This window comes from Pyxidicoccus sp. M6 (assembly GCF_055568925.1).
Map to the genome: position 1 here is coordinate 12800853 of NZ_CM145714.1, position 56147 is coordinate 12856999.

The 56147-nt window shown below is 69.6% G+C and carries 50 protein-coding genes and 1 pseudogene (2 of these 51 cut by a window edge); 28 read left to right on the plus strand and 23 right to left on the minus strand.

Annotated elements, in window-relative coordinates; genetic code table 11:
* Positions 1–1097, plus strand: the 3' portion of a protein-coding gene (locus tag ACVTJA_RS50550; protein ID WP_465831862.1) for a nicotinate phosphoribosyltransferase. 244 nt of this gene lie to the left of the window's left edge; only the last 1097 of its 1341 coding nucleotides appear in the window; the start codon falls outside the window, past its left edge; the stop codon is at positions 1095–1097.
* Between the two features lie 20 nt (positions 1098–1117).
* Here ACVTJA_RS50550 and ACVTJA_RS50555 read toward each other — a convergent pair whose 3' ends face one another.
* From ACVTJA_RS50555 to ACVTJA_RS50565, 3 genes are all read right to left on the minus strand, one after another.
* The gene (locus ACVTJA_RS50555; protein WP_465831864.1) at positions 1118–2770 is read right to left on the minus strand and encodes an NHL repeat-containing protein; all 1653 of its coding nucleotides are present in this window, start codon (positions 2768–2770) and stop codon (positions 1118–1120) included.
* A 359-nt stretch (positions 2771–3129) separates the two neighbouring features.
* A complete protein-coding gene (locus tag ACVTJA_RS50560; RefSeq protein WP_465831866.1) occupies positions 3130–3765 on the minus strand; it encodes a hypothetical protein in 636 nt (211 codons plus the stop codon).
* 178 nt (positions 3766–3943) lie between these two features.
* Positions 3944–4837 carry an NmrA/HSCARG family protein gene (locus tag ACVTJA_RS50565; protein ID WP_465831868.1) on the minus strand — a complete coding sequence of 298 codons (894 nt, stop codon included), beginning with the start codon at positions 4835–4837 and terminating at the stop codon, positions 3944–3946.
* Positions 4838–4987: 150 nt separating this feature from the next.
* On the opposite strand from ACVTJA_RS50565, the gene ACVTJA_RS50570 reads away from it, so the two are divergent.
* The gene (locus tag ACVTJA_RS50570; RefSeq protein WP_465831869.1) at positions 4988–5566 is read left to right on the plus strand and encodes a TetR/AcrR family transcriptional regulator; all 579 of its coding nucleotides are present in this window, start codon (positions 4988–4990) and stop codon (positions 5564–5566) included.
* A 15-nt stretch (positions 5567–5581) separates the two neighbouring features.
* Here the strand turns inward: ACVTJA_RS50570 and ACVTJA_RS50575 are convergent, their stop codons facing one another.
* A complete protein-coding gene (locus ACVTJA_RS50575) occupies positions 5582–6043 on the minus strand; it encodes a DoxX family protein (protein WP_465831870.1) in 462 nt (153 codons plus the stop codon).
* A 120-nt stretch (positions 6044–6163) separates the two neighbouring features.
* Positions 6164–7066, minus strand: a complete 903-nt coding sequence (locus tag ACVTJA_RS50580) for a LysR family transcriptional regulator (RefSeq protein ID WP_465831872.1) — start codon at positions 7064–7066, stop codon at positions 6164–6166.
* Between the two features lie 614 nt (positions 7067–7680).
* On the opposite strand from ACVTJA_RS50580, the gene ACVTJA_RS50585 reads away from it, so the two are divergent.
* From ACVTJA_RS50585 to ACVTJA_RS50620, 8 genes are all read left to right on the plus strand, one after another.
* Entirely contained in the window at positions 7681–8787 is a 1107-nt protein-coding gene (locus ACVTJA_RS50585) for a Kelch repeat-containing protein (protein WP_465831874.1), read from the plus strand.
* A gap of 100 nt (positions 8788–8887) precedes the next feature.
* The gene (locus tag ACVTJA_RS50590) at positions 8888–10420 is read left to right on the plus strand and encodes an AAA family ATPase (RefSeq protein WP_465831876.1); all 1533 of its coding nucleotides are present in this window, start codon (positions 8888–8890) and stop codon (positions 10418–10420) included.
* Complete coding sequence (locus ACVTJA_RS50595; RefSeq protein WP_465831878.1) at positions 10417–11304, plus strand: hypothetical protein; 888 nt, start codon at positions 10417–10419, stop codon at positions 11302–11304. Before ACVTJA_RS50590 ends, ACVTJA_RS50595 begins: the two co-directional genes overlap by 4 nt.
* Positions 11301–13001: a hypothetical protein gene (locus ACVTJA_RS50600; protein ID WP_465831880.1), complete on the plus strand. Its 1701-nt coding sequence runs from the start codon at positions 11301–11303 to the stop codon at positions 12999–13001. The genes ACVTJA_RS50595 and ACVTJA_RS50600 overlap by 4 nt, the downstream gene beginning before the upstream one ends.
* Positions 12988–13620 carry a hypothetical protein gene (locus ACVTJA_RS50605; RefSeq protein WP_465831882.1) on the plus strand — a complete coding sequence of 211 codons (633 nt, stop codon included), beginning with the start codon at positions 12988–12990 and terminating at the stop codon, positions 13618–13620. The genes ACVTJA_RS50600 and ACVTJA_RS50605 overlap by 14 nt, the downstream gene beginning before the upstream one ends.
* 2 nt (positions 13621–13622) lie before the next feature.
* Positions 13623–14360 (plus strand): hypothetical protein, encoded by a 738-nt coding sequence (locus tag ACVTJA_RS50610; RefSeq protein WP_465831884.1) that lies wholly within the window; start codon positions 13623–13625, stop codon positions 14358–14360.
* An 8-nt stretch (positions 14361–14368) separates the two neighbouring features.
* A complete protein-coding gene (locus tag ACVTJA_RS50615) occupies positions 14369–15244 on the plus strand; it encodes a radical SAM protein (protein ID WP_465831886.1) in 876 nt (291 codons plus the stop codon).
* On the plus strand, positions 15244–16167 hold the full coding sequence (locus ACVTJA_RS50620) for a hypothetical protein (protein WP_465831888.1): 924 nt from the start codon (positions 15244–15246) through the stop codon (positions 16165–16167). The genes ACVTJA_RS50615 and ACVTJA_RS50620 overlap by 1 nt, the downstream gene beginning before the upstream one ends.
* A 6-nt stretch (positions 16168–16173) precedes the next feature.
* Here ACVTJA_RS50620 and ACVTJA_RS50625 read toward each other — a convergent pair whose 3' ends face one another.
* Positions 16174–16830: a class I SAM-dependent DNA methyltransferase gene (locus ACVTJA_RS50625; protein ID WP_465831889.1), complete on the minus strand. Its 657-nt coding sequence runs from the start codon at positions 16828–16830 to the stop codon at positions 16174–16176.
* Positions 16831–17130: 300 nt separating this feature from the next.
* Between ACVTJA_RS50625 and ACVTJA_RS50630 the strand changes: the two genes are divergently transcribed.
* The gene (locus ACVTJA_RS50630; protein ID WP_465831891.1) at positions 17131–18312 is read left to right on the plus strand and encodes a serine hydrolase domain-containing protein; all 1182 of its coding nucleotides are present in this window, start codon (positions 17131–17133) and stop codon (positions 18310–18312) included.
* 181 nt (positions 18313–18493) lie between these two features.
* On the opposite strand, the gene ACVTJA_RS50635 is transcribed toward ACVTJA_RS50630, so the two are convergent.
* Positions 18494–19504, minus strand: coding sequence for a zinc-dependent alcohol dehydrogenase family protein (locus ACVTJA_RS50635; protein ID WP_465831892.1), 1011 nt, complete (start codon positions 19502–19504; stop codon positions 18494–18496).
* Positions 19505–19579: 75 nt separating this feature from the next.
* Here ACVTJA_RS50635 and ACVTJA_RS50640 point away from each other — a divergent pair, with 75 nt between their 5' ends.
* On the plus strand, positions 19580–20458 hold the full coding sequence (locus ACVTJA_RS50640; protein WP_465831894.1) for a LysR family transcriptional regulator: 879 nt from the start codon (positions 19580–19582) through the stop codon (positions 20456–20458).
* Positions 20458–21027, plus strand: a complete 570-nt coding sequence (locus ACVTJA_RS50645; RefSeq protein ID WP_465831896.1) for an alpha-ketoglutarate-dependent dioxygenase AlkB family protein — start codon at positions 20458–20460, stop codon at positions 21025–21027. Before ACVTJA_RS50640 ends, ACVTJA_RS50645 begins: the two co-directional genes overlap by 1 nt.
* 15 nt (positions 21028–21042) lie before the next feature.
* Here the strand turns inward: ACVTJA_RS50645 and ACVTJA_RS50650 are convergent, their stop codons facing one another.
* Genes ACVTJA_RS50650 through ACVTJA_RS50665 form a run of 4 tightly spaced genes read right to left on the minus strand, consistent with a single transcriptional unit; the run spans position 21043 to position 24419 of the window.
* Positions 21043–21723, minus strand: a complete 681-nt coding sequence (locus ACVTJA_RS50650) for a trimeric intracellular cation channel family protein (RefSeq protein ID WP_465831898.1) — start codon at positions 21721–21723, stop codon at positions 21043–21045.
* 58 nt (positions 21724–21781) lie between these two features.
* Positions 21782–22483 carry a DUF899 domain-containing protein gene (locus tag ACVTJA_RS50655; RefSeq protein WP_465840718.1) on the minus strand — a complete coding sequence of 234 codons (702 nt, stop codon included), beginning with the start codon at positions 22481–22483 and terminating at the stop codon, positions 21782–21784.
* The gene (locus tag ACVTJA_RS50660) at positions 22483–23169 is read right to left on the minus strand and encodes a Vgb family protein (RefSeq protein ID WP_465831900.1); all 687 of its coding nucleotides are present in this window, start codon (positions 23167–23169) and stop codon (positions 22483–22485) included. Before ACVTJA_RS50660 ends, ACVTJA_RS50655 begins: the two co-directional genes overlap by 1 nt.
* A gap of 26 nt (positions 23170–23195) precedes the next feature.
* The gene (locus ACVTJA_RS50665; protein ID WP_465831901.1) at positions 23196–24419 is read right to left on the minus strand and encodes a helix-turn-helix domain-containing protein; all 1224 of its coding nucleotides are present in this window, start codon (positions 24417–24419) and stop codon (positions 23196–23198) included.
* Positions 24420–24500: 81 nt separating this feature from the next.
* Between ACVTJA_RS50665 and ACVTJA_RS50670 the strand changes: the two genes are divergently transcribed.
* The 4 genes and pseudogenes from ACVTJA_RS50670 (at position 24501) to ACVTJA_RS50685 (ending at position 27610) form a co-directional block, all read left to right on the plus strand.
* A complete protein-coding gene (locus tag ACVTJA_RS50670) occupies positions 24501–25028 on the plus strand; it encodes a hypothetical protein (protein ID WP_465831903.1) in 528 nt (175 codons plus the stop codon).
* Positions 25029–25087: 59 nt separating this feature from the next.
* The gene (locus ACVTJA_RS50675; protein WP_465831904.1) at positions 25088–26182 is read left to right on the plus strand and encodes a hypothetical protein; all 1095 of its coding nucleotides are present in this window, start codon (positions 25088–25090) and stop codon (positions 26180–26182) included.
* A 94-nt stretch (positions 26183–26276) separates the two neighbouring features.
* Positions 26277–26735, plus strand: coding sequence for a GyrI-like domain-containing protein (locus ACVTJA_RS50680; protein WP_465831906.1), 459 nt, complete (start codon positions 26277–26279; stop codon positions 26733–26735).
* A 114-nt stretch (positions 26736–26849) separates the two neighbouring features.
* Positions 26850–27610: pseudogene (locus ACVTJA_RS50685) on the plus strand (IS5 family transposase).
* A gap of 9 nt (positions 27611–27619) precedes the next feature.
* On the opposite strand, the gene ACVTJA_RS50690 reads toward ACVTJA_RS50685, so the two are convergent.
* Genes ACVTJA_RS50690 through ACVTJA_RS50705 form a run of 4 tightly spaced genes read right to left on the minus strand, consistent with a single transcriptional unit; the run spans position 27620 to position 33161 of the window.
* Positions 27620–28480 (minus strand): AraC family transcriptional regulator, encoded by an 861-nt coding sequence (locus ACVTJA_RS50690; protein WP_465831908.1) that lies wholly within the window; start codon positions 28478–28480, stop codon positions 27620–27622.
* 2 nt (positions 28481–28482) lie between these two features.
* A complete protein-coding gene (locus tag ACVTJA_RS50695) occupies positions 28483–29370 on the minus strand; it encodes a YIP1 family protein (RefSeq protein WP_465831909.1) in 888 nt (295 codons plus the stop codon).
* 45 nt (positions 29371–29415) lie between these two features.
* A complete protein-coding gene (locus tag ACVTJA_RS50700) occupies positions 29416–31665 on the minus strand; it encodes a serine hydrolase (protein ID WP_465831910.1) in 2250 nt (749 codons plus the stop codon).
* Complete coding sequence (locus ACVTJA_RS50705; protein ID WP_465831911.1) at positions 31662–33161, minus strand: GDSL-type esterase/lipase family protein; 1500 nt, start codon at positions 33159–33161, stop codon at positions 31662–31664. The genes ACVTJA_RS50700 and ACVTJA_RS50705 overlap by 4 nt, the downstream gene beginning before the upstream one ends.
* A 276-nt stretch (positions 33162–33437) precedes the next feature.
* On the opposite strand from ACVTJA_RS50705, the gene ACVTJA_RS50710 reads away from it, so the two are divergent.
* Positions 33438–33752 (plus strand): helix-turn-helix domain-containing protein, encoded by a 315-nt coding sequence (locus ACVTJA_RS50710; RefSeq protein ID WP_465831913.1) that lies wholly within the window; start codon positions 33438–33440, stop codon positions 33750–33752.
* 12 nt (positions 33753–33764) lie between these two features.
* On the opposite strand, the gene ACVTJA_RS50715 is transcribed toward ACVTJA_RS50710, so the two are convergent.
* Positions 33765–34856 carry a helix-turn-helix transcriptional regulator gene (locus ACVTJA_RS50715; protein ID WP_465831915.1) on the minus strand — a complete coding sequence of 364 codons (1092 nt, stop codon included), beginning with the start codon at positions 34854–34856 and terminating at the stop codon, positions 33765–33767.
* 199 nt (positions 34857–35055) lie between these two features.
* Here ACVTJA_RS50715 and ACVTJA_RS50720 point away from each other — a divergent pair, with 199 nt between their 5' ends.
* The gene (locus ACVTJA_RS50720; protein ID WP_465831916.1) at positions 35056–35484 is read left to right on the plus strand and encodes a ribosomal maturation YjgA family protein; all 429 of its coding nucleotides are present in this window, start codon (positions 35056–35058) and stop codon (positions 35482–35484) included.
* Here the strand turns inward: ACVTJA_RS50720 and ACVTJA_RS50725 are convergent.
* Positions 35468–35878 (minus strand): ATP-dependent helicase HrpB, encoded by a 411-nt coding sequence (locus tag ACVTJA_RS50725; RefSeq protein WP_465831918.1) that lies wholly within the window; start codon positions 35876–35878, stop codon positions 35468–35470. The genes ACVTJA_RS50720 and ACVTJA_RS50725 overlap by 17 nt on opposite strands.
* A gap of 73 nt (positions 35879–35951) precedes the next feature.
* Positions 35952–36548 (minus strand): hypothetical protein, encoded by a 597-nt coding sequence (locus ACVTJA_RS50730; protein ID WP_465831919.1) that lies wholly within the window; start codon positions 36546–36548, stop codon positions 35952–35954.
* Between the two features lie 150 nt (positions 36549–36698).
* On the opposite strand from ACVTJA_RS50730, the gene ACVTJA_RS50735 reads away from it, so the two are divergent.
* Positions 36699–39098, plus strand: coding sequence for a CapA family protein (locus ACVTJA_RS50735; protein ID WP_465831921.1), 2400 nt, complete (start codon positions 36699–36701; stop codon positions 39096–39098).
* A gap of 55 nt (positions 39099–39153) precedes the next feature.
* Positions 39154–39522 (plus strand): response regulator, encoded by a 369-nt coding sequence (locus tag ACVTJA_RS50740; protein WP_465831922.1) that lies wholly within the window; start codon positions 39154–39156, stop codon positions 39520–39522.
* Here ACVTJA_RS50740 and ACVTJA_RS50745 read toward each other — a convergent pair.
* Positions 39461–40435 (minus strand): LysR family transcriptional regulator, encoded by a 975-nt coding sequence (locus tag ACVTJA_RS50745; RefSeq protein ID WP_465831924.1) that lies wholly within the window; start codon positions 40433–40435, stop codon positions 39461–39463. The two genes, ACVTJA_RS50740 and ACVTJA_RS50745, sit on opposite strands and share 62 nt — an antisense overlap.
* A 67-nt stretch (positions 40436–40502) precedes the next feature.
* On the opposite strand from ACVTJA_RS50745, the gene ACVTJA_RS50750 reads away from it, so the two are divergent.
* The 4 genes from ACVTJA_RS50750 (at position 40503) to ACVTJA_RS50765 (ending at position 49161) form a co-directional block, all read left to right on the plus strand.
* Positions 40503–40955: an SgcJ/EcaC family oxidoreductase gene (locus tag ACVTJA_RS50750; protein ID WP_465831925.1), complete on the plus strand. Its 453-nt coding sequence runs from the start codon at positions 40503–40505 to the stop codon at positions 40953–40955.
* A gap of 148 nt (positions 40956–41103) precedes the next feature.
* Positions 41104–41481 (plus strand): hypothetical protein, encoded by a 378-nt coding sequence (locus tag ACVTJA_RS50755; RefSeq protein WP_465831927.1) that lies wholly within the window; start codon positions 41104–41106, stop codon positions 41479–41481.
* A gap of 335 nt (positions 41482–41816) precedes the next feature.
* Positions 41817–48131, plus strand: coding sequence for an RHS repeat-associated core domain-containing protein (locus ACVTJA_RS50760; RefSeq protein ID WP_465831928.1), 6315 nt, complete (start codon positions 41817–41819; stop codon positions 48129–48131).
* A 550-nt stretch (positions 48132–48681) separates the two neighbouring features.
* The gene (locus tag ACVTJA_RS50765; protein WP_465831930.1) at positions 48682–49161 is read left to right on the plus strand and encodes a hypothetical protein; all 480 of its coding nucleotides are present in this window, start codon (positions 48682–48684) and stop codon (positions 49159–49161) included.
* Positions 49162–49187: 26 nt separating this feature from the next.
* On the opposite strand, the gene ACVTJA_RS50770 is transcribed toward ACVTJA_RS50765, so the two are convergent.
* Entirely contained in the window at positions 49188–49967 is a 780-nt protein-coding gene (locus ACVTJA_RS50770) for a nuclear transport factor 2 family protein (RefSeq protein ID WP_465831932.1), read from the minus strand.
* Positions 49968–50102: 135 nt separating this feature from the next.
* Here ACVTJA_RS50770 and ACVTJA_RS50775 point away from each other — a divergent pair, with 135 nt between their 5' ends.
* Positions 50103–51050, plus strand: coding sequence for a LysR family transcriptional regulator (locus ACVTJA_RS50775; RefSeq protein ID WP_465831934.1), 948 nt, complete (start codon positions 50103–50105; stop codon positions 51048–51050).
* A gap of 33 nt (positions 51051–51083) precedes the next feature.
* On the opposite strand, the gene ACVTJA_RS50780 is transcribed toward ACVTJA_RS50775, so the two are convergent.
* The 3 genes from ACVTJA_RS50780 to ACVTJA_RS50790 all read right to left on the minus strand — a co-directional run bounded on the left by ACVTJA_RS50780 (position 51084) and on the right by ACVTJA_RS50790 (position 54039).
* Positions 51084–51731 (minus strand): response regulator, encoded by a 648-nt coding sequence (locus tag ACVTJA_RS50780; protein WP_465831936.1) that lies wholly within the window; start codon positions 51729–51731, stop codon positions 51084–51086.
* A gap of 17 nt (positions 51732–51748) precedes the next feature.
* A complete protein-coding gene (locus ACVTJA_RS50785; protein WP_465831938.1) occupies positions 51749–52414 on the minus strand; it encodes a hypothetical protein in 666 nt (221 codons plus the stop codon).
* A gap of 83 nt (positions 52415–52497) precedes the next feature.
* Positions 52498–54039, minus strand: coding sequence for a sensor histidine kinase (locus tag ACVTJA_RS50790; protein WP_465831940.1), 1542 nt, complete (start codon positions 54037–54039; stop codon positions 52498–52500).
* Positions 54040–54305: 266 nt separating this feature from the next.
* On the opposite strand from ACVTJA_RS50790, the gene ACVTJA_RS50795 reads away from it, so the two are divergent.
* Both ACVTJA_RS50795 and ACVTJA_RS50800 read left to right on the plus strand, forming a co-directional pair.
* Positions 54306–55574 carry a monooxygenase gene (locus ACVTJA_RS50795; RefSeq protein ID WP_465831941.1) on the plus strand — a complete coding sequence of 423 codons (1269 nt, stop codon included), beginning with the start codon at positions 54306–54308 and terminating at the stop codon, positions 55572–55574.
* Between the two features lie 12 nt (positions 55575–55586).
* Positions 55587–56147 carry the 5' portion of a hypothetical protein gene (locus ACVTJA_RS50800; protein ID WP_465831943.1) on the plus strand. 51 nt of this gene lie beyond the right edge of the window, so 561 of the gene's 612 nt are visible here — the first part of the coding sequence; its start codon is at positions 55587–55589; its stop codon lies beyond the right edge, outside the window.

Below are 56147 nucleotides of genomic sequence, written 5' to 3' on the forward strand. Positions count from 1 at the left end.
GCTGGCTGGAGCGCTTCCGCTTCAGCGGGGACGTGGACGCGGTGCCGGAGGGCACGCCCGTCTTCGCGCAGGAGCCGCTGCTGGAGGTGCGCGCGCCGCTGCCGGAGGCGCAGCTCGTGGAGACGTTCCTCATCAATCAACTGCACCTCCAGACGCTCGCGGCGTCGAAGGCGGCGCGGGTGGTGGAGGCCGCGGCGGGGCGCCCGGTGATGGAGTTCGGCCTGCGGCGCATCCACGGCACGGACGCGGGCCTCAAGGTGGCGCGGGCCGCGTACGTCGCGGGCGTGGACTCCACCTCCAACGTGCTCGCGGGGAAGCGGTACGGCATCCCGGTGTCGGGCACCATGGCGCACAGCTACGTGCAGGCGCACGACGACGAGCTGGACGCCTTCCGTGCCTTCACGCGCGTGTACCCGGACGCGACGCTGCTGGTGGACACGTACGACACGCTGCACGGGGTGCAGCATGTGATTCGCCTGGCGCGCGAGCTCGGCGAGGACTTCCACGTGCGCGCGCTGCGGCTGGACTCGGGAGACCTGCTGGCGCTGTCCCGGGCCGCGCGCGACATGCTGGACGAGGCGGGACTGCGGCACGTGCGGCTCGTCGGCAGCGGCGGGCTGGACGAGGACGCGGTGGCGAGGCTGGTGGCCCACGGCGCGCCCATTGACGCCTTCGGCGTGGGCACGGCGATGGGCGTGTCCGCGGACGCGCCCTCGCTGGACATGGCCTACAAGCTGGTGGAGTACGCGGGGAAGGAGCGCGTGAAGCTGTCCGAGGGCAAGGTGCTCCTGCCGGGCGCGAAGCAGGTGTACCGGCAGGCGGAGGACGGCGTGGCACGCGCGGACGTCATCACCCGGCGCGGGGACGTGGAGCCGGGCCATCCGCTGCTGAAGCCGGTGATGCGCGCGGGGAAGCGGCTGCCCGGTGCATCTCCGCCGCTGGCGGACGTGCGGGCCCGCGCGAGGCGGGAGGTGTCACGCCTCCCGCCCGAGGTGCGCGCGCTGGCGCCCGCGAGGCCGCCGTACCCGGTGAGGCTGGGCACGGCGCTGGAGCGGACGCGCGAAGCGCTGGTGGAGGCCTGGTCGGCGGCGCCGTGAGGGCGCCACCGCGGCGACCGTCATTGCCCCGAGAGGACGCGGGCGCTGTACAAGCGCACGAAGCCGGGCCCGAGCAGGGAGCCGTTGTTGAAACCTCCCGTCGCCACGACATTCCCGGAGGGAGTGAAGGCAAGGCCGCTGACCCGTATCCCCGAGCCCGCGGGGTTGTCGACATAGGTGACGGGCCCCAGCTGCCGCGTCTGCAGGTTCATCAGCGAGAACCAGCCCCGGCCCGTGATGGTGCCGAGGTTCAGCGCCTGATGCCCGCCGAGCAGCAGTGCGCCCGTGGACGAGAAGGCGTGCGCATTGACGATTCCCGGCCCGCCCGAGAACGACACGTCCCACCGCAGCTTCCCATCCGTGCCGAGCAGGTACAGCCAGAAGCTCCCCGGGGACTCGCTGGCGCTGGAGATGTACGAAATCGCCTCGCCCGTGCTGGGGCTGACCGAGATGCCGGACCAGGAGCCATCCGTCTGCAACAGCCGGACGCCATCGGGGCTGTACTTCCGGAAGTAGCTCGCCACGAAGACCGGCGAGTCGGGCGTCTGGCCCCGGTTGAACACGCTGCCGGACACGTAGACATTGCCCGCCGCGTCCACCGTCAGCCCCGAGGCGTAGTTCAAGTGGCCCTCGTCGAAGAGGACCTTCCAGCGCTCCGCCCCATCGGCCGTGAACGCGGTGAGCCTGAACTGCCGCGCGCCATCGGGGTTGTTCAGGGTGACCAGCACGTAGACGTGCCCGCTGGCGCTCACCGCGAAGAACTGGCCGCCCGGGTTCGAGCCCTCCGCGTCGTGGCCCCACACCTCCTGCCCGTCCGTGCCGTGCCGGCTCACGCGGCCGTTGTAGGCCATCATGTAGATGCGGCCCTCACCGTCCACGGCCACCTTCCCCGAGCCCGTGACGGGGCGCGTCCACAGCACCTGCCCCGTGCCGCTCAGCCGCGTCAGGCTCGAGTAGTCCAGGATGAGGACGTCACCGTTGGGGGCGACGGCCAGGCCCGTCGGCTCGACGTTCCGCCGCACCTCCCACAGAAAGGGCGCGGAGAGCGAGCGCACGGCGACCGTCTTTGGACCGTCCATGCGCAGCAGGCAGCCGTTGTTGTCGGACGTCGCCTCGCACGGCCCCACCCAGACGGGATACCCCTCGGGCGTGGTGTGGAGGATGATTTCGCTCTGGCGCACGGCCTTGCGGCACGGCGTGCCGCACGTCCACGCGTCGTCGCCGGCCACGACACTCACGCCCTCGGGCATGGACGTCACGTCCACCCAGGTGAAGGCCGAGCCCTTGAGGAGCGCATGGTCCACGGAGGGCGCCCCTCCCACTTTGAGACGGGCCTCGTACATACCCGCCAGGCGCGGGGCGAACCTCACCCGCACCTCGCACTCCATGCCCGCGTCGAGGTAGCGCTCGCACGTGTTGGCCATGATGACGAAGCCGACGCCGTCGATGGACACCTCCACCGACTCCACCGCGGACGGCGAGGCGTTGCGCACGACGAAGAGCTGCTCGGCGGAGGCCTGCCCCACCTCCAACTCACCGTAGTCAACAGTCGTCCGGTCGATGATGAGCGCGGCCGGCGCGGGCGTGGGTTCTTCTTCTTCGGAGTCGCCGCACCCGCCGAAGAGGACGGACGCGCCGAGGAGCAACAGCAGGGACAAAGGCTTGCGGAACATGGGGCCGCACTTCTAGTCAAATCCCAGACATCGTGACAAGCAACCCGCCCCCAGCCATGCCACGAGTCGAGCGCGCACGGACCCGAAGTCTGCCTTTGAGAGCCCGGGGGATGGGCAGACAGGCCGCGAGCTGACGGAAGACGCGGGCACTGCTGCTCACGTCCGGAGCACGCGGCCAGCGTGCCCCAACTCCAAGGTCCTGGGGCGCGACGCGCGAGCACCGGGGTGAGGCAGCAGTGCCCGCGATACCGATTCCCGCCCCTCACGGGAAGTGCGCGAGCACGGGAGCAATGTCCCATGCGGCGCCTGTCGCTTCCTCACGGTTGCATCACATTCACATCAAGATGAGGGCACGAGGCCTACGGTGCGGCGGTGGTGCCCTCCGCCACGCAGCGCCCCTGCACGCAGCGAGGTACGAAATGGGGGTAGGCGCAGCTCCCGCCGCTCTCGCGGCAGATGGGAGACTCGGTGCAGTAGCGAGCCAGCTCCGCGGCGGCCTTTGTCTCGAAGTCGCCACGGCCAGAGGCATTCACCATGGCCGGAGGGCACGCCCCGTAACCGGTGCAGCGGCCATCGACGGCGGCCGCCACGCAATCCGAATCCTGCTTGCAGGTAGAGTGCTCCGCGCGGATGCTGTCCATCGCGCAGTACACCGTCTTCAAGCGCGGGCAGTTGTAGTCCTCGTTGGTGCAACCCGGATACGTGTAGGTATCCTGTGGGTGGGCGGGTCCCCAGCAGGCACGCCCGCGGGAATCGACGGGACACTGCCGCTCATCCCTCGCGCCCTCCGGACAGCTCCAGCTCCCGTCCGTACACACCGCCTTCACCAGCATGTCGGTGCAGCTGACGCAGCAGGTGGGCTCCTCGGAGGCCGCGCACTCCGTCTGGCTGGAGGCGTCCTCGTCCCGCCCCGCATCCCGCGTGGAGTCGTCCTTCGAGCTCGAGCTGCAGCCCAGCCACATGGCACTCAGTAACAACAGTGTCAGCCTGCGCATCTGCGTCCCTACCTGTCTGGCGGCCCCGCCCCCCGAATCCTCCGGGCAACCGCCGCGCCCCGCAACTCCGTTCATTCGTTTGAATGTCATCCGGAGTGCGCGGTGTCGGAGGCGTGACGGGATGGCGGGGCGCTCAGAATCGGTAGACGGCGGCAACCCGGACGAGGGGCTCTTCTCCCTACACCGGCTGGCGGAGCAACGCCTCGAACAGCGCCCGGCCCGTCCGGTCCAGCCACGTGTCGAATGTCATCAACCCGGGATGCAGCTTGCGCAGCGCGGAGATGTCTGCCTTTCCACCGTCCTCATCGGTGAACCGGGCGATGCGCTCCAGCGTGGGCTTCTGACGGAGCACGTCCCCGGGAATCCGCACGTAGGGAATGGAGCGACTCGTCGCACGGCTGATGGCCGCCGCGAGCTGCACACCCGTCAGCGCATCCCCCGCGAGCTCGAGGGACTGGCCCACGTACGTCTCCGGCGCACCGAAGGCGAGCGCGACGAACTTCCCGATGTCATCCACCGCGATGAACTGGAGCCGGCTCTCCGGTGCGCTGAAGAAGGTGAGCACGCCCTGGGGGATGCCGAAGTCCTTCCACGTGAGGATTTCCATGAACGCGGTGGGCCGGATGACCGTGGCGGGCACGCCGATGGAGCGGATGTGCTTCTCGATGGTCCACTTGGTCTCGAAGTGGCCGATGCCCGTGTTCCGGTCCGCGCCGCCCACCGACGTGTAGACGAGGTGCTTGACGCCCGCCGCCTTCGCCGCGTCCGCGACGTTCTTCCCCATGCGGACCTCGTCATCCAACGTGACGCCGAGCCCCACCTCCCCGGAACTGGGCTGGACGCTGAAGACACCGTGAGCACCGCGCATCACCCGGTCGAGCGATGCACGGTCATTCATGTCTCCCGGCACCACCTCCACGCCCGAGCGCGCGAGCCCCTGGGCCCCGGCGCTTCCCGTATCGCGGACCGGTGCGCGCACGCGCCATCCGCTCGCCGCGAGGTGCTTCGCCGCCGCACCGCCCTGCGTTCCCGTCGCTCCGAACACGACAACGACCTTGTCTGCCTGGCTCATGACGCGCCTCCGCGTTGGACTCTCGGCCGCTCTGTAGACGGCCGCTCCGAGGCAAGTCAAGACGACCGGTCATATTGACAAGAACCGCTGTAGTCCCAGGTACTTGGACCGTTCCATTGACGCCACCAGACGACCGGTCATATTGGGCCGATGGCCCGACCGAGTGTCCGCGAGAAGATTGTCGTCGCTGGGATGAAGACGCTGCTGCAGCGGGGCTTCAACGGGTGCGGCGTGCAGGACATCACCTCGGCGGCCGGCGTCCCGAAGGGCTCGTTCTACAACCACTTCGAGAGCAAGGAGGCGCTCGGCGCGGAGGTCATCGAGCGCTACTGGCAGGGCTCCAGCTCGCGGCTCGCGATTCTCCGGGACGCATCCATCCCTCCGCTGGAGCGGCTGCGGCGCTGTTTCACGTCGCAGGTGGAGGCGCTCGTGGAGTGGAACTACGAGCGCGGCTGTCTGCTCGGGAACTTCGCCGCGGAGATGTCGGACCACAGCACGGTGCTCCGAGCGCGCGTCGCGACGGCCTTCGCGGAGTGGACGCGCGAACTGGAGCAGGTGATTCAGCAGGCACAGGCCGCGGGCGAGGTTCCCCAGGGCAGTCCGCCCGCCGCGCTGGCCACCTTCCTCATCAACGCGTGGGAAGGCGCGGTGCTGCGAGCCCGGGTCGACAAGAGCCGCGCGGCGCTGGACGCCTACCTGAGCCTCGCCTTCGACAAGGTCCTGGCCTGAGGAAGTCGCGACGCTTCAGCCCACCGCGCTCGCCGTGCGGGCCGCCGGAGCCGAGCGCCGCTCGCGAGCGCCATCCAGCGCGAAGGCTCCGCTGCCAATCAGCGCCTGCGTCACCAGCGCGAAGACGAGGAACGCGACGTACTCCCAGCCACCGCCGGTGTTGGTGAACATCCATCCGTTCGCGACGTGAGGCTTCAGCGCGCCAATCATCACCGGCACCAGCGCGAGCGCCACGAGACGCGTGCGGAACCCGGCCAGCAGCGCGAGCCCGCCGAGCAACTCCGCGAAGAACACGGGCCACGCGGTCCACCCGGGGAAGCCGTGCGCCTCGAAGAACTGCGCGGTGCCGGCGAAGGTGAAGATGAACGCCTTCGCGCCCGAGTGCGCGAGGAACACCGCGCCCAGGGCGACGCGGAGCACGGTGGCGCCCACGTCGCGGGCGAAGGGAGAGGACAGGGAGGACTCGATGCGGCTCATGACGGCGACTCCTTGCAGCGAAGAGAGGAAGGATTCCCCTCGGACGCTCCATGGAATGCCGTCCTCGCCTCCGCTCCGGAAGGCGAGGCTCGCGAACGAATCGTTCTGCCAGGAGAACAATCAGCCCCACTTCGTGGAGCGGAACTCGGCGGCGAGCACGTCGAGCAGGGCGCGCAGGCGCGGAGCGGGAGTCCGGCCGGACGCATGGACGGCGTAGATGCCCAGGGGCCGGGGCGCGAAGTCGTCGAGCACGGTGACGAGCCGTCCCGAGCGCAGGTCCGCGTCCACCATGAAGCGCGGCAGCATGGCGAGCCCGATGCCCGCGGCCACGGCCTCGCGGAGCATGGAACCGTTGCCCGTGGACAGCGGACCGGACACCGGCACGCGGATGCGGCCCTCGGGGCCATAGAAGCGCCACTCGTCCTCGGTGCGCAGGTGCGTGTAGCGCAGGCAGTCGTGGTGGATGAGGTCCTCGGGCCGCTCGGGAGTGCCCCGGCGTTTGAGGTACGCGGGAGCTGCGCACACGTGCAGCGACGTGGTGGCCAGCTTGCGAGCGACGAGGCTGGAGTCGCGCAGGCGCGTGATGCGTAGAGCCACGTCCACGCGTTCCTCGACGAGGTCCACGAGCCTGTCGCTCAGTATGACCTCCACGGTGGTGTCCGGATGCGCGGCGAGGAAGCGAGCCAGCGGCGCGGCGAGGTACATCTGCGCGAAGCTGACGGGCACGTTGAGCCGCAGCGTGCCCCGGCCCGCGTCGGACGCGCCGCGTGTGGCGGCTCCGGCTTCCTGGAGCATCCGCGCGCAGTGCGCATACACGCCCATGCCGGCGTCGGTGACGGTGAGCTTGCGCGTGGTGCGGATGAGCAAACGCTCACCTACGCGAGACTCCAGCCGGGCCACGCGCGAGCTGACCACGGACTTGGACACGCCGAGCGCCGTGGCGGCCTGCGTGAATGAGCGCAGCTCCACCACGCGCGCGAAGCACGCGAGGCCGAGCAGGTCATCGAAGAGGGGTTCGCTCACCCGGAGCAGACTGCCACGGCGGCGCGAGGCCGAGGAGAAGCTCGGTGCTCGCGCCACCGTTCCCGCTCCGGGGCAGGGCCCCACGCCCACGCTCAGGCTCCCCCGAGCTTCGGCGTGACTTGGGTGTGAGCGCCGGGTGAGGAGAACTCAGCGCGCACGCTCCCTCCGTGGGGCCTGTCCCCGGATGGGGAAGAATTACCCGGGGCACCCCGCCCGACACGATGCGCATCCGCGCGTGGCGGGTGAGGAAGGGGCGTCCCGGGGCGAGCCTGTCGTCCCCGCTCCTCCTCGTCCGCATCGCGGGCACACTTCGCGGCGATGCGGCGAGTCGGCACTGCCGGGGGCTTGGGCTCGCACGCTGTCTCATAGAGCAAAGCCCGTACCGACCCACTTCCCCAGGGAGACGCCTCCGCCGCGCGCAACCGCTGCGTTTTCGCGCGCCCGAGGCCGCAACCCTTGCGTCCCATCCACTCGCGGCGGCACAAACGCAACAAAACTGCAAATACCCAACATCACACCCACACCGTGACACGGTGTTGACGTGGAGCCCGCGCGCTCCGTCGGTCCTTCCCTTCACAATGCGCGAGCCGTTCCCCCCGCACCACGAGGACCGTATGACACGAGTCTCCGCATCGAAGACGTGGCTCCTGGTTGGGTTGTGGAGCACCCTGGCGGTCGCGGCCGCCCCCTCGCAGGATGTGCAGGCAGGCCTCGTCACACCATGGACGCAGGCGGCGTCGATGAGCCGCTATCGCTACCACCACACCGCCACGCTGCTCCCCGCGGGCACGGTGCTCGTCACCGGCGGCAACAGCTCCGGCGGCGCGACGGCCACCACCGAGACGTACAACCCCGCCACCAACACGTGGTCTCCTACCGCCAGCCTGAGCGTGGCCCGCGCGAGCCACACCGCCACGCGTCTGCCATCGGGCCTCGTGCTCATCGCGGGCGGAGGCACCAGCACCACCGTCCACGCCAGCGCCGAGCTCTACGACCCCACCACCCACACCTTCACCGCCACCGGCTCCCTGGTGACGGCGCGCCGGGGCCACAAGGCGGTGCTGCTCGGCAACGGTCAGGTGCTCGTCGTCGGCGGCTTCGGCACCACCGCGTACAACAGCGCGCTACGCAGCGCGGAGCTCTACAACCCTTCCACTGGCCATTGGACGGCCACGGGCTCGCTGTCTGTCGCGGCGGGCACTGTCACCGCCACGCTCCTCGAGGACGGGCGCGTGCTGGCCATCAACGATGACGGCGTCACCGCGGCGGCCGAGGTCTACACCCCCACCACGGGCACGTGGACGCGCGTGTCGAACCCGCCGGCCTTCTACGGCCACGCAGCGGTGCGGCTGGACTCGGGCGTGGTACTGGCCACGGGACAGGAGAACCTCCGGTACGACAGCGGCGCGTGGCTGTACTTCCCCGAGGACGACTATTGGGAGTACGTCTCCTACGCCAACGAGACGCGTCGGCGGGGCCACACGCTGACGCTGCTGCCCTCGGGCCGGGTGCTCGTGGCGCGCGGCACGCGCAACCAGATTGGCGGCAGCGCGGAGCTGTTCGACCCGGACTCCTGGTCCCTGTACGTCGTGGGCTCGGACGCGGCCACCACGGGCCACACGGCGACGCTGCTGCCCTCGGGCGGCGTCCTCGTCGTCGGCGGCACCAGCCAGGAGGAGCCCGAGTGGTACTCCTCCGCCGAAATCTTCACCGAGCCGTGAACCACCACTGACGCTCCGCCCCGCGCCCCCGTACACCTGGTGCGCGGGGCCCCCATCTGGTTCCACCTATAGGACGCGTGCTCTACTCGCGCGCGTCTCCATGGATTCCTCCCAGCTCGTCGCCTCGTGGCTCCACGGCCGTGCCTCCGCCGGCCCGGACCTGGAGCTCCGGCTCACGCCCCGCACCGTCTCCGCCCTCGCCGCCAAGCTCCGGCGCGCGTACACGTGGATTGCCACCCAGGCGCTCGTCAGCCCGTACCATGACGTGCAGTTCGGCGACCCCGTCGTCCTCAACGGCGCGGGCATGCGCGTGGAGCTCGGGCCCGTGGGCTTCTCCGCCTACGTGCTCCTGCCGCTGCTCAACCTCGCCACCTCGCAGCGCCTGCTCTTCGTCGGCGCGCCCGGGCGCGGCAAGACGACCATGGCCACGCTGGTGGCCCTCATCGCCGGAGGCGCCCCGGACGAGGTCCGCCGCGGCGTGCAGCACGGCCATCCGCAGCTCACACTGACGGACCTGCTCGGCAGCCCGCTGCCCAGCGAGCTCATCCGCGCCGAGGACGCCAGCCACATCCGCGTCGCCTGGCGCCGCTGGCTCACCCAGCGCGTGAAGATTGTGGACGAGTACAACCGCATCCCCACCAAGACACAGTCCGCGCTCCTGTCCCTCATGGCGGAGGGCTACGCGGAGATGTTCGAGCAGGTGGTGGAGTGCGGCCGCTCCGCGTGGTTCCTCACCGCCAACGACGACCAGGGCGGCGGCACCTTCCCTGTCATCGAGGCGCTGAAGGACCGCATCGACCTCGTGGTGCGCAGCATGCCCTTCCACTCGCACCACCTGGAGACGCTCGCGAAGCGCGTGGCCGAGGGCTCGGTGCCGGGCCAGTTCGTCCCCGCGGACATCGTCTTCACGCCGGAGGAGCTGGATGAGCTGGAGCGCGAGGTGCGCGCCGTGCCCGTGCCACCCGAGGCGCTGGAGCTGTTGGGCTACTTCGCCGGACAGCTCGAGTTCTGCCAGCGCGCGTCCGGACAGCTCGAGTACATGATGAAGGACACGCTGCACCTCGCGGGCAAGCGCGTGGCGCACGTGTGCACGGAAGACTGCCCGCTCGACAAGAGCGTCAACCTCTGCACCCAGACGGAGAACGGCGTCTCCGCCCGCGCGTATCAAGCGGTGCTCCTCTTCTCCAAGGCGCTGGCGTACTTCCGCGGCGAGACGGCGGTGTCGGTGGAGGACCTGCGCCAGGTGCTCCCCTGGGCGCTGCACGAGAAGCTCAAGCCCAACCCACAGAGCGCCTTCTTCCAGAAGCCGGAGAACGCGGTGCACCTGCTGGACCGCGTCGGCTGGGTGCGGCAGCTCTTCGATGCGGCGGTGGTGCAGCAGGCCGCCTACGCGAAGGTGCGCGAGCCGGTGGCGCGACTGAAGGCCCAGGCCGAGGCGGGCACCGCCGGGCTCGACGCGGGCGAGGTGCGCCGGCGGCTGGCGGACATCCAGCAGGTGATGGAGAAGGTGCTCCAGAAGCAGGAGCTCAACGGCCCCGTGCACGAGGACCTCGTCCTCTTGAAGAACCTGCACGGCCGCTACAGCGCCTACCTGCGCGGCCTGGAGCGCCGGGGCAAGGTGGAGGGCCTATGAGCGACGCAGCCTGGAAGGCACGCGTGCGCGAGTGGGCCGCCGAGGGCCCGCGCCGGCACTCCCACTGGGACGCGGAGCTCTTCGACATGCTCGTCGAGAAGGCGGGCACGGTGCTGTGGAAGGCGCTGCAGGCCGAGCCACGCCGGGAGCTGGTGGCGAGCGCGTGGCTGAAGCTCGCCGTCGAGGCCGTGGGCCAGGGACACGTGGACCGCGCCAGCGCGAGCTACATCCTCACCCGCGTGGGAAGCCCTCCAGAGTCGGTGACGCTGATGGGGCGCTGCCTGCTCCACCTCGCGCCCGCGCAACTGCCCGTGTATCCCGCGGACAAGGCAGTGGCCCTGCTCGCGCGCACGTGGAACCTGTGCGAGGGCCTGGCCGAGCAGCCCGTGTGGATGAACCGCTACGTCGCCTCGGCTGCGGCGGCGGAGGTGAGAGCCCCCTCGCTGGAGACACTGGACGCATTCCTCGCGACGACGCTGGCGCCGGCGTTGGCGCGCCCACGGGCCTCCACCTTCTCCGGGCCCTTCACGCTGGCGATGCTCGACACGCGTGGGCTGGCGGACGATTTCCTCCCTGGGGACATGCACCTCGCGGCCCCGGCCGTCCTCTGCGTGCACGACCGCCGGGCGGAGCACGGGAGGCTGGGGGTCTTCCTCGCGCCGGAGGGCAAGGCGCGCTTCCTCGGGATGATGCCCTGCCTCGGCACCCGGCACGAGGATTCGCCGCCCCCGATGGAGGTGCGGCCGGGCGCGGTGCGGGTGAACGGGCGCGAGGCCCTGCTGCCCCTGCTGAACACGCCGCACCAGACGTTGGTCGCGACGAGCGGCTACGTGGTGGCCAGCGCGGTGGACTCGCAGCGGCTGTGGGTGCTGGACACGCCATGACGCGCACCGCGCACAGGGAGCCCGTGCCCGAGCTGCTGGAGCCGGAGCTGCAAGAGCAGGTGGACGCGAGCTGGCCGCGCGCACAGGCCCACTGGTCCCACTTCCTGCTGCTGGGTGAGCCTCGCGCCGCGAAGGAGGGCTGCGAGCTGGCGCACATCAGCTTCCTCAACCGGCAGGTCTGGTTCAACGCCCGGGAGCTGCGCGAGAAGAAGCTGCTGGGGAGCCTGGAGGCGCTGCTCGCGCACGAGGTGGGGCACCACGTGCGCTACCCCGGCAGCCTGAGCGTCTCCGCGCGCCTGCGCATGCTGGAGAAGACGCTGCTGCCGCTGGAGGACTACTCGCTCATCAACGTCTTCTGCGACCTGCTCATCAACGAGCAGCTCGGCGCGGACGAGCGGCTGCGCGCGCAGCTCATCGACATCTACCGCGCCTTCCAGAAGGACTACCGCTGGAAGCAGGACCCGGCCTTCTTCTTCTACCTCTCCGTCTACGAGGAGCGCTGGCAGTTGGAGCCGGGGCACCTGATGGGGCCGGAGGCCGCGGCCTTCGCGAAGCAGTTCCCCGACGCGCGCGTGGACGCGCAGTTGATGGCCCAGAACCTCTTCCACCTGGGCCCCAACGTGTACACGCAGTTCCTCTACTTCCTCTCCGTCTGCATGCGCTACGTGCAACCGGTGAAGGGGGACCTTCCGAAGAGCACGGACCCGCAGGCCTGCTGCAAGGACGAGCCGCGCCCGGAGGACTGGGCGGAGGCACTCACCCCGGGCGCGCGAGAGAAGGAGGCCGTGCGCCGCGCGCTCGCGGAGGGGTGGTTGGACAAGGAGAACGCGGAGCGGCTCATCGGAGACAAGTGCCGCGAGCGGCGCATCGCCTCGCTGCCGGGCCAGGGGACGGCGAACGCGGAGGTCGTGCCCGAGGTCATGGCCGCGTACTACCGACAGGAGGCCGAGCGCCACCTGCTGCGCCCTCCGGACCGGATGCACCTGGGCGAGGCGGTGGTGCCCACCACGCTGGAGGAGTGGGAGCTGGGAGACGCGCTGCCCAGCGTGGACTGGCTGGCCACGCTGGCGCTGCGCGGAGACAGGCTGGGCGCGGTGATGCCGCTCAAGCGCGAGCGCATCGCGGACTACGAGGGCCTGGACGTGCCGCTGTGGCAGCCGCGCGTGGAAATCTATCTCGACGTGTCGGGCTCCATGCCGGACCCGCGCACCACACTCAACGCGATGACGCTGGCCGCGCAGATTCTCTGCATGGGTGCGGTGCGCGCGGGCGGCTGGGTACGGGCGCTGATCTACTCGACGGACTTCGTGGCGTACTGGAACTGGTGCCGCTCGGAGCTGGAGATGTCGCGCTTCCTGATGCACTACATCGGCGGCGGGACGCGCTTCCCCTTCCCGCGGCTGGCGGAGTCCCTGCGTGAGCAGCGCGGCCGGCAGCCCACCCGCGTCATCATCACGGACCGGGACTTCGACGCCAACCACGACGCGGAGCCGAGCCACGCGCGCATCTTCGCCGAGGCGGCGGAGGCCTCCGCGCCGCTGGTGTTGCTGCTGCACCATCCGCACCCCGAGCGCGTGTCGCGCTACCGCAAGCAGGGGGCCCGCGTGGCCGAGGTGATGCAGTTGGAGCACTTCCCGAAGGTGGCGGCCGCGCTGGCCCACGCCCTCTTCCAGGAGGAACGCCATGTCGCGCTTTGAGCGCCTGTTCGGCCGCAAGAGCGGCCCGCCCGCGCCTCCCGGGGAGCCGCCCCGGCTGGAGTTGGTTCCACTGTGCCAGGCCCTGGCGCGCCGCCGTCCCGCGCTGGAGCGCAAGGAGGTGGAGCCGGCGTTGATGTGCGCGAGGCTCGCGGACTTCCAGAGAGATTTCGGGCTGGAGCCGCTGCCTCCGCAGACGTTCCTCGCGGCCTGCGAGCCGCTGGACGCGGAGGGCTGGCGGCGGCTGGCGCTGGTGACGGGAGCGCTGGAGGAGCGCGCGGTGGGCACGGCGGTGGCGGCACTGGCGCGAATGCACGGCGTGGAGAAGCAGGTGCGCGAGGGCTTCGCGCGCTTCGCGGCGGAGACGAAGCTGCTGACCATCGAGCTGCTCAGCCACAGCCCGCTGCGGACAGAGGAACTGGCGCGGCGGTGGGTCCGTGCGCTGGGCGCGCGCTTCGAGGGCGAGACGGATGAGGAGAGCGCGCAGAAGCTGGCGCGGCTGGACTACGGAAAGCTGCTGGAGGAGGCGGAGCGGGCGAAGCAGGCGGCGGAGGCTCGGCAGGAGCGGCTGAAGAAGCTGCGCGAGGCGCAGGACGCCAAGGCCAATCGGGGGAAGTGGTAGCCATGCTGGAGACGCCCGCGAGCGCTGGCCTGGAGTACCCGGCCGAGGATTTGCGCCGCTACCAGTTCCACACGGGCGCGCCGCTGTCGGCGCTGAAGCCGGAGGAGCCGTGCCCGGTGCTGTATCGCGACCTGGGTCCGGTGGCGCTGCGCAGGTATCTCCGGGGCGCGCTGCCCAGGTTGGCGGGGCCTCTGACGCCGCTGCTCTACATGCGCACGTTGGACTTCCGCGAGCCGTATACGGACTACGAGAACACGGGGCGGCTCGTGTTCCTGCGGCCGCTGCACGTGCAGCCGTGGCGCTCGGGAGTGCCGGGTGTGTTCGTGGCGAGGTCGACGCGGCCCGTGGACCTGGCCACGGTGGCGTACTGCCCGGGGTCCATTCCGCTGGAGTCGGTGGAGCCGCTGGCGCGCGAGGTGACGAACGCGGCGGAATTGCGCGAGGCGCTCGGAGGCAGGGAGTACGACGAGCAGGTGGCCGGGGCGCTGCGTGCGCTGGATGGGTTGGTAACGGAGCTGGAGGAGACGGAGAAGAGCGCGGAGCCGCTGCGCCGGGCGCTCCAGTCGCACCAGCATGATGAGCGGCTGCGGGCCCGTGAGGAGTTGGCGCGGCTGGGCATCGAAGAGAATGACCTGTGCGCCGCGTGGCATCACCTGCCGAGGGAACGGCGTGCGTTGTTGAAGGAGGCGCTGCCACGGCTGGAGTTGGCGCGCGTCGTGGATGGGGGCACGAAGCCATGAGCGCCGCGATGCCCCTCCCCTCCCTCGTCCCGTGGGAGCACTGCCGTGCGCTGACGTGCAGCGTGTTGCCGGTGCGGCTCGCGTGCAACCTGCGCTGCCCGTTCTGCTTCTCGCGCTCGTCCATCAGCGCGCTGAAGCACGAGCCCTCGGACCTCCTGCACCTGGACATCGCCCGCTACTACCGCGATGCGCGCGAGCGCGGAGCCACGCGCCTCGTCATCACCGGAGGCGGCGAACCGCTGCTGCGTCCGGAGACGGTGGTCCACCTCGTGCGCGAAGGCCGCCGCTTCTTCGACGAGGTCGCTCTCTTCACCAACGGCACGTTCCTCACCCGAGCGCTCGCGGAGGAACTGGCGGACGCGGGCCTGTCCTACGTCTGCTGGTCCCGCCACGCGGTGGACGACGCGGACAACCGGGCACTCATGGGCAAGCAGGCTCCACTGCGCGCGGACTTCCTGGACGCCGCGAAGCCCCTCAAGGTGCGAGCCACCTGCGTCATGGCACGCGGGCACGTGGACAGCCGCGAGGGCGCGTGGCGCTACATCCGGGCATTGCAGCTACTGGGCGTGCGCGAGTTCACCTTCAAGCACACGTACGTGGCCTACGCGCAGTCGGTGTTCCGCGAGTCGCCGGCGGACCGCTGGGCCCACGAGCACCAGGTGGAAGAAGACGTCTTCGAGGGACAGGGACAGGTGGTGGGCCGCCTGCCCTGGGGCCCCGTGATTCGCAGAGTCGAGGAGGTACAGGTTTGCTACTACCGAGAGCCGACGCCGCAGTGGGAGCAGGAGAACGGACTGTGCCGCTCGCTGAATCTGTTGTCGGACGGCAGCGTGTACGCATCGCTGGAGGACTCGCGGAGCCTGTTGTACCGGCTGAGCGGCTAGTGAAGGCGCTGTCTCCCGACATGGTGGAGACCTTCCGCCCGCTTCTCCCCGTGGGCTACGCGGCGGGAGCCGAGGCGTACCGTCGCGCGGCGGAAGGACTCACGGCGGACGACCTGACGCAGCACTACACGCGGGGCCTGCGCTTCTTCCACGAAGAGCTGGTGCCGAAGGTGAAGGCGCGGCTGAGCGCCCTGAGCGGCGGCGTGTGGCGGCTCGATGACTACGTGGCCTTCGCGGCGGGCAGCGACTGCGACTTCATGAGCCATCTCGTGGAAGCAGTGGCCGCTCGCGAGCCGGTGCGCCTGTACCCCGGCGACTGGCACGGCTTCACGGTGGGCTGCACGCAACAGGAAGGCATTCGCTGGGACGCGGAGTCGCCGGGAGCGCTGGCGTGCCTGTGCATTCCCTCGGTGCGCAACGGGCACGTGACGGAGGAGATGCTGGCCTTCCTCGGGGCGTCGTCGCACTGCCTGCTCAACCTGAACCTCTACCCGACCATGTCGGCGCCGGAGCGCACGGAGGTGGCGGGCCAATTGCTGCCGCTCCTGCCGAAGTCGGTGCTGTCCATCAGCTTCAGCCGGGGCTTCGGGCTGACGGCGTCGCAGCTCGGCGTGGCGCTGGTGCACAAGGACCACCCGTACCGGAAGCGCTTCGAGACGCAGTGGAACTGGCACACGTACTTCTTCAACGCGCTGGCGGCGAAGGCCTTCCTCGCGGTGGACGTGGAGCGGATGCAGGCGGTGGACGACGAGCGCCGCGCCTGGGTGGGCACATGGCTCGCCGAGCACGGGCTGCCGGTGGTGGACACCGGCAGCTACTACGTGAAGTCCTTCCGCGTGCAGGGCGAGCTGCCCGAGCACCTCGCGCCGCTGAAGCGCGGCGACGTCGTGCGCCTGTGCTTCAAGCCGCCGCAGGTGGGCTGAGCACCCTCAAGCCGCCCGCCACAGCAGCGAGAGCAGCCGGGGCACCGCGTTTGTCGGTGCCTCGGGGTCCCGCCAGTCTCCGGCCTGGAGCAGGACGAAGCCCGCGCGAGCCGCGGCGTTGAGGTACTCGGAGACATCGTGCAGGTACGCGGGGACGCGATGCGTCTCGCGCGTCTGGGGATGCTCGAAGCGGGCCTGACTGCCCTGGAGCTGGCGGAACGGGTGGAGCTCGCAGACGAGGAAGTGCCCTCCGGTCCTCACCACGCGCCGGGCCTCGGAGAAGACGAAGGACAGGTCCTCGATGTGCTCCAGCACGAGGTTGCAGATGAGCGTGTCGTGGCTGCCGTCCGGAGTGGGCCACGGCGTGCGCAGGTCATGCTGGACGAAGCGGACGCGCTCGACACCGGGGCGCTGGCGAGCGCGCTGGAGCATGCCCTCCGAGCCGTCGAGCGCGAGCAGACCGCGAGCTCGTGGAGCAAGCCACTCGGTGTTCTTCCCGGTGCCCGCGCCGAGCTCCAGGACATCGCCTTGGAAGAGCGCGGGGGCCTGGGCGCGCACGACGGCCGCGTCGAGGTCGCGCGTCGCGTTGGGCTGGGAGTCATAGACGTCGGCCCAGACGTCATAGGCTCGCGTCACATCATCGGAAGGTCCGTGCGAAGTCATCTCCGTGTCCTCTTCGGAGAGTGACGAAAGCTCGCCACCCTCCGCGTCCTGGGCGTCTCCGCCCTCGCGTCAAGTGACGTAGCTTTGTTCGCCTCCCCTGGGAGAGAGGCCCGCGGCTGCGTCACAGCCGCGGTCAGGCGAGGATTGGGTAACACCCGAGCCCGGAGACGTCAACGGTGACTCCATGCCCGACCATGTGCATGCGCGGGCACCCCCCTGGATTGATGGGCAATGAGGGGAACGCCGCACCGTACACTCTCCGTATTGCTAGCGAACCAGCACGGCTTGGGAGCTCATCGCATGAACTCGCTGCGTACCTGGATGCTGTCCGTGATGCTCCTCGGTGGTTGCGCCACGGCGCCGGCTCCCCGAGAGACACCATCCGTCCTCGACACGGCCGCGCTGGATGCCGAAGCGGAGCGCGCGATGGCCGCAACCGGCGCGAAGGGGCTGGCCATCGCGGTCATCGACGACGGGCACGTGGTGGCGACCCGAGCCTACGGCGCGCGCAATGCGAAGGGCGAGCCGCTGCGGACGGACACGGTGATGTACGGCGCCTCGCTCACCAAGACGGTCTTCGCGTACCTGGTGACGCAGCTGGCGGACGAGAACCGCATCGACCTCGCCGCGCCCATCGAGCGGTACCTGGACAAGCCGCTGCCCGACTACCCGGACGAGAAGCGTTACTCGACCTGGTCGCACCTGTCCGGCGACGACCGCTGGCGGGCCATCACGCCGCGCATCCTGCTCACGCACAGCGCGGGCTTCGCCAACTTCGGCTTCCTCGAGCCCGACGGCAAGCTGCGCATCCACTTCGCGCCCGGCAGCCGCTACGCGTACTCCGGTGATGGAATCATCCTGATGCAGTTCGTGCTCGAACGCGGGCTCGGGCTGGATGTGGGCGCCGAGCTGCAGCGGCGCGTGTTCGACCGCTTCGGCATGCGCAATACCAGCATGCGGTGGCGGCCGGACTTCGCGAGCAACCTGGCCGACGGCTGGATGGCCGACGGCAACGTGGAGCCGCACGACGAACGCAGCACCGTGCGCGCGGCCGGGTCGATGGACACCACCATCGACGACCTGTCCCGCTTCGCGGCCGCGCTGGTGAGCGGCGAAGGTCTGTCGCCACGGGCCTTCGCTGAGATGACCGCGCCGCAACTGCCCATCACCACCCGGAGCCAGTTCCCCACCCTGCAGGACGAGCTGCCGCCGGAGCAGCGGCGCAAGGACCTGGCGGCGGGCCTGGGCGTGGTGGTGTTCGACGGCCCGCAGGGGCGCGGGTTCTTCAAGGGCGGTCACAACGAGAGCACTGGCAACACGCTCGTGTGCCTGCCGCGTGGACGCCGCTGCGTGCTCATCCTGGCCAACGACGTGCGAGCCGAGGCCGCGTTTCCGCACCTGGTGCGCTTCGTGCTGGGCGAAGCCGGCGTGCCCTGGCATTGGGAGTACGGCGCCGACAGGGCGTTCTGGGACGGGCGCTGAGCACGGCCTGAACGCCGCGGCCCCACGAAGACCATCAGCAGCCGCTCTGCCGAGGGCGCCTTCTCCAACTCCGCCTCCAGCAACTGGAGTGCTTCCCGGAAATCTCCTTCCTGGAGGTGATGCTCAATCAATGTCATGGCGCGTGCCCTCGCAGCGTGCGCGGCGACCGTAGCGCGCCGGCTCAAGGGAGCGAGATGACCACCTTCCCGAACTGCGCTCCGCTGGCCAGGTACTCATAGGCCGCGCGTGCCTCGTCGAAGGCGAACACGCGGTCCACCACCGGCCGCACGCCCTGCACCGCCAGCGCGCGTCCCAGTGACTCCAAATCGTCCCTGCTGCCCGTGGACACCGCCTGCAACCGCACGATGCGCCGGAAGGCCCGCGCCAGGTCGAAGCGCGCCGTGGGGCTGTCCAGGAAGCCCACCAGCGTCACCGTCCCGCCCACTCGCACCGCCTCAATCGAGCGTGCGACGCTGTCTCCGCCCACCACGTCCAGCACCTGGTCCGCCCCGCGCCCCTCCGTCAACGCCCGCACCCTCGCATCCCACTCCGGCTCCGAGCCCGTGTGGATGCCGGCCGTCGCACCCAGCGCCATCGCCCGCTCCAGCTTCGCCGGGCTCCGCGACGTGACGAGCACCCGCGCTCCCGCCATGCGCGCCAGTTGGAGCGCGAACAGCGACACCCCTCCCGTCCCCTGCACCACCACCGTGTCCCCGGGTCCCACCCGGCCTGTCGAGAAGAGCGCATGCCACGCGGTGACTCCGGCGATGGGCAGCGTGGCGGCCTCCGCGTCCGTCAGGTGCGCGGGCGCGGTCACTGCCTCGTCCTCGTGGACGCACGCGTATTCGCGCAGCAGCCCGTCCAGCGGGCCGCCCAGCCTCCGGCGGGTGTTCTCCTCCGTGGGCCCGCCGCGCACCCAGTCCGGCACGTACACGGGAATCACCCGGTCCCCGACCTTGAAGCGCCGCACCTCCGCGCCCACGGCCACCACCTCGCCCACGCCGTCCGAGACGGGCACCAGCGGGCGCGCGAAGTTGCCGTACGTCCCCTGCAGGATGACCCAATCCCGGTAGTTCAACGACACGGCGCGCAGCTTCACCAACAGCTCACGCGGCCCGGGCTCCGGCACCGGCCGCTCCGTCAACACCAGCGACTCCAGGCTGCTTCCTTGCCTCAATTCGTAGGTCTTCATGCCCGGAACATGCGCCCGGACCGGGGCTGCGGAAATGAACGTCCTTGCACGTCCAACGTGCAAACATGCACGGCCATGCTCCAATGGGATGACCTGCGCTATTTCCTCGCCGTGCACCGCCACGGCACGCATGCCGCGGCCGGACGCGCGCTGCGTGTCGCGCCCACCACCATCGGCCGGAGGCTGGCCGCGCTGGAGACAGCGCTCGGCGTGAAGCTCTTCCAGCGCACGCCCACGGCGCTGGTGTTGAGCGAGAGCGGCAAGCAACTCCGAGCCCACGTCGAGCGCGTGGAAGCCGAGGTGCTCGCCTCGGAGCGCGAGCTGTCGGGTGCGGACCGGCGCGTGTCCGGACCGGTGCGGCTCACAGCGGGCGACGGCATCTCGACGCACCTGCTCGCTCCCAGGATGGCGGAGCTCCAGCAGTTGCATCCCGAGCTTCGGATGGAGCTGCGCGCGGCCAACCTCGCCGTGGACCTGTCCCGCCGTGAGGCGGACGTCGGCCTGCGCCTGTTCCGCCCGCGTGAGCAGTCCCTGGTTGCCCGCCGGCTCACCACCTTCACCTTCGGCGTCTACGCCAGCGAGCCCTACTTCGCCCGCCGGGGCCGTCCGTCCGGAATGAAGGACGCGGCCCGGCACGACTGGCTCGGCCCCGAGTCGGCACAGGACGCCACACCGCCGGGACAGTGGCTGCGCCGCCACGTCCCCTCCGCGCGCATCGTCCTGCGCTCCAGCGCCACCACCGTCCTCATGTCCGCGTGCGCCGCGGGCCAGGGGCTCGCCATATTCCCGGAGCTGCTCGCGGCCGCTGACTCGCGCCTCGTGTCCGTGCTCCCGCGCGCCGCTCTCCCCACGCGCGAGCTGTGGGCCGTCACCCATCAGGACCTGCGTCACAGTGCGCGCGTCGTCGCCGTCATGGACTGGTTGGCGCGGCTCTTCCCGTCGCGCCCGGGCTGATGCGCCGTCAGCCGTCCCGAGGCGCGCCCGTCTCGCTGACCATGCCCACGTCTCCCATCGAAGGCGTCCAGCTCGTCGAGGACTTCACGCCCGAGTCCCTGAAGCTGCTGGAGCACCTCCAGCGCTCCATCACCTGGGACACCCGCATGCGCGCACGGCTCACCGCGAGCTTCGGCGCGCCCTACGACTACTCCGGCATCACCTACCCGCACGTTCCCATGCCACCGGAGCTCGATGCGCTCGCGAGGGATGTGGAAGCCGCCGTGCGGCATCCCATCACCAACTGCCTCATCAACTTCTATCCGGATGGGGACTCCTCAATGGGGTTCCACTCGGATTCCTACGCGCACCTCGAACCGGGCACCACGGTGTCCATCGTGAGCCTGGGAGGACCCCGGACGCTGCGGTTCCGGTGCAAAGACGCGAAGGAGCACGTCGTGGACGTGCGCCTCGACAGCGGCTCGCTGCTGGTGATGCAGCAGCACGTGCAAGACACCTGGCTGCACGCACTCCCTCGCGAGCCCGGTGCGCGGCCTCGGATGAGCCTCACGTTCCGCTACATCGTCTGAGCTTGAAGCCCGCGCCTACGGCTCCTTCGCCGGAGGCTCCGGCGGGCGCGACCGCTTCACGGGGAGCCTCCAGCCGAGGCGCAGCGACACGAGCCGCAGCGCCCCGCCCACCACCATGCCCGCGAGCAGCGCCAGCTTCGGGTGCCCCGCCCGCGAGAAAGCCAGGCAGACGAGGCTCGCGGCCAGCGCCGCCGTGGCGTAGTAGCCCGGCACGGCTCGCATCAGCGCGGGCGTCTGCCGCGTCAGCACGTCGCGGATGATGCCGCCTCCCGCCGCGGTGATGACGCCCATCAACACCGCCGTGCCCGGATGCAGTCCCACCTCCAACGTCCGCTGAGTCCCCGCCACCGCGAACGCGCCCAGCGTCAGCGCGTCCAGCGTCGCCAGCAGCTTCACGCCCGGCCCGTGCCGCAACTCGAAGAGGAACGCCACGAGCGCGCCCAGGAAGGCCACGGGGACATACCCCGGCCGCACCAGCGCCAGCGGCGGCCCTGCCTGCAGCAGCGTGTCGCGGATGATGCCGCCGCCGACACCCGTGACGAGCCCCAGCACCAGGTAGCCCATCAGGTCCATCTTCCGCCGCTCGGCCTGCAACGCGCCCAGCACCGAGCCCGCGAACACGCCCACCAGGTCCACGATGAGCGTGCCCAGCGAGATGACCTCCTCGGGGACGACGGGTGTCAGGTCGATGGCCATGGACCGCGAGGCTGCTACTTCACCGCCGCCGCGTCCATGGTCTCGCCGCAGGGGCTCTTCACCGGTACAGGTCGTGGTGCTTCACCCATGCCATTGGATGAGGGAGCCCCTGCTCGTCGCGGCCCTTCGGCACCAGGTCCAGGAACTGGTACGCCGTGTTCATCAGTTCGATTCCGCGCGCGTAGCAGGAGTACGTGTGGAAGAGGTCCCCCCGCTCGTCCTTGTAGAACACGCTGATGCCGGGCATGTCCGACATGGAGTGCTCGAGCGGCCCGTAGTTGTACGTCGCCCGGTTCGCGGCGAGCTCCTCCGGCGTGAAGGAGACGCCGTAGTCGAAGTTGAAGTCCGTCCCTTCTGAGGACACCCACTTGAAGCTCCAACCCAGGCGCTTCTCGAAGGCCTGGAGCTTCGAGAACGGCGCGCGGGAAATCGCGGCGAACGACACGTCCCGCTGCGCCAGGTGCGGCACGATGCCGTTGAAGTTGTCAGCCCAGAACGAGCAGCTCTTGCAGCCCGCCTCCCACTCCGGGGCGAACATGAAGTGATACACGAGGAGCTGGCTGCGTCCCTGGAAGAGGTCCGAAAGCGTCACCTCGCCCTCGGGCCCCTGGAAGACGTAGCGCTTGTCCACGCGCACCCAGGGAAGCTCGCGCCGCTCCTGGCTCAGCGCGTCCTTCGCGTGGGTGAACTCCTTCTCCTTGAGCAACAACTGCTTGCGCGCGGACAGCCACTCCTCACGCGAGACGACTCGGTGGTTCATCACGGGCCTGCTCCTTTCGGTCGCCGCACGGCGCGGACCTTTCCGCTCGGCCCACCGCCGCAGAAGAACAACTCCCCTCCGTCCGACTCGAGCCCGGACACTCCGACGCCGGGAGGCATTTCGAGTCGTTCCAGCACCTCGCCCGTTTCCGGATGGATGCGGCGCACGTCGCTCGTGTCGTTCTCCCAGGTGCCGTGCCAGAGCTCTCCGTCCACCCACGTCACGCCCGTGACGAAGCGGTTGGACTCGATGGTGCGAAGAATCGCGCCCGTCTCCGGGTCGATTTGATGAATCTTCCGGTCCCGGTACTGGCCGACCCAGAGCGAGCCCTCGGCCCAGGTGAGCCCGGAGTCCTTGCCGCCTCCGGGTGCCGGAATCGACTTGAGGACCTTCCCCGTCGCCGGGTCGATTTTGTCGATGCGGGCCTCCGCGAGCTGGAACAGGTGCTTGCCGTCGAACGCGGTGCCAGCGTCCGAGGCGACGTCCAGCGTGCGTACGGGCTCGCCGCTCGCGGGGTCGAAGGCAACGAGCTTCTCTCCGGTGGCGGCCCAGACGTGGAGGCCGTCGTGCGTGACACCGTGCACCCGGCCGCTCCCCTCGAACGGGCCGTATTCCCGCACGACCTCGGCGGGCCGCACCCGCTCCGGCCGTTGCGTCTTCGCTGTGCTGCTTCGATTGTGCGTCATGGCGTGGCGCCTCCTGCTCCCCACAATCAGTACCCAGCCTGCAGCGCCGCGGGGAGTAACAAGGTCGTCGTGAATCCGGTGAGCGGGGGCGACAGCCAGCGCTGGGCGCGAGCGCGTCCCACGGAGTGCACCCGGCCCGAGGCCTCCAGCCCGGCGAGCGCCCGCTGCACCGTGCGCTGGCTCTCGCCGAGCGCCAGCGCGAGCGCCGAGGTCGACCAGGCTTCTCCATCGGAGAGCAGCGCGAGCAGCGACGCGGAATCTCCGTCGATGGGCGGCAGGAGCACGGAGACGGAATGGGCAAGTCGCGGCGTCAGCGCGAAGCCGCTCGGAGTGGCGTCGACACGGGCCAGGGGCGCGAGCACCGTGCGAAGGCGTCCGGCCTCCACTCGAAGGCGCACGCGATGGGAGTCGTTTGCTCGGCGCGCGCCGAAGACGCGGGCAATCAGGACGTCGCGGTCGACGCCTCTCGGCCAGGCCTCCGCCAACGCGCGCGCCAGCGCGAAGAGCACCGGCCTCCGCGCGAGGGAGACTTCCCGGTCACCGCTTCGCACCGTGCGATGACAGGCGTCGACGACCAGCTCGCCCGAGTCGAACACGGCCTCCACGTCTTCGAGCAGGAGTGCGCGCTCGGAGCCCGCGCGAAGCTGACGCGCGGCGGGCCGCTCGAGCGCCGCGCGGGCCTGTTCGACCTCGGCGACGAGGGCGGGCACGAGCGCGCGCCGGGCGGCCTCGTGGGCACGTTCGAGCGCGTCACGTGCCGGGCGGGTCCGGACGCGGCGCAGGGCGATGTCGGCTGTGAGCAACTCCGCGACGGCCACGAGCGCGGGAGGCATGCCGCGCGCCTCCAGACGTGCGAGCGAAGCCTCGGCCTCGTCGATGCGACCGAGCAGCAGGAGCCGGCGTATCGCGATGAGCCGCGCATGCAGTGCATTCACCCGGTCGCCCCGGGATTCGAGCGTCTCGAGCGCGGCTTCGAGCGCGCGCGGAGACGCGGTGAGGTCTCGCACCGCGAGGGCCACCTCCGCCTCGGCCACACGGCAGCGCGCTCGGGCAAGGTCTTCGCCGGGACCAAAGCCACGCGCGGCACGTCGGAGCAACTCACGCGCCCGCGCATGCTCTCCAAGCTGGGCCATCGCGATGCCACGCAACGCGAGCGCGGGAGCGTCCTCACGCAGGGCCACGCGCTTCAAGGCCCCCAGCGCATCACCGGCGGAGAGTGCCCGCGCGGCCGCGGCAATCATCGAATCCATACGGGCAGGCTACTCGTGCGGTACGGATTCGCGCCGCGCTTGTTACTCCCAGGAGTCGGAGCGGCTGAATATGGATGGTCCATGCGGACCTCGCCTCACGGACCTCGCGCCGAGCCGCGCCGACTCAAGCGCATCGCACTCCTGCCCCTGCTCGTGGGCGTGCTCGTGCCCAAGTGCCCGGTGTGCATCGCCGTCTATCTCTCCGCCATCGGCACCGGGGCGAGCGTCGCGCGTGGAACGGCCCCGCTCGTCGTCCAGGCTGGGAACGCTCTCGTCGCCATCGCGATTGGCGTCCTGGGCATCCGCGTGGTGCGCGCACGCCGCGCCGGGATGATCGCCCTGTTCACCCTCTCCGCGGCCGCGCTCCTCGTCCTCGCGTGGGCCTTTCCGCTCCTGCTCTGGCCGCGCCTCGTCGCGCTGGCAGGTGTCGGTCTCTCCGTCCTTCGCACGCAGCGCGTCACGCGCACGGCGGCCGCCCACGCACCGGCCCACGAGCGTCAAGCAGGCCCGCGGAGGACAATCTCTCCCTCGGAAATCGAGAGCAGGCAGGCAGGTTTCACAACTCGCGGACAGAAACGTTTTGTGTACCACCGGCTACGCCGCGAGTGACTTCCGCCCACTCCCGCCGTTCTGCCATGTTGCAGGTGTCACTCCCCCCGGAGAGCCTCATGCGCCGACTCGGCCCCGCGTTCTTCCTCGGTTCCGCGCTGTTGCTCGGTGCCTGCAAGAAGTCCGAGCCCCCCGCCCCCGTGGCTCCTCCGGCTCCGACGCAGGCGAAGACCGCGACTCCCGCCCCCGCGTTCACCCTCTCCTATCTCCAGGACGCGCCCAACGCGGGCTGCACGTGGACGCGGCACGACACCGGCGGCGCGAAGAAGGTCCTCTTCACCGCCGACGCCGCCTGCGAGCGGCTCGCCCTCGCGTGGAGCCCGGATGGCAACCAGGGCGCCGTCATCGACCGGGGCACCAGCACCGTGAAGCCGCGCGCCTGGCTGGTGGACGTGCAGTCGGGCCAGGGCCTTGCGCTCGCGCTGCCGGAGCTGGGCCACACGGACGCGCTGGGCTTCGACGCCGCGGGCCACCCCATCGCGCTCGTGTCCCAGGTGGAGGACCTGGTGCGCAGGGCGGACGGCGCCAGCGAGTACTTCCTCTTCGAGGGACAGCACATCCCCATCACCCAGCCCGAGGGCGGCCCCGGCCTCGCGCACGCCTTCCGCCGCGAGGGCGACGCATGGAAGCGCGTGGAGACCGTGGCCACCGTCTACGAGTCCGACTCCGCCGCGGGCACCAGCGCCCTCACCACCGCGGGCGTGCTGGTGTCCTCCACCTCGGCCGTGGACCCGGACGCGCCCGCGCCGAACACCTTCGCCGAGGGCAGCGAGGACGCCGCCCGGCTCGACGCGGTGGTGAAGGAGAAGGGTCACGACAAGTTCGGCGAGTGGGTCTCCATCGAGACGGACGGAGGTCCCCTCTACGCATGGCGGGCCACCGCCGAGCTGTCCGCGCTGATGCCGCCCCTGCGCTGGGAGGTGCAGGACAAGCTCATGGAGCCCGAGGAGCTCGCCCTCGCCCCCACGTCCTCGGTGGACCTGCGAGTGCGCGGACCGCTGCTCCTCGTCGCCTCCGACAAGGCCGTGCGCGTCTACGACGCGAAGTCGAAGCACCGCGTCTTCGCGCTCGACGGCGTGCACGCCACGCGCTTCTGGCCGAAGCAACACACCGTCACCGCCGCGGTGCCCTCCGACGCGGCCACTCCGCAGTAGCCGCCGCGAAAAGAGCACGGGCGGTCAAATGGCCGCCGCGCGCCCCCGCTACCATCCTCCGCGCCGTTCCACCCGAGCACGCGGAGACTCGAAGATGCATGCGGAGTACCTGAAGCAGGACGAAGACCTCGTCATCATCGGCCCGGCGATACGCACCTCGTCCGAGAAGGCCGCCCGGGACATCCCTCCCTTCTGGCAGCGGTTCATGCGGGAGCACCTGCCCGCGCTGAAGGACGCGCGTGACGTCTACGCCGTGTATTGCGACTACGAGAGTGATTACCGCGGCCCCTACACGATGGTCATCGGCACGAGAGTCGACGCGAAGGCCCCGGTGCCTGAAGGCCTGCACAGGGTCGTCCTCCCTCGCGGCGAGTATGCGCGATTCATCGCCCGGGGAGACCCGGCCCAGGCAGTCGTGCGGACCTGGGCCCACGTCTGGCAGGCCTGGGAGCGGCGCGGAGAACGGCGCTACGCCGCCGACTTCGAGCGTCACGAACTGGCTGCCATGGCTCGGGGCACCGTCGAAGCCGAGGTCTGGGTCGGCTTGGCCTAGGGGGTGTCCCTAAACGAGGGAAGGTGTACTGCGACCGGGGGAGGCTGTCCTGCCCTCGGCCGGCTGGTGGCAGGTGGGGTTGCACTTGAGCGGAGCCGTTGCCTACCCCAGTGGATGCACCGACATGAGCTCACCGACAAGGAATGGGAGCGCATCCAGCCGCTCTTGCCTCCCCGGCGGGGACGGCACTCGCTCAAGGGCGAGCGCCTGTTCGTCAGCGCCGTGTATTGGCTCACCCGGACCGGTTGTCCCTGGCGAGACCTGCCACGTCGATATGGCAAGTGGAAGTCCGTGTACAACCGCTTCAACAATTGGTCGAAGCGGGGCGTGTGGGAGCGGCTCTTCAAAGAAGTGCAGGTGGAGTCGAATCCGCCCGTGCCTCGCGAGGAAGCGTCCATTCTCGATGGCACCACCGTCCGGGCACACCTGGACGCCGCGGGAGGAAAAGGGGGGCCCAACACAACGCTCTGGGACGCTCTCGAGGAGGTTTTTCGACCAAGGTCCATGCCCTCGTCGACGTCCGAGGACGGCCACGCCACATCGAGCTGACGCCGGGCCAGCGGCACGAGATGACCAAGGCCGACGACCTGCTGGTGCACGCGGTGGGCGAGGCATGCATCGCCGACAGCGGATACGATGCGGACTGGTTCCGCGCCCTGCTCAAGTTCTTCGGCATGAAGGCCGTCATCGCCTCCAAGCCGGAGCGCCCCAGAGCCTTTCCGAAGGACCGGAAGCTCTACGCCCTTCGTTATCTGGTCGAGAGGTTCTTCCATGGACTCAAGCGCTTCCGCCGCCTGGCAACGCGATATGAGAAGACGGCCCGTAACTACCTTGCCCTCATCCACATCGCCTGCACTCGGATGTGGCTCAATTAGGGACACCCCCTAGTCCGCGATGCGGACACGGACCTCGGTGAGCAGCTCGGCTTCCGGCGTCCGCTCGGGGTCGTTGAGGTAGTGCTCGATGACGGCGTCCGGCGCCGGCTCGTATCCGCTGGTGGGGAACCACCGTCCGATGACGTCGAGGTACGTCTCGCCCAGCCGCGCGTAGGCGCCCCGGTGCAGGCCGACAGCGTACGTGCCTCCGGGGAGGTCCATGACCTCGACCTCGTCCGTGGCGGCGAAGTCCTCGCCGACGGCGATGCACGCATCGAAGCGCAGCAGCTCCTCCGGAGTCACCGCCGGGTCGTCCGGGCACACGCCATAGAGAGCGGGCTCCGAGCCGAGGAGCCCGTGGCGCGAGGCCCACGCCATCAGCCGCCCCCAGAGCGGCCCGAGGTCCGCCCAACTGCCGCGGTGGCGCATGAAGGCCACGCGAAGCGCAGGGTACTCGCGCACCTGCACGTCCACTCCGGGCGCGTCGGCATGGGCCTGCCTCCAGGCGAGCACTCGCGACGCGGGCTGCTCGCGGAACTCGGACGGAGGCACGCCGAAGCGTGAGATGAACGCGCGGGTGAAGGCCTCGTGGGACTCGTAGCCGGCGTCGAGCGCGACGTCGAGCAGGCGCGCGTCACCATCGGCGCGGAGCCTGCGCGCGGCCCGCTCGAGGCGCAGGCGGCGCACGTGCTCCATCACCGTCTCTCCCATCCGCGCGCGGAAGATGCGGTGGAAGTGGTGCAGCGAGAAGTGCGCCGCCCGGGCCAGGGCGGCGGGGTCGATGGGCGCATCCAGGTGCTCGTGCAGCACCTGCTGGGCCCGCAGCAGCCGCCGCTGGTAATCGGCTTCCGTCGTCTGACGACGTGGCATGGTCAGCGGGAGAGCGCCGACGAGGCCAGAATCATGGCCGTGTAGAAGCCGCCGCACACGAAGCAGAAGAGGACGGGCGCCGCGAGCGCGCCGAAGGCGGCCTTGCCCCAGCTCGTCGAGTGCAGGCTCCGGTAGGCGAGCACGCGCAGGGCCATGGACCACAGCGGGGCCACGTACATGCCGCAGAAGGGAATGAGGCCCAGCAGGTAGGTCGCCTGCGACAAGGCATTGCCCCGCAGCGTCACCTCGAATGGCTGCTCCGAGGCGCCCACCAGCTTGAGCACGAGGTGGTCCACGGCCGCGAGGAACAGCGTGCCGACCACGCCCATGAGGGGGGCGATGACCATCATCACGGCGAACATGCCCGCGCCGAACACCCGGAACATCGCCGGGTTCATGTTGTCGGCACGCATCGTCTCGTCCGACGGAAACGGGAACACGGCCATGAAGACCATGTAGATGAGCATCGTGGTGAAGGTCGCCGCGACGTTGCACAGCAGGGAGAAGCCGGCCGAGCTGCCCAACGTGCCGCCGGGCCTCAGTTGCTCGAAGGTGGGGCCCGGACGGAACAGGACGTCCATGCACGTCTCCCAGAAGGCGCGCAGTGTGCCGACCTCCTCGCGCCGGTCCCACGCCACCTCGCCCATCGGCATGCGCTCGTGGCACGCGGCACAGACAATCTCGCCGCGAGGCCCCTGCCGCAGGCACTTCGCGCACGCGAAGCTTCCGCAGCGGCCACAGGCTCGCAGGCTGCGGTACTCCGGGTGGACGGCGCAGACGGCGTCACCGGAGCCGGGCGTGGCCTCCGTCAGCAGCGAGGCACCACACATGCCGCAGGACTCGGCGCCCGGGATGATGAAGGCGGGACAGTAGGGACAGGGAATGCGCATGAGCGCCCCCATCCTCGCACGGCGGCGCCCGCGCGCCATGGGGTCTCAGGGCGTCTGCTGCCGGGGACGCACGAGCCCATGGTCGTCCGGCACCGGGCCGCCCCCGCCCCGCTCCACGCCCGCGCGGCTCGCGGACTGGGACGGAGCAGGCGCCAGCTCACGGGCCCGCCGGGCCTGGCGCGCCGCGGCCTTCGCCTCGGCCTTGTGCCCCTGTGCGCCCTCGCGCTTCGCCAGCGCCTCCCACAACTCGGGCGAGTCCGGGTGCAGCGACACCCCCGCGCGCAGCAGCCCCAGGCCCACCTGCGGAGACTCCGCCTCGCCCACGCGCTTGAGCAGCCCACCGGGAGCCAGCGTCAGCGCGCCCTGCGGCGTGGCCAGGGCCTCGCGCAGGTGCGGGAGCGCTTCGTCGTCCCGCTTCGCCGCCAGCAGCGCCTGGGCCAGCGCCACCCGCGCGTCCACGCTGCGCGGCTGCAGCTCCACCGCGAACTCCAGCCAGCGCAGCCGCTCGGCGGACTTCTTTCGCAGCGCATACCCATCGGCGATGCGCAGCAGCTCATCCGCGTAGTCCGGCCGCAGCTCCGGAGCCCGCGCCGCGGCCTCGCGCATCGCGGCCCAATGACGCTCCGGGCTCTTCATCTCGTCCAGCCGCTCGCGGCGCAGCGCCGGCACCTCGGCGCGCTTCCAGCTCGCGACGAAGCGCAGCAAATCCTCCCGCAGCGGCCCGCCGAAGCGCTCCGTGTCCGGCAGGTCCTGCGCGTCGCACGCGGCCAGGTAGTCCGAGAAGAACGACAGCGGTCCCTCGGCGGGGTAGGTGCGCAGCCGCTCGGCGCCGTGGGCCTTCTCCAGCGTGCGCGCCATCTGCGCGCCCACGCGGATGAAGACGGAGCCCAGGCGCGGGTCATGCGCCCCCTTGATGCGCTCCAGCGCGGCGCGCGGGTCCTTCGCAATCTCCTTGCGGTCCAGCAAATCGGAGACGCGCGCGAAGGCGCCGGGCACATCTTCGTCCGGCGGCAGCGAGCCCGGCCCGTGCGTGGCCCACAGGTGGTACGCGAGCCCGTAGCTGGCGATGCGGCCCAGGCCCTCGTACACCACCGCGTCCACCGCGTCCGCCAGGTGCGCGTCGCGCCGGGTGACGCCGTCCTCCAGCACCTGCTCCATCACCCGGATGGACAGGCGCCGCAGCCGCTTCGCCTCGCCCTCGATGTTGGTGGCCAGGGCAATCACCGTGTCCTCGGCGGGGAACATCACCAGCAGCGTCGTCGTCTCCGGCTGCCCGCCCGCGTGCGCCACGAGGTAGTGGCCGCGCAGCGGGTACGTGGCGAAGCCCATGCCGTAGTCGGTGAGGCGCCCGTCCGTGGTGACCATGGACGCCTGCATGCTGCCCATCGTCTCGCGGGACACCAGCGTGTTCGCCAGCACCGCGCGGCCGAAGCCGAGCATGTCCCCCACCGTGGCGCGCGTTCCGCCGCCGCCGAAGCGGCTGGACACGTCCAGGAAGCGCGAGGGCTTCAGCGCGCCGCCCACCACGCGGTAGCCCACGGCCTGGTGCTCGTCGCGCGTGGCGGTGATGTCCAGGTCGGCGTGCTCCATGCCGGCGGGCTTGAAGACGTGCTCGCGCAGGTAGTCGCGGTAGGACTGGCCGGACGCCGTCTCCACCGCCGCGCCGAGCAGGTTGAAGCCCCACGTGCTGTACAGGTAGCGGGTGCGCGGCTCGAAGGCGAGCGGCTTGTCCGCGAACATGGCGATGGCCTCCTGCGTGCTCACCGCCTTCACGTTGTTGCTCGACGAGGTGCCGTCATACGTGGGCACGCCGCTCAGGTGGCCCAGCAGGTCATGCACGGTGACGGGCCACTGCTTGCGAGGGTAGGACGGCACCAGCGTGCTGATGTCCGCGTCCAGGCTCAGCTTCCCCTGCTCCACCAACTGCATCACCGCCACCGCGGTGAAGGACTTGGTGATGGACGCCATGCGGTACGTGGTGCGCGGCGTCGCGGGCAGGCGGCGGGCGATGTCTCGCTGGCCATAGACACACACCCAGCGCTGGTCGCCCCGCGTGACACCCACGGCCATGCTCGCCACGGGGCCCTGTGACAGCTCCGCGCGGACGATGGCGTCCAGCGCGCACTGGGCCTCGGCAGGGAACTCGCGAGGAGTCCCTGGCGCCTGGCCCTCCTCCGAGCCACCAGCGCCGACGGGCTCGCACACCGGTGCGTTGCGCGGCGCCGCCCACGCGGTGATGGGCCCGACGAGCACCAGGACGGCGGCGACCAGCGACTTCAAGGATGAGGCGCTCATGGCGCGGCCTCCGCGGTGGGAGCGGGCTGGGGAGTCTGAGTGCCCGTCCCGGGCGACAGGGCGGCCACGCGGCCGGCGCCGGGCGGAGTCTCCACCCAGGCGCGCAGCAGCGCGTCCGTGACGAGGTGGCCGAGCAAGTCCAGTCCCCGGCCACGCGGGTGCACGAGGTCATCGTGCATGAAGCCCGCCTTGTAGAAGCGCGCCAGCGAGCCCGCGCCGCCCATGGCGGTGTACGTGTCGAAGAAGGCGCAGCCCTCGGCCATGGCGATTTCGCGCTCGGCGCTCACGACGGCCTGGAGGAAGGGGCGCTGCTTGAAGGTCTGCGCCTTGCCGTGCGTGTCGCTCACCGCGTCCATGGGCCCCACCACCATGCAGGCGCTGGACGGGGCCGCCGCGCGGGCGCGACGCAGCAGCGTCTGGAGGTCCGTGCGCAGCTTCGCGAGGTCCATGCGCTTCCACTCGAGCCGCTTGGACTCGTTACCGCCGAGGAAGAAGAGCATCAGCTTCGGCTCGCGCTCGGCGAGCTGCGCGCGGAGCATGGCGTCGTCCACGCGCGCATAGAGCCCCGCGTCCGCGGAGGGCACGCCGAGCATGTCCAGGATGATGCCCGGGCGCGCGTGCTGGAGCACCACGCCCTGCACCACCGCGCCCTTCGCCTCGGCCACCACGTCGAACGATGTGGCACCGGTGGGCAGCTCGAAGTGGGTGGCGTGCGCGGCGCCGTCGCCGGTGGGCTCCGTCTTCGCGAGCACCTGCCCGCCGCTGGACACGGTGAGCGCGCCGCCCTTCGGCACGTCCAGCCACCAGAGCGTGCCCCGGGACTCGCCGTCCAATCGGAAGCGGCCTCGCGCCTTCGCGGCGGTGGCCACGTGGTACACGCCGGTGATGCCGAAGGGCAGTGGCGGAGCGCGCAGCTCTCCCAGCGTGCGCGGCTGCCAACCGCTGGCGCTGTGGCTGGAGCGGCTCCGGCCTCCGTAGGGCGCCATGCGGTCCACCAGCAGCAGGCCGCGGCCGGAGCTCCCGAAGGCCATGCCGAGGTCGTCGCGAAGGATGTCGACGATGCGGTCTCCGGCGATCAGCGAGTTGCCGAAGGCCTCGATGACGGTGGGGCCCGAGGCGCGGCCCACGGCCAGCGCATCCAGGGCGTCGAAGAAGGGCCCGAGCGCCGTGCGCGCGCAGCCGCTTCCTTCCGGCACCGTGCACGGGTCATCCACCTGGGCACCCGGGGCACCGAGCTTCTCCGCCAGCTCCTGGAGCGCCTGCGTGCGGGGCGGGCGAGCAGGCATCACCCGGGCGGGTGCGGCGTCGTGCACGGTCGCGCCGGCCGGTGCGACCGTGGCGCCGCGCACGGTGGTGGGCGCCGACTCGGGCGCGGCCGGCAGGATGGATGTGGGCGTGAGGCGTCGCGGCTCCGACCCGATTTCACAGGCAGCCAGCAGGCCACCGGCCAGGACGGGGAGCCACGCCCGCCTCCACCGGACTTCCGAATGCGTCATGCGCCGGGGAGCGTAGACGAAAGCCCCCGCCCACGCATGTTCCCGGCCGGGCCCGGTGCTCCCCTGCCCGCTGGAACGTTCCGCTCCCATCGCGCGCGCCGCTCGGCGGAAGCGGCGCTCCGACGCCTCTCGGACAGCCCAACCCACGAGAACGAGCCCTGCAAACCTGCAAGGTCAAACCTCGAACATCCTCACTTCACTTGGGGGACGCCTGCCCCAAATTATCCGCCGCTGCTTATGGAGAAACCAAAGAACAGGGTAGCGAACTGGACGCGGTTGCATCGGCGGTTCGGCGACCACGTACGCAAGCTGAGGAACTCGCGCGAGCTCACGCAGGAGAACCTGGCCGAGCGCAGTGACCTCTCCGTCGACGCCATCCGTCGCATCGAGCGCGGCTCGTTCTCGCCCTCACTCGACACGCTGGGCAAGCTCTCGGTGGGCCTGGACGTGTCGCTGAAGACGCTCTTCCAGGGCTTCGAGCGCGAGCGCACCGATGCCGTGGCGGAGATTTGCGACTTCCTCTCCCACCGCTCGGGCCGGGAGGTGCAGCGCGCCTGGCGCGTCATCCAGGCCCTGTTCGAGGAGCACTGACGCCCTGACGGCTCACCGCGTCCGCGCCGCATGGTGCAGGAGCGTGGCGCGGCTGGACACGCCCAGCTTGTCGAAGACGCGCTGGAGGTGTTTCTTCACCGTGCCCAGCGAGCACTTCAGGTCCTCCGCGATGAGCTGGTTGTCCCAGCCGCGCAGCACGCCCGCCACCACCTCCGCCTCGCGCGCCGTGAGCCGCTCGCGCCACGCCTGGGGCAGTGGTGTGCCGTGCGGCGTCTCGCGCAGGAGCAGCGCCCACTCGCGCCGGCCCATGCCATCCGGTGGCAACGGTACGTAGGTGACGCGCAGGTCGCGCACCGCGCCCTCGCGCACCCAGGCGTCCGGGGGTGGCGTCTCCAGGCCCCTCGCGTGGGCCAGCCGGGCCAGCGGCGCGAGCAGGGCCAGCGGGAGTCCGCCGGGCCCGCGCTCCAGCGGGGAGAACCATTGCTCCAGCAACGCGGTGGCGTGCGTGGTGCGCATCACCTCGCGGCCGGAGGATGACAGCACGATGCACTCGGTGCCCTGTTGGTGCGAGAGCGTGTCCAGCAGCGTGGCCCGGCGCGACTCCTGGCCCAGCAGCCGGCAGTTGCGCACCGTGTTCACGAGCATCGGCGTCAGCCGCTGAAGGAGGGCGCGGTCCCGGTCCGAGAAGGGCCGCTGTCGCTCGCGGTACAGCGTGAGGCCGCCGTGCCAGTCGCCTCGCACGTCGAGCAGCACGGACATGACGTGCCGCATGGGGAAGCCGATGCCGTGGCAGCGCTGGTACAGGGCGGTGCGCTCCAGCGCGCGGGGCGCCACCATCTCCGAGTCTCGCAGCACGACGTTGGGCCGGTGGACGACGGCGTCGCGCACGAAGTCCACGGCGGACAGCTCGGCATAATGGGTGACGAAGGCCTCCGGCATCCGCGTCACCACCCAGTCGTAGCCGCCGGGCAGCTCGGGCTGGGAGACGCACATGGCCGCGCAGTCCGTCGGCAGCAGCCGCGCGAGCAGCCCGTACGCCCCGTCCAGCACCTCCGCGAGGTTCAGCGAGCTGCCCAGGGTCTCCACCAGCTCCAGCACGAGCCCCTGCTCATGACTGTCGAGCTGCAGGGACGGGCCTCCCATGCGTGGCACCTCCGGGGTGGAATGGGTGGGTAGAGTAACACCCTGTCACCTGCAACGGGCCGTCATGCGCGCTCCCGCCGGCCCCGCCCAGGCACACCGAAGCGGAAGGAACCGTCATTCCGCCCGCCCCGGCCCGGCCCACGGGCTGGAATGAACCGTCATTCCACTCCGCCCCCACCGCCGTGTAGACCTGAGCGGAATGAACCTTCATTCCACTCCAGCCCCCTCGCCGCTCCGGGTGCGCGTCACCGCGCTGGTGCTGGCGCTGCTCGTGCTGGTGCTGGGATTGGCCTCGCGCTCGAAGTCGGTGCCGTGGCCACCGTTCTTCGCCGAGTACGCGGGGGACACGCTGTGGGCGCTGCTGGTGTTCCTGCTGCTGCGCTTCCTCGCGCCCACGCGACCCGTGCTCCACGTGGCGGCCGTGGCCCTGGCCTTCTCCTTCGCGGTGGAGCTCAGCCAGCTCTATCAAGCTCCCTGGCTGAACGCGGTGCGCAGGACGCTACCGGGCCGGTTGGTGCTGGGCGCGGGATTCCTGTGGAGCGACCTCGTCTGCTACACGGTCGGCGTGCTGGCGGGGCTCGGGCTGAGCGCCGCCCTGCGCCTTCGCGCGGCTACACCTGCGTCTTGACCACGTCCTTCAGGCCGGTGGTCGCCTTCTCCACCACCCGACTCACCAGGTCCAGCTCCTGCGTGTAGCGGTACATGGACGCCTGGAGCGACAGCAACTCCGCGTTGGAGAACGGCTTGCCGGAGCTGGCCTCCTGGATGATGCGGTCCAAATCGCGCTGCCCCTGCTCCAGCGCGCGCACCACATTCGTGACGGCGTTGAGCGTGGGCCGCTCCGTAGGGGCCACCTCCTCCACCACGTGCACGGGCTGCGCGGCCGGCGTGCCGGTGACGCGCGCCTTGTCCGCGAGCACGCCGTCGAACCGCGACTCACCCTGCTTCTCCACGGCCGCGACCTGCTGCTGCTGCGCGGGCAGGGGCTGCGCGGGGGGAACACCCGTCATCGGGCTCGTCATGGGCTGCCTCCTTCAGGAACATGCGTTCCGGAAGCAGCAGTATCCCCGCAGCCCCTGACACCCTCCGCGCCGCTCAGTCCGTCAGCAGCACCATGAGCATCTGCGCCAGGCTCTTCGCGTCCGCGTGATTCGGGTCCAACTCCAGCGCATGGTCCGCCATGACGCTTGCCTCCGCCAGCCGCGCTGCATCCTTGAGGTACAGGCCATAGGCGTAGAACGCATCCGCCGACTTCGGCTCCTTCTCGATGCGCTCGAGCAGCGCCTTCTCCTCCGCGTCCGGCGGAGTGAACGCGCCACTCGGTGGGCACGGGTCGCCGTACTGGCCCTTGATGCGCTTGGAGTACGTCCCCGGCGCCAGCGCCTTCACCGCCTTGAGCAGACCGCTGTTGTCCGAGCCCTTCCCCGCGTCACACAGCCCGAGCACCGCGATGTGCAGCCCCTTGTTGAGACCCGGGAAGTCATCCGACTTGTGCACCCCGAGATAACCGCCGGAAGCCAGTCGCACCCAGAGGACCTTCGCCTTCAGCGCGTCGAATGCGGCCTGCGCCTGCGCCTCCGTCTTCCCGCCCCCGATGATGATGATTTCGTACATCCGGGGCTTCGGCTCCCGTTCCTGGGCCGAGGCACCGAAGGGAAGCAGCGCGACGAGGAGCAGCAGGCGAGCGTTCATTCCGCCACTCTATTCGACGCGTGCCGCCCGCCCCCTGGAGGACGACGGGAGAGCAGCCGGCCAACCTCCGAGCACTGAACATTCCTGGCGACTGCCTGCCACCGCTTCCACCCTCGAATGCGGACAGGTGCGCGAGGGAGGGGGACGGAGATGTGGCATCGGTGGCTGCCCGCCGGAGGTCTGGCGCTGTGCCTGGTTGCCTGCTCGAGCGAGCCGAAATCGCGGCAGGAACCGGAGGACCAGGCGCCCACCGTCGAGGAGCCCGACGCGGGCGCACCGCCTTCTCCCGCGCCCGAGCCCAATCCCTCACCCGAGCCGACGCCGGACCCCACTCCGGACACGCCGCCCGAGGAGACACCCGCGCTGACGACGTGCGCGCCCGAGCCCTCCGGCGACACCGTCCCGGTACCCGAGGCCGAGCGCAAGGCGCGCCATGACTACGCCTGCACCGCGATTGCGCTGGAGGGCGCCGTGCTCTCCACCTCGGGCGCACCTGTCGCGGGCGCGGCGGTGACGCTGGGAAATGAAACACGGCAGACCGGCGCGGACGGGCGCTTCCGCTTCCCCGTGCTCGCGCGGCACAACGCGCTCCTCTCCGTCGAGGCGGAGGGCTTCCGTCCGTCCCTCGTCGCGGTGGAGTTGCGGCGAGGCCTCTCCGAGAAGCTCGTGAGCCTGCCCCCGCTGCGGCTGACGCCGAGGGACGGAGGCGTGCGGATGCTCTTCGGCGGCGACGTGTCGCTGGGGCGGCGCTTCCTCGACCCGACGGACCAGACGCCCAGGGACCGCCTCCCCGAGGACCACTCCGACGCCCTCATCCAGGTCTCGGACCCGCTGCCCGGCACGAAGGAGGTCTTCACCCACGTCCGTCCCTATTTCCAGGCGGCCGAGTTCCGCGTCGTGAATCTGGAGACGCCGGTGACGGACTCGCCGAAGACGCCGCACGGCTCGAAGGACTACGCCTTCTTCACCCTGCCCGGCTCACTGCACGCGCTGCCGTGGCTGGGCGTGGACTACGTGAGCCTGGGCAACAACCACGTCTACGACTACCTGGACGCAGGCCTGCAGGACACGCTGCGCCACGTCTCCTCCGTGGGCCTCCACGCCAGCGGCGCGGGACGCACGCCGGACGAGGCCTTCACGCCGTGGCGCACGGAGCTCGCGAGCACGCCGTACAGCTTCGTCTCCATGTGCTCCATCAGCGGCGAGGGCGAGGACCACCCCTACGTCGCCGGCCCCACGCAGGGCGGCGCGGCGGACCTGCGGGACACCGCGCGCATGGCGGCCACCCTCGGCGCGGAGAAGGACGCGGGGCGCGTGCCCATCGCCATCCTCCACACGGGTGTCGAGTACAGCGAGCGGCCCGCGGGCTTCACGGCGCAGCAGATGCGCACCGCGGTGGACCAGGGCGCGGCGCTCGTCATCGCCCACCACCCGCACATCCCCCAGGGCTTCCTGCGCTACCGCGGCGTGCTGGTGGCGCAGTCGCTGGGCAACCTCGCCTTCGACCAGGACCGCCTCGAAACCATGGTGGGCCTGATGACGGAGGTGGAGCTGCACGGCGCCACCGTGTCCCGCGCGCGCGCCCTGCCCGTCTACATCGAGGACTACCGCCCGCGCCCCATCTCTGGAGAACTGGCGGAGCTCTCCCTGCGCAACCTCTCCGAGCTGTCGCGCGAGGGCGGCGTCACGCTGGTGCCGCAGCCCTCCTTCGGAGAGCTGTTGCCGGAAGGCCAGTCCGCCGCAGTCGCCGAGCGCACGGTGGACGTGCCGGTGACGGTGGACGCGAGCGGCACGGCGACGGTGGACCTGCGCCCCTTCCGCCAAGAGGGCGAGTCCCTGGCCGTCGCGGAGCTGCTCGGCGCCAACGGCCAGCGCGTCCAGCCGAAGCGGCTGCGCGCGGGGCGGGACGTGCTGCTGCACGGTGACTTCGAGGACCACGACGTGGACGCCGACGCCAACGAGGCGGCGCGCTGGGAGTTGGACGGCGGCGCGGGCTTCGTGTGCCAGGACGGGCCGCACCGGGGGGCCGCGGCGCTCTGCCAGCCGCGCGGCGCGAGCGACAGGCGGGACGCGGTGGTGGACCTGCACAACCGCCTGCGCCTGCCGGGCTTCGCGGAGGGCCGCCCGCGCCAGGACCTCACGCTGGTGGGCTGGCTCAAGGGGAGCGGCGCGGGCGCGTTCCGCGTCGTCGTCCAGTACCAACCCATCCAGTTCTACAACGTGTTCGGCGAACAGGACGCCCTGCGCCATCCGGGAGGCACCTTCGAGTGGACACAGGTCAGCACGGACCTGCGCTTCCCGAGCTCGCCGCCTCGGCCGGACCTCTACAACGCGCCCTGGGCGCTCCAGCTCGCGCTCCATGCCTCGCCCCCAGGCAAGGGAGCAGGCGTGCTCGCGGTGGACGACCTGGCGGTGGTGGCGTGGGAGCGCGACGGCGAGGACGGAACCCTGCGCCTGGAGACGCCGCAGCCCCGAGACTTCGTCCGGGTGGAGACAACCGCCGGTGTCTACACCCTGCATGTCATCTTCCGGAAGCACCGAGTGCCTTGAGACACTCGTCGGTATTCCCTCTTCCCATTCGCGGCGTTCTCACGACAATGCCGTCGTGAGCCCACCTTCGACCCCCGTCCTCGTCGTGGACGACGACCCCGACATCCGGGAGGCCGTCCAGGACATCCTCTCCTTCGAGGGGTACGAGGTGGTTCAGGCCGACAACGGCCGCGAGGCGCTGGACCTGCTCAACCGTCAGCCGCCGCTGCGCCCGTGCATCATCCTGCTGGATTTGATGATGCCGGTGATGGACGGCGAGGAGCTCGTCAGTCACCTGCAGAAGGTGCCCGAGCTGGCCGCGCTGCCCGTCATCCTCGTGACGGCCAGCGGGCGGGGCATGTTCCCGGGCATCAAGGCCATCATCAAGAAGCCCTTCGAGATGGACGAGCTGCTGGCGGCCGTTGCTGCACACTGCCATCCCTGAGCACGTCGGCGACCAGCTCTCGGAATGCGCGTGAGCCCGGGTCCGCGTGCGTGCGCGTGTGCCAGAGCAGCGACATGGTCATCGGAGGCGGCTTCGGAGTGAGCTGGAGCTCGAGCTGCTTCACCGGCAGCATGCGGCACAGGGACTCCGCGGTCCGCGCCGGCATCCCCACGATGAAGTCCGTCCGGCTGACGGCCACGGCCGCGGCGACGAAGGTGGACACCGTGAGCCCGATGTTGTGGGTGAGGCCGTGCTCCTTCATCAGTTGCTCGAAGAGCCGGTGGCCGACGCCCGGCCGGCCGTGGGCGAAGTGCAGGTCCACGTGCCGGGCCGCATTGAAGGCCTCCTTCGTCAGCACCGTCCCTCGGATGTGCGGATGGTCCTTCCGGGCGATGAACACCACCTGCTCCAGGTAGAGGGGGTCTGTGAAGAAGCCCTCCCTCGCGCCCGCCTGCTCGGGCCCGATGGCGGCGTCCACGTCACCGGTGGCGAGGCCGTCGCTCGCGACGAGGTAGTCGATGCTCACCAGGCGCAGCTTCGCCTGGGGCATGCGCCGGGCGAACGCCTCGACGATGAGCGGCAGGTCGTGCAGGTGCTGGTTGTCACCGAGGGCGATGGAGAACTGACGCGTGCTCTCCATGGGATTGAACTGGTGGCCATCCACGGCCGCCTGGAGCTGGGCCACCGCGGAGGTGATGAGCGGCCGCAGCGCCTCGCACCGGGGCGTGGGCACGAGCCCGCGTCCGCTGCGCACCAGCAGCGGGTCCCCCAGCACGTCGCGCAGCCGCGCCAGCGCGTTGCTCACCGCCGACTGCGTGACGTGGAGCTGCCGCGCCGCATCCGTGGCACTGCCCGTCTCCAGCACCGCGTGGAGCACCAGGAAGAGGTTCAGGTCCACCGCCGATAGATTCATGGCGGTGATTCTACACCTCATGAACCATCACTGTCGCCAACGGGTCGGCGCTCGTACCTTGAGGCGCATGAACACGACGACGACAGATGAACGGGTGCTGAGGGAGCGGGTCCACCGGATGTTCGACGCCTGGAACCGGGGCAACGGGTACGAGTACGCCTCGTTCTATTCGGAGGACTGCGACTACGTGGCCTTCGACGGCCGGCACCTCAAGGGCCGGCGCGCCAACGCGGAGCTGCACCAGGAGCTGTTCGATGGGTTCTTCCTGCGTGGCTCCCGAATCGAGGGGGATGTGGAGTCGGTGCGCTTCGTGACGCCGGAGATGGCCATCGTGCACGCGGCGGGTGGCGTGAAGCTCCGGTGGCAGAAGAAGCTGCCGCAGGGGCGGCGCTCGCGGCAGACGCTGGTGGCGGTGAAGAAGAATGGGGAGTGGGAGTTCACCGCGTTCCACAACACGCGCATCCAGCCCACGCGGGGGCTCGGGCTGCACCGCATCCTGCTCATGCTGGGACGGAAGTAGGTGTTCATCACCAGAACCCAAACAAGCCCATAAAGTCTATTGCAGTTGATACGAACTTGCATATTGACAAGGAATCAACAAACCGCCTACTGGCAGCCATTCTGATGGACTGTCAATTCCAGCTCAACATAGAAGGACAGAGGGCAGCGTGAACATCTGGCGTCTCTCGACAGGGCTTGCCTTGAGCCTGCTTTCGACACAACTGCTGGCCGGCTGTGAGGCAAACACCCCGACGGACAGCCGTCCTGCGAACGAGATCTTCACCGAGCGCCGCCCCGTGCAAATGGAGAAGGCGACGCGGCAGCTCGGGGAGAGCTGCACCACCGGCGGAAGCTCCGAGTGCACCTCGGGCATCTGTCTGCATATCCGGCCCGAGCCCGACATGGGCCATTTCTGCTCCCAGCGTTGCGCGTCCGATGCCGAGTGCCCCGCCAGCTGGACGTGCGCGCGAATCTTCGCACGAGAAGACGGGCAGCTCTGCGTGCCTCCCGCGGACTGGTCGGGAAGCGCCGCCGCGACGCGATAGCCAGCAGGAACCGAATCGCTCACGCGGCCATGTCGCGTCACTCCAACATCAGCTGAGTCTTCAAGGCGCCTTTGCGTCCCATGCCAATCTCAATCCGAATTCTCGTGGCCCTTCTCCTGCTCGCGCCCATCCAGGCCTCCCTGGCGGCTCCCAGTTGTCAGGTGGGCAGTAGGAAAGCCTGCTCGACCCAGGGAGGCTGCCCGGGAGAGCAGGTCTGCACCGGTGACGTGGAGGGTGGCAACGGCGGCTGGTCCGAGTGCATGCCGGATCCCGACCCCCAACCCTGCTCCGCATGTGGGGTTGGCGGAACCACCCGGTGCATCAATGGCGATGACATGAGCCCCTGCCAGCCCGCGGTCCCTGACGAAGTCGAGACCTGCGGCAACACCTGCGACGAGAATGCCGACGGCAATGTGAGCGAGGGCTGTGCCGGCAACAGCACCTACGACTACTGCGAGCGCACCCCCAGCGGCAATCTGCTGCGTTGGACGTGCGCCTGCGGCGAAGGCCTCAAGGTCGGTTACTGCCTGGGCTCCAATGACTCCCAGGCCTCTTGCGTCAGCCCCTCCACATGCCTGAAGGCCCCCGCCTTCGGCGCGTCCGGCACCTTCCAGCCCGGCGGGGACTTCCAATGCTGCGTCTCGAGTCTGCCCTGCACGGCCGAGGGCTACGTCTCCTCGGCGATGCATTGCGGCCAGACGGACTCGCTGCGTTTCGAGTGCACTCCGGGGAGTTCGTGCGATGACAGCAATGAATGTGGCAACACGTGCACGGGTATCGCGCCACAGATTGACCACACCACGGGAGCGCAATCCGCGGGAGGCGGCTATTGCGCCGCGGGCCCCGTGTGCAGCGCGGCCCAGGGCGGCTTCGGCGCCCCGCAGGAGGGCGAAGTGCGCGCGTCTATCTACCGGGTGGACTGTCGGGAGATGACGTCCGAGACTCCAGGACTGGGATTTTCGAAATGCTACATCTCGAGTCACCCGGGCCTCACGCTCATGCTGCCCCCCTCCGAACACCGCTCTTCGGTGGGGGTCTCCGGAAGAGACCGGCATGAAGGCGACCCCACAGGAGACATCTCGGATGCCTCCGAAGCGGAGCCCCCAGCCCCAGAGACAGTGAATACGTGCAGTCCACAGAGCCCGCGGGTGACCGGAGCGGCCATTTCATCTGTTTCGAAGCCCAGCGTCAGCATCGGCGACCTCACGACCCGCTACTCCGCGGCGGACGTCGGCATCCAGGGGACGCTCGGCGGCTTCAACTTCGTGCGCAAGTACGTCTCCACGGACAACTTCTGGTCCTATCAATCCGTGCTGGGCAACAACGCCGAGCCGTTCGTCGCCAAGCCCTTCGGCTCCAGCCCGACCCGCAAGAGCTCGCTGCGCTGGTGGCACGGGCTCTACAGCATGGTCTACCCCAAGGGCTGGGTCTCGGGCGTCAGCACCTGGGTGGTGCGCGACACGGAGGGCTCCGTCCTCGAATTCGCGGCCTGCACACCGGGCACCATCAGCACCACTCCGTGCTTCGCGGTGCCGCGCGAGTCCACCCGGTGGTCCACGGCGAGCCTCCTCTGGACGGGGAGCCACTTCGTGCTCATCAAGCCGGGAGACGGGCGCTATGTGTATCAGTCCGGCTGGTCTCTCGATGGCCCTTGGTACCGTCAGGTGAAGTACTACTTCCTGACGCGAGTCGAGGAGGACAGCACGTCCGCCACACCGCGCGTCAGGCTCTCGCTGCAGTACGAGGCGCCGGCCCTCACCACGGATACAGGCGCTGCCTTCAACTGCCCGGGCCAGAGCACCCTGGACAATGGTGTTCCGTATCTCAAGGAAATCACTACGGAGGACGGCTCGAAACTCAGCCTGCACTACCGGCGCATCCCGACCCTGGGCCAGCCCCCCGCCACCGAGTGCGTGATTGACAGGCTGGCGCTCAGGTCGAACCCCCACTCGAGCGACGGCGCCCAGAGCCAGGCGGAGGTGGTGGTCGCCCAATATCAATACTATAAAACCCCGAGCCTGCCCCAACTCCAGCAGGGAGGAATCCTCGCGCAGGTGGAGTACCCGGAGACCGGGGATGTCGTCACGTATCCGGACACGACGGCCTCTGGCGCGACAGACACGTCCTGGGGGGTTTCCGCCAATCAGCAGGTCATCGAGACCCACACCTACAGCGCCGGAAAAATCAGCACGGTTGCCGCAAGCGGCACGAGCGCCATGGTCGTGAGCGCCGGGTCCGGCACTTGTGGTGGTGGCCCCTCCCCCATGGGACTCGACGCGGGGACTCCCTGTGAGCCTCCCAGCATCGAGGGCACGACGGGGCCCGTTGGCGACACGGCAGGAAGCACCCTCCAGTTCGTGCGCCAGTTCTCCACCCGAACGAGTTCCTACTCTCCGCACACCCTGCTGAAGGCCTATACGGACTCCTGCCTGTCGGGTCCCGACAAGTGTGCCAGCTTCGCGGCAGGCAGTGTCCAGTACAGCTATGAAGAGCCCGAGGACGGCTCCCTCTATGTCCGCCGCACCATGAACAAGGCGGAGCGGTACAACGCCTTCATGCCCACGTTTGCTGATGCGGGCACCGTGTCTGTTCCAGGGGTCGTGAGCCCGATGACGAGCGTCTCGAGAAGCTTCGGGGAGGACTTCCAAGGAGATGGAGGCGTCCCGGGCGCGACGACGCACTATGTCTATTCGGATGCGCCACTTCCGGCGGCAAGCGCCTGGAAGCCGGTCAAGGAGACGGTGGATTCGATTGCCTCCGTCTACTCACCCGGCGCGAGCGTCGTCACCCGGAAGCGGTTCGACGAGACCACGGGCTTCCTCAAGTCGGTCATCCGTTCAGGATATACACATCAATTCACACCCACGTCGGGAAGCTGGAGCGAGCCGGTCCTGCAGCACGTCGGCGTCTTCTACTTCAATCATCACCGGTGCCTGGGAGAAGCCGACACGGGGCTGACGCTCGTCAAGGAGATGCATGGTCCTTGCGTCGTCTCCGGTCCAGAAGCAACCGACTGCTCTGGAACAGATTTCCCCATCGTGCAGCAGCACTACTACGGCCCCCCATCTGTCGAGCACAGCAACCGCGCCAACCGGCTCATGAAGGTCTCCCGCTTCACCCAGCATGGCGGTCCCACGGCCTGCTTGGGGTACCCGGCGCTGGAGTCGCGCGTCGATGACTATGATGCACGCGGCAATCCAACCCAGCTCGTCTCACCCGGCGGGCAGACGGTGGCCGTGCAGTATGTGGGCGGCCGCGTCGTGAGCATGAGCAGCGGCGGGTTGACTACGTCGTTCCTGTATGACGGGGCAAACCTGAGGGCCACCCACCGCCCCTCCGGCGTCTACGAGGTGCGCTGCCATCGGCAGGGCACCTCGGCCGGACAGGGCTGCACGGGCGGCCAGCCCACAGCGAGCATGCAGTGGGAGGCAACCGCCTCGGACGAGAATGGCGCGGATTGGAGCGAGATGCGTGTGCTCGAATACTGGCCCAATGGCGCGCTGAAGTCCGAGAGGTTCCGCTCGCGCATCAGCGGCGTGGAGGAGACGCGCAGGGTCGTAACCTACCATCCAGACGCCCACCTGCGCCCCACCTTCACGCGATGGGGCGAGGCGTCCGGTGGCTTCGCATCCACTGCGGCGTTCGACGTAAGCAACAATCCCATGGCCGTGGGCCTCGCCTACAACAATCCGCCCGACTTCTGCGCGAGCGGCACCGCGATATCGCCGGCGTGCACCGCGTTCTTCCATGACAATGTCAACCGGATGATCCGGATGTCGGAGTCCCCGTCGGACTCGGTCCAACAACACACCCTCTTCGACTACGATGCCCACGGCAACGCGACGTCCGTGCGCGCGGGGTGCGCGGACGCGACAGGAGCTTCGTGCCCCGCTCCCGCCACCTATCGCCATGACGACTTCGGCCGGCTCGTCGAGACGCTGCTGCCCAATGCCAGGGGCGCCGTGCGGTTCGCGTATGACGCTCGAGGCAACCTGCGGGCGAAGCAGACCGAGACGATGCGCGGACAGAGCGCATTCCTGTCGTACGAATACGACATCACGTCCAGGCTGCGGAGCGTGACGTCCGTCTACTGGCCCGAGGACTACAAGGCGGTTCACTTCAAGCTGGGGTATGACAATGAGGAGACGCCTCCCGCCGGCTGCGTGACACAGCTCAACAGCCTGGGACGTCTGCGCTACCGCCAGGACAACTTCGGACGCACCTGGTACCAGTATGACAATCTGGGCAATGTGACTCGGGAGCTGCGCGTTCGCGCGGGCGCCACTGCCTGCGGGCAGGGCGTGGACGCAAACCCGGACACGCTATATGGCTATGACTCCAGCGGAAGGTTGATCTCGGTCACCTATCCGCACGGACGTGTCGTCTCCTACGTCTACGGAGCCGGGGCGTCCAGCGAGAGAATCTCCGCCATCGACGTCTCTCAGTACAATGACTCCAACTGGCAGGTGCGCAGGGTCGTCAGCGGGGTCCTCTGGGAGCCGTTTGGAGGACTGCGCGGCTACCAACTGCACCACGCCGGTTCGGGCACGGTGAGCGCGGCGGAGTACATGCAGGGTGACAACGCATCCGTTGCGCCCTCGTCGCCGGCAGCGGCCTGCGGAGACACACCTCCCTCGGCGACCGCATCGGACCTGACGGGGCGGTTGCGCGCGCTCCGGGTGTCGTCTGGCGCCCTGAGCCCTGGAGCGGGCATCGGAGACATCTTCAGCCGCACCTATACGTGGGCGGCAGACCAGGTGAGCAGGATTGACACCTGCGTGCTCGACTCGGCAGAGGCCCAGACGGAAACCTACTCGTACGACAGGGTGCTGAGACTCACGGGGGCCTCGCGGCCGGCTGGCAACTTCTCGTCGTCCGGTGGCGCCTACGCCGCGAGGACCTATGGGTATGACCGGCGAGGGAACCGGGTTTCCGCCTCGGCGGATGGCGTCCCGTATTCCTTCACGTACTGGCAGTCCCCCTATGGAGGCCCTGACGCCCTGGGTGTCCAGTCCCTGGGCTCGAGCCAGGGCGTCGAGGCGCAGGATTGGTATTTCTACGATGCAGACGGGCGTTTCGACCGTAAATCAACGGCGCGAAACGGGCCGGTTGGCATGTATCTGCATCTCTACCCTCAGTACTTCAGCGGGAATGGCCTTCTGGAGGGCACGTTTCACGCTGTCAATTACAGCAACGGCGCGTATTACAATTATTATTACGACGCGTTTGGCCGGCGACGCCTCAAGGTCCATCCCACGGGGACTCGCGAGGAGTATTTCTATGACCTCGGCCATCAACTGCTGTCGGACAGCGCCCCCAATGATGTCATCGGACCGGCGGCCTATTACGTCGAAGATGACTACATCTGGCTTGCCGGCAGGCCCATCGCTGTGGTCCGCGGAAAGTTTTCTCCGACCCGGGCGCGCCTCCCGGACAACTCTGCGGAATGCACCAGGGCCAATGCCGAAGCGGCCTGCGGGCTCTACTTCCTGGTAACGGACCACGCCGGCAAGCCGGTGCTCGTGCTGGATGACTCGCAGCGCATCTCCGGCGTGGGAGAGTATGACCCGTTCGGCCACGTCAACCGGGTCACCCGGGTCGGGGGAACGACAACCCCCTATGCCGACAATCTGGATGTCGAGCTGATTCGCTACGAGCAGCCGAAGCGGAGCTCGCAGCTCCGCCTCCAGCAGCGCGTCCTGTTCAGCCTGATTGAGACCGAGCCGGGAACCGACACCGTGGTCCTCAAGGACGGAGTGACGGGTGGGACGCTGTCGAGCCCCTTCTCGGGTCAGAGCCTCGGGAAGCTCACAAGCAACTGGGTGGAGCCCGCTTCCGGAGCTCTCTCCGTCCACTTCACCTCGAATGCCACCTGCCCCGCCTCCGCGTGCGGTGGTGATGCGGGAGCAGTGACAGGCTGCACGTGCTCGAATGGCGCCTCGGCCAGGGGCGTGGTCGTGCAGGCGGCTGAGTACCGGCGGTTCCAGCAGGGTGCGTCGCCGTTCTGGGTGCCCTTCCGCTTCCCCGGTCAGTACTACGACGCCGAGACGGACCTCTTCGAGAACTGGAACCGGTACTACGACGCGAGCATCGGCCGATACCTTCAGCCTGAGCCAATGTTGCAGTTCCCGTCACTTGTTCTTGCTGGCGCGCGGTACGGCTATTCTCTCCCTGCCTATGCCTATGCACTGAACAACCCAATTGCTGTTACGGACTCTACAGGGAATATTCCGGACTCAGTTCGGACGAGAATTTTTGTCGCACTCGCGGCCGGAGACATAGACGGCGCAGTCGGAGCCTACATGGCGTGGCGGGGGATCACCGATGCGCCTAGATGGTTGACGGCTTTTCAGTCCGCATTCAACGCCGCAAATCAAGTCGCGGGGCGTTGCGAGGCCGTGGCCAATAATATTGCGGAAGGCCTTAGGATGTTCGGGCAGAATCCGCAGGTTATAAAGATATTCAGCAGTGGAGGGGAGTACTTGAGCTGGCGGGGACAACAAATGGTTTCAAATAACAATTTCCACGTTGCTGTCATGAACGCCGGGAGAATCTACGACGCCTACACTGGATCTGCGGGAATGGTTTGGGCGGAATACCAAGTGGCAATGCAGTATCTAGGAACGCTTCAGTATACGGTGATGCCATGAGCTCGATTCAGCCACCTCCGGCGTGGAGCGGTCGGCTCGTTCCGACTCTTGATGTGCTTGTGTTTATTCGCGAGCAGATTCGCAATGGGTCAATGCCGGAGCTTTTTTTCGGGCGAGTGGATGTGCATGCATTCAGAGCCTTTGTTGTTGGTGTGCATTTCCACCAGTTTTGTTGTGGCCAAAAAGATGATCAATACATTGGATTCATTGACTGGCTGCGCGATGTATGCAAGGAGTTCCCTTCGCCAGGAGGGTGGGAAGAGAAATATCTAGCGGATGCGAGGGGAGACCATCGAGCAGCGATCATGCGGTACTTGGATCGCTGCTCAGAGTACGTAGCCTTGTCGAAGCAAACTTGAGCTGTGCACCCTCATACCTGGGCGACACGCAGCGGGCTGCGCGTAAACCTCCTCCCGGTCAGAGGACCAGGCCTGGAGACGTACCGCCCCCGGGATTGCCCTCCTGAAACGCGCGGCGGGCAATCCCGGTGCGGGCCTCATGGTTCTTCATGAGGACGGGAAGAATGAGATGCCCCTGCCTCGAGACAGTCGTGCCGATGGCCCCCTCCGAACTCGTCGCGAAGCTGAGCGGAATCACCGAGGAATGGCACGGGCCTCTGCTTGATGGTCCCTTCGGCCGCTCATGGTTCGGGCCGCTTGAGCGGAATGGGAAGATCTTCGTCGGGCATCTCGCGGAGCTTGGATTCAAGCTGCGCTTCGGTGCCCGCCCGTATCCTCTTGGAAGGAATCTGCACGTGACGTTCAGGGGGGAGGTTGCCCCCGTCCAGGGTGGCTCCATGCTTCGCATCTGGTGCGCGCCTGTCGTTTCGCGCTGGCTCACCCTTGCGATTGCAGCACTCCTGCTGCTGGCATGCGGGCTCACCGCGGTGCGGACCGGCGAGCCCATCTACTGGCTGTTCGCGCTGGTGTGCGGGGTGGTACCGGGCACGCTGGAATGGATGTCGTCCAGAGCCGAGCGCAAGCAGCTTCGTACCTTCAGTGACGTGGTCCATGCCCTGGTGACGAAGTAACCGTCCTTCCGCTTCGCGCCCTGGCATCAGGGGCGCCCGGCCTTCGGGTCTCCCCAGGCCGCGGCGGCGATGCGCCAGGTGCCGCGCTCCCGCACCAGCAGAAGGTGGTCGATGTAGCGCACGCCCTCGAACACCACGTCCAGCTTCGCGACCGCGATGTTCCCTCGCACCTCGACGGCGAGGATGCGCCAGGGGCTCTCGCGGTCCGTCTCACCGCGCGCCTGGTGGTCGGCGTAGCCCGCCGCCGCCTCGGAGAGCGTCACCCAATCGAAAGCAGTGCCCCTCACGTGGACGCGGTAGTACGGGCAGCCGGGCGTGTGCGTCTGGTGCAGCAGCGCGGGGCTGTAGGCCGCGTGGGCTTCAATCTTCCCGGCCAGCACCGCGCGGATGTCCGCCTCCGCGTTCGCCACCGTGTCGAGCTGCGCTCCGGCATCGATTCGCTCGAAGGCCTTGCCGACGATGCGCCAGCCCTCGGGCGTCTCCACCAGCAGCATCAGGTCATCGAAGGTGTGGCTCGGCCAGCGGGACACGGCCTCCACCATGGCGAACGGGCCCTCACGGTCCAGCACCTTCAGGTGCCGCTCGGTGGCGGGCTGAGCCGGTGACGTGCTGGCGTCCAGCCGCTGCCACCACTCCAGCTGCGTCACGGTGCGCAGCGCGCCGCTGTCCCGCTCCACCTGGAGCATGAGCGCGCTGGGGTGGAAGGCCGAGCGCAGCGTCTGGCTGGAGCCGGTGTCCGAGGCGCGGAAGTACGCCTGCACCGCCTCCTCGGGAGTGGCGTGCTGTCGTTGGTCGGGAGTGGGCATGGCCGGGAAATGGGTGCAGGCGAAAACTGTTGCGAGAAAGAGGTGTGTCAGGAGCCTCGACATGGGAGAAAGCTGCGCCTCCCCGGGCCTCACGCGCCAATCGATAGTTTCGAGCCCGCCCCATAGGAATGCTCAATGGACTTCCCGGACCTCCCCTTCCTCGGCACGTTCATCAGGGTCTATGAGACGGGCAGCATCACCACGGCCGCGAGGCGCCTGCACCGCACGCAGCCCACTGTCAGCTACCAGCTCCAGCGCCTGGAGGAGGCCATCGGGACGCCCCTCTTCGAGCGGCGCTCGGCGCGGCTGTTCCCCACGGCGCTCGCGGACCGGCTCTACCGGTTCCTCGGCGGCTTCGCGCGTGACGTGCACTCCGTCCTCTCCGGCGTGGAGGAGGACCGGCCGCTGGAGGTGGTGTCGGTCTCGGGCTTCGGCCGCTACGTCCTGTTCCCCGTGATGATGGAGTCCCCGAGGCTGCGGCGCGCACTCACGCTGCGCTACCCGCCGGCCGAGGGGGTCTTCCAGCGCGTGCTCGAAGGCCAGGTGGACGTGGGCTTCACGTACCAGCCCACGGTGCATCCGCGCCTGACGCTGGAGCCGGTATACGAGGAACGACTCGTGCTCGCGGCGGGGCCTACGTGGGCGCGGCGGCTGCGTGAGCAGACCGACTTCCAGGACGTGCCGCTGGTGACGTACGACGAGGGCGACTACGTCGTGGGACGGTGGCTCGGGCACCACTTCGGACGGAGGCAACCGCGCTGGCACTCCGTGGCCCACTTCGAGGAGCTGGAGGAGGTGTTGGAGCTGGTGGCCCGCGACGAGGGTGTCGCCGTGGTGCCCGACTTCTGCCTCGGCCACCGGAGCGGCCTGCGAGCCGTGAGCTGGGGCAAGCCGGAGCTGGCCAACTCCATCTACGCGGTGCTCCGCGCTCGCGCGCCCGTGCGGCCCATCGTCACCGAGCTGCTCGCGCGCCTGCGTGAGAAGGGCGCCGCGACGGGGCGGGCGCCGAGCGGGCTCCCGCAGGCAACGACGCGACGCCGTTCCCAACCGGTCACTCCGCGCGCTCGTCCTCCACGGAGATAACAAGCATAGGAGCGCCCCGCGCCCCTGAATCATTCAGCGCTGCTTCAGTCCCTCGCGCCACGCGAAGACGGCGGCCTGCGTGCGGTCCTCCAGGTGCAGCTTGCCGAGGATGTTGCTCACGTGAGACTTCACCGTCTTCTCGGACACGCCGAGCCGCTCGGCGATGTCCGCGTTGGAGGCGCCGTCGGCGATGAGGAGCAGCACCTCCCGCTCACGCTCGCTCAGTTCGTCGTGGGCGGGAGGACGCCCGCGGGAGGGCTCGCGCAACAGGCGCACCACCTGGCTCGCGACGCGCGGGTGCAGCGTGGCCTCGCCCGCCGCGGCCCGGCGCACGGCCTGCACCAACTCCTCCGCGCTCGCGTCCTTGAGGAGGTACGAGAGCGCGCCGGCGCGCAGCGCGGGGACGATGTGCTCCTCGTCGTGCGAGGAGGTGAGCATCAGCACCTGCGTGCGCGGGCTGGCCTCCTTCAGCCGGCGCGCCGTCTCGATTCCGCCCAGGCCCGGCATCAGCACGTCCACGAGCGCGACGTCGGGAGCATGCTCGCGCGCCAGGTCCACGGCGGCCTCGCCGGTGGCCGCGTCGCCCACCACCTCGATGTCGGGCTGCGCCGCCAGCAGCGCGCGGATGCCCTGGCGGACGAGGGTGTGGTCATCGGTGATGAGGACGGTGAGCGGTGACATGGTGTCTCGTGAAGCCCTCAGGGTGAGGGGAGGATGCGGATGTCCTCGGGGAAGACGGGGTCCACTTCGTACTCCCCGAGGAACTCTCCGCTGAAGCCCTGGATGACGACGCGCTGGCCCTGCTCCAGCCCGCTCACGTCGATGCCCGTGCCGGCGTTGACGAACACGAAGGTGGGGCCGGTGCCGTCATCCACCGCGAACTTGTACCCGAAGGGCAGGTCATCCTCGATGTCGCTGACGATGGTCCCCATGATGCGGACGAGGCGGCCCTCGGTCTCCTCGCTCACGTCACCCGTCTTCACCGGATGCGGCGGAGGCTCGTTCGCCTCGCCCAGCACCTCGATGGACGTGGGCGCGACGCTGAGCACCCCTCCGAAGGAGTTCGTCAGCGTGCCCGTCACCCGCACCACCTGCCCCACCTGGATGTCCTCGTCGAGCGAGTCGAGGATGTAGATGCCGGCCTTCTTCTCCTGGATGGCGAAGCCGTTGTCGTTGGGGAAGAAGGCCCCCGTGAAGGACGTGGCCACGCCCACCACTGTCACCGTACTGCCCAGCGGTTGCTGGCGTGCCTGGGCAATGGAGCCATGCGGGCATTTCGCGACCACCTCGCCTGGAACCGCGAGGACCGCTACCGCGAGCAGCGCCGCGAGCCCGACCTTCCACTGAGTGCGTACCGTGAACATGGAGTTCCCCCTGAATCGAGAGATGCACCCATGCGTGTACGCCGGAGCCCGGGCGCTCACTGTCGTCCTCCAGTCACGTTCGCTCACGACCGAACACGCGGCTCGATGTGCGCGTCTGGCGTCTGCTCGGGAGCGCTGGTGGCAAAGGTGGCTTCGACACGCAGCCCTCGCAGCGCCTCTCCCGCGGCCAGTCGGAAGTGCCCGCCCGGCAGCGCCTCCGCGCGCTCGCGCATGATGTCCAGGCCCATGCCTCCTGGACGCTCGGCGGGCAGTCCTCTCCCGTCATCCTCCACCACCAGCGCATGTCGTCCGGGCCCTGCGCTCTCCAGACACACGCGCACCCGGCTCGCGCCGCTGTGCCTCGCGACGTTGGCCAGCGCCTCTTGAAGGATGCGCAGCAGCGCCTCGGCGGTGGGGGGCGGCAGCAGCCCCGCGTCCAGCCGCACCTCGGCGGCGATGCCAGTGCGCGCCGACCAGGACTCCACCTGCTGGCGCAGCGGCTCGGGCCACGGACCTCCCAGCGCGCGGGGCCGCAACTCCTGGAGCAGCGACACCAGCTCTCGCTGCGAGGTGCCCACCAGCTCGCTCGCCTCGGTGAGACACGCCTCGGCGCGCTCGGGCTGGCGCTGCAGGTGCGCCTTCGCCGCGCCCAGCTGCATCGCCGCCGCGAAGAGGTGCTGCTTCACCGTGTCGTGCAGGTCCCTCGCCAGCCTGTCTCGCTCCTCGCGCGCGGCCAGCTCCTGCCGCAGCCCCACCACCGCGCGCAGCTGCCCGGCCATCTGGTTGAGCCGGTCCGCGAGCACCGCCAGCTCGTCGCCGGGAGGCACGGAGGCCACCACGTCCAATTCCCCTCGGGCCCACGCATCCGCGGCGGACGTGAGCGGCCGTAGCCCCGCGAGCAGCCGCCGCGCACTGAGCGCACCCACCACCAGCCCCACCGCCGTGCCCAGCAACACCAGCGGCACGCCCAGCGCGAGGATGAACCCGAGCACCGAGCCCACGAAGTCCCTCGGCCGCATGGGCGGCTTCATCCGCGCCACCACCGCGCCGAGCACGTGCCCCTGCTCATCCTTCACCGGCACCGCCGCCACGAGGCCACCGTTGTCACCCCGCAGGCCCAGCGACTCCGGCGCCGTCACGCCCGACAGCGCCCGGCCGATGAGCACCGCCTCGTCCGGCGTGGGAGTGAAGCCCTCCGCGCGAGTCACGCCCGCGCCCGAGAAGTCCACCGCCATCAGCGGCGCGCCCTTCACGTCGAGCACGCCCACGGTGCCCACGCCGGGGCCACCCAGGCGAATCTCCACCTCCAGCGCGTTCTCCTGCGGGGCCGGCGGCGGCGCCTCTCCTTGCCCCAGCTCGCGGAAGAGGATGCGCTCCAGGGTGTCCACGTCTGGAGGCCGAGCCGCCAGCGCGGGCGCGAGACTGCCCGCCTTGCCGAGCGCCTCGGCCGCCACGTCCACCGCCATGCCCTGAGAGCGCAGCAGGTAGTTGCCGGCCACCGCCAGCAACACGACGACGAGCAGCAACGCGAGGCCCAGTGTGGCGCCGACACAGGCCAGCGTGAGCCGCCACTGCAACCGCTGCCAGGGACGCAAGGGACGCATGGAGTGGGCCGAGGTTGGCACGCCCCCTCTCGCATCTCCACCGCCTGGAGATGGAGCCCGCCCTCCGCCGCCAGGCGGAGCCCGGCTCCGGGCCACCTCGGCGCGTCGAGTGACACATCGATGCGCCCGCGGTGTTCCCGAAAAAGGAGTCATGCCCGATGTGGGGGGGCTGGCGTCATCCCGAAGGCCGGGGTCGTCCTCCACCCCCGGACCGATGTGCGCGGTGCGAGGCGCTGGCAGGGTGGCATGGCACGCGTGGCCGGACGCCGGACGAGGAGGATTCGAGGATGCATCGACTGCTGAAGGGGCTGCTGGCGGGCGTCTTGGTGTGGGGGGCGGCGGGCTGCGAGAAGCACGACGACGATGACGGGCGCGATGCGTTTCCGATTCCGGAGATACGCACGCCCGAGCCCGATGAGGGCGGCCCCGCCTACAGCGGAGGCCCGGTGACGTGGCACCACGACGTGGCCCCCATCGTCCAGCGCCGCTGCCAGGGTTGCCACGCGGAGGGAGGCATGGCGCCCTTCGCGATGAAGACGTACGCGCAGTCCTCCGCGCGCCACGCGGCCATGGCCAGCGCGGTGACTCAGTTGCGGATGCCTCCGTGGATGCCGGCGCCAGGGGAGCGCCGCTTCAGGGATTCGCGGCGGCTGACGCGGGGCGAGGTGGCCATCCTCTCCGCGTGGTCCGCGCAGGGAGCTCCGGAGGGAGACCCATCCACCGCGCCTCCACCCGAGCCTCCGCCGCGGGGCCTGGGCCAGGTGGACCTGCACCTGGAGCCCGCCGAGGCCTACGTGCCCAACGGCACCCAGCAGGACGACTACCACTGCTTCCTCCTGGAGCCGGGCTTCGCCACCGCGAGGGACGTCATCGGCTTCGAGGTGCTGCCGGGGGCGCGGCACCAGGTGCACCACGTGCTGCTCTTCAACGTGCCGGAGGCGGCGGCGCGACAGGCGGACGCGAGCGAGCCGGGGCCGGGGTGGACGTGCTTCGGGGACTCGGGAGTGGAGGACCAGGCGGTGCTGGGCGCGTGGGCGCCGGGGACTCCGGCCACGCGCTACCCTGACACCACGGGCGTGCGCGTGGAGCCGGGCACGGTGGTGGTGATGCAGGTGCACTACAACCTGAACAACGGCCCGCGCGTCGCGGACCGCACGGCGGTGGACCTCCAGTTCGCGCGTGAGCCGGTGGAGAATCCCGCCGCGCTGGCGCTGATGGCGGACGACGGCTTCGCGATTCCCGCCGGCGGGCAGGGCTACCGGTACACGTTCCAGCAGGTCGTCGGGACGGGGAGGCTGTGGGGCGTCATTCCGCACATGCACACGCTGGGGCGGCGCATCGTGCTGCAGCGCGAGGATGGGCCGCTCATCGACATTCCCGCGTGGGACTTCCACTGGCAGCAGATGTACTTCTACGAGCAGCCCGTGCAGTTCTCATCGAGCTTCTCGCGGTTGCAGCTCAGTTGCTTCTGGGACAACCCCACACCGCGCACGGTGCGCTGGGGAGAGGGGACCGGGGACGAGATGTGCCTCGCGTATCTCTACGTCACCCGGTAGATACGCGGCCCCATGAGCCTGCCCACCCCGCGCCCGTTGTCCTCCGATGAAGCCGCCCGCATCAACGCCAGCACCCCCGCTGAGTTCTCGGACTACTTCGGTCCGCTGAAGGAGGGCCTCCGCGCAATCGAGGGGCCCGTGCACCTGCCCTCCTTCGAGCAGGAGGCGTCGTGCCTCGTCCTGGGAGACCTCCAGGTGGACGGGCTCCTCGTCAATCCGGAGTACACGAGCCTCGTCGTCACGGGCTCGCTGCGGGCCGGGGCGCTGCTCACAATGGGGAAGATTGTGGTGCTGGGGGACCTGGTGGTGGGGGACGCGTATGGCAACTCGTTCAGCAACGAGGTGTGCGTGGTGAAGGGGAACTTCACCACGCGGTGCCTGCTGGAGAAGGGGCACTTCTTCCAGGCGCTCGGGAGCATGACGGGCGAGGCGGTGCTCTCACTGAGCAACGTCATCACCGCCAAGGGCGGCGTGAGCGGGCGGGTGACCGCGCTGGGCGGCATGAAGGACGAGGAGCGGCAGAAGGTGCTCGACGCATCGCTGTTCGACGACTCCGGGAGTCTCTCCGAACGG

Bases quoted from the DNA above. Each gene is read 5' to 3' on its own strand.
- ACVTJA_RS50590 (WP_465831876.1), top strand. From the start codon at position 8,888: ATGGATTCCTCCCAGCTCGTCGCCTCGTGGCTCCACGGCCGTGCCTCC.
- ACVTJA_RS50780 (WP_465831936.1), bottom strand. From the start codon at position 51,731: ATGTCACCGCTCACCGTCCTCATCACCGATGACCACACCCTCGTCCGC.
- ACVTJA_RS50750 (WP_465831925.1), top strand. From the start codon at position 40,503: ATGAACACGACGACGACAGATGAACGGGTGCTGAGGGAGCGGGTCCAC.
- ACVTJA_RS50775 (WP_465831934.1), top strand. From the start codon at position 50,103: ATGGACTTCCCGGACCTCCCCTTCCTCGGCACGTTCATCAGGGTCTAT.
- ACVTJA_RS50560 (WP_465831866.1), bottom strand. From the start codon at position 3,765: ATGCGCAGGCTGACACTGTTGTTACTGAGTGCCATGTGGCTGGGCTGC.
- ACVTJA_RS50795 (WP_465831941.1), top strand. From the start codon at position 54,306: ATGCATCGACTGCTGAAGGGGCTGCTGGCGGGCGTCTTGGTGTGGGGG.
- ACVTJA_RS50720 (WP_465831916.1), top strand. From the start codon at position 35,056: ATGAACCTTCATTCCACTCCAGCCCCCTCGCCGCTCCGGGTGCGCGTC.
- ACVTJA_RS50745 (WP_465831924.1), bottom strand. From the start codon at position 40,435: ATGAATCTATCGGCGGTGGACCTGAACCTCTTCCTGGTGCTCCACGCG.
- ACVTJA_RS50725 (WP_465831918.1), bottom strand. From the start codon at position 35,878: ATGACGAGCCCGATGACGGGTGTTCCCCCCGCGCAGCCCCTGCCCGCG.
- ACVTJA_RS50625 (WP_465831889.1), bottom strand. From the start codon at position 16,830: ATGACTTCGCACGGACCTTCCGATGATGTGACGCGAGCCTATGACGTC.
- ACVTJA_RS50640 (WP_465831894.1), top strand. From the start codon at position 19,580: ATGCTCCAATGGGATGACCTGCGCTATTTCCTCGCCGTGCACCGCCAC.
- ACVTJA_RS50650 (WP_465831898.1), bottom strand. From the start codon at position 21,723: ATGGCCATCGACCTGACACCCGTCGTCCCCGAGGAGGTCATCTCGCTG.
- ACVTJA_RS50605 (WP_465831882.1), top strand. From the start codon at position 12,988: ATGTCGCGCTTTGAGCGCCTGTTCGGCCGCAAGAGCGGCCCGCCCGCG.
- ACVTJA_RS50630 (WP_465831891.1), top strand. From the start codon at position 17,131: ATGAACTCGCTGCGTACCTGGATGCTGTCCGTGATGCTCCTCGGTGGT.
- ACVTJA_RS50730 (WP_465831919.1), bottom strand. From the start codon at position 36,548: ATGAACGCTCGCCTGCTGCTCCTCGTCGCGCTGCTTCCCTTCGGTGCC.
- ACVTJA_RS50665 (WP_465831901.1), bottom strand. From the start codon at position 24,419: ATGGATTCGATGATTGCCGCGGCCGCGCGGGCACTCTCCGCCGGTGAT.
- ACVTJA_RS50570 (WP_465831869.1), top strand. From the start codon at position 4,988: ATGGCCCGACCGAGTGTCCGCGAGAAGATTGTCGTCGCTGGGATGAAG.
- ACVTJA_RS50770 (WP_465831932.1), bottom strand. From the start codon at position 49,967: ATGCCCACTCCCGACCAACGACAGCACGCCACTCCCGAGGAGGCGGTG.
- ACVTJA_RS50675 (WP_465831904.1), top strand. From the start codon at position 25,088: ATGCGCCGACTCGGCCCCGCGTTCTTCCTCGGTTCCGCGCTGTTGCTC.
- ACVTJA_RS50600 (WP_465831880.1), top strand. From the start codon at position 11,301: ATGACGCGCACCGCGCACAGGGAGCCCGTGCCCGAGCTGCTGGAGCCG.
- ACVTJA_RS50575 (WP_465831870.1), bottom strand. From the start codon at position 6,043: ATGAGCCGCATCGAGTCCTCCCTGTCCTCTCCCTTCGCCCGCGACGTG.
- ACVTJA_RS50715 (WP_465831915.1), bottom strand. From the start codon at position 34,856: ATGGGAGGCCCGTCCCTGCAGCTCGACAGTCATGAGCAGGGGCTCGTG.
- ACVTJA_RS50705 (WP_465831911.1), bottom strand. From the start codon at position 33,161: ATGACGCATTCGGAAGTCCGGTGGAGGCGGGCGTGGCTCCCCGTCCTG.
- ACVTJA_RS50645 (WP_465831896.1), top strand. From the start codon at position 20,458: ATGCGCCGTCAGCCGTCCCGAGGCGCGCCCGTCTCGCTGACCATGCCC.
- ACVTJA_RS50690 (WP_465831908.1), bottom strand. From the start codon at position 28,480: ATGCCACGTCGTCAGACGACGGAAGCCGATTACCAGCGGCGGCTGCTG.
- ACVTJA_RS50695 (WP_465831909.1), bottom strand. From the start codon at position 29,370: ATGCGCATTCCCTGTCCCTACTGTCCCGCCTTCATCATCCCGGGCGCC.
- ACVTJA_RS50655 (WP_465840718.1), bottom strand. From the start codon at position 22,483: ATGAACCACCGAGTCGTCTCGCGTGAGGAGTGGCTGTCCGCGCGCAAG.
- ACVTJA_RS50615 (WP_465831886.1), top strand. From the start codon at position 14,369: ATGCCCCTCCCCTCCCTCGTCCCGTGGGAGCACTGCCGTGCGCTGACG.
- ACVTJA_RS50635 (WP_465831892.1), bottom strand. From the start codon at position 19,504: ATGAAGACCTACGAATTGAGGCAAGGAAGCAGCCTGGAGTCGCTGGTG.
- ACVTJA_RS50680 (WP_465831906.1), top strand. From the start codon at position 26,277: ATGCATGCGGAGTACCTGAAGCAGGACGAAGACCTCGTCATCATCGGC.
- ACVTJA_RS50585 (WP_465831874.1), top strand. From the start codon at position 7,681: ATGACACGAGTCTCCGCATCGAAGACGTGGCTCCTGGTTGGGTTGTGG.
- ACVTJA_RS50700 (WP_465831910.1), bottom strand. From the start codon at position 31,665: ATGAGCGCCTCATCCTTGAAGTCGCTGGTCGCCGCCGTCCTGGTGCTC.
- ACVTJA_RS50660 (WP_465831900.1), bottom strand. From the start codon at position 23,169: ATGACGCACAATCGAAGCAGCACAGCGAAGACGCAACGGCCGGAGCGG.
- ACVTJA_RS50565 (WP_465831868.1), bottom strand. From the start codon at position 4,837: ATGAGCCAGGCAGACAAGGTCGTTGTCGTGTTCGGAGCGACGGGAACG.
- ACVTJA_RS50610 (WP_465831884.1), top strand. From the start codon at position 13,623: ATGCTGGAGACGCCCGCGAGCGCTGGCCTGGAGTACCCGGCCGAGGAT.
- ACVTJA_RS50555 (WP_465831864.1), bottom strand. From the start codon at position 2,770: ATGTTCCGCAAGCCTTTGTCCCTGCTGTTGCTCCTCGGCGCGTCCGTC.
- ACVTJA_RS50735 (WP_465831921.1), top strand. From the start codon at position 36,699: ATGTGGCATCGGTGGCTGCCCGCCGGAGGTCTGGCGCTGTGCCTGGTT.
- ACVTJA_RS50760 (WP_465831928.1), top strand. From the start codon at position 41,817: ATGAGCCCCTGCCAGCCCGCGGTCCCTGACGAAGTCGAGACCTGCGGC.
- ACVTJA_RS50670 (WP_465831903.1), top strand. From the start codon at position 24,501: ATGCGGACCTCGCCTCACGGACCTCGCGCCGAGCCGCGCCGACTCAAG.
- ACVTJA_RS50785 (WP_465831938.1), bottom strand. From the start codon at position 52,414: ATGTTCACGGTACGCACTCAGTGGAAGGTCGGGCTCGCGGCGCTGCTC.
- ACVTJA_RS50595 (WP_465831878.1), top strand. From the start codon at position 10,417: ATGAGCGACGCAGCCTGGAAGGCACGCGTGCGCGAGTGGGCCGCCGAG.